Source organism: Bradyrhizobium sp. CCGE-LA001, assembly GCF_000296215.2.
In the GTDB taxonomy this organism is placed as follows: Bacteria; Pseudomonadota; Alphaproteobacteria; order Rhizobiales; family Xanthobacteraceae; genus Bradyrhizobium.
In genome coordinates this window covers 6,836,211-6,893,881 of the sequence record NZ_CP013949.1, presented here as the reverse complement: position 1 = coordinate 6,893,881, position 57,671 = coordinate 6,836,211, and the positions used below count along the sequence as shown (strand labels likewise).

General features: G+C 57.2%; 51 protein-coding genes and 1 pseudogene (1 of these 52 only partly in view). 44 read left to right on the top strand and 8 right to left on the bottom strand.

Annotated features, from left to right (window positions below; translation table 11 throughout):
• The 3 genes from BCCGELA001_RS31420 to dctA form a co-directional block, all read right to left on the bottom strand.
• A protein-coding gene (locus BCCGELA001_RS31420) for a response regulator transcription factor (protein WP_060737960.1) crosses the window boundary here: on the bottom strand, nucleotides 1-250 show its 5' end (the start). Its footprint begins 368 nt before the window's first position; 250 of the gene's 618 nt are visible here — the first part of the coding sequence; the start codon lies at nucleotides 248-250; the stop codon falls past the left edge of the window.
• Between the two features lie 56 nt (nucleotides 251-306).
• Complete coding sequence (locus tag BCCGELA001_RS31415) at nucleotides 307-2,976, bottom strand: PAS domain S-box protein (protein ID WP_060737054.1); 2,670 nt, start codon at nucleotides 2,974-2,976, stop codon at nucleotides 307-309.
• A gap of 671 nt (nucleotides 2,977-3,647) precedes the next feature.
• Nucleotides 3,648-4,970 carry a C4-dicarboxylate transporter DctA gene (dctA, locus tag BCCGELA001_RS31410; protein ID WP_008545924.1) on the bottom strand — a complete coding sequence of 441 codons (1,323 nt, stop codon included), beginning with the start codon at nucleotides 4,968-4,970 and terminating at the stop codon, nucleotides 3,648-3,650.
• A 1,397-nt stretch (nucleotides 4,971-6,367) separates the two neighbouring features.
• Between dctA and BCCGELA001_RS31405 the strand changes: the two genes are divergently transcribed.
• The 27 genes from BCCGELA001_RS31405 (at nucleotide 6,368) to BCCGELA001_RS31275 (ending at nucleotide 34,388) form a co-directional block, all read left to right on the top strand.
• Nucleotides 6,368-7,450: a hydrogenase small subunit gene (locus BCCGELA001_RS31405; protein WP_060737959.1), complete on the top strand. Its 1,083-nt coding sequence runs from the start codon at nucleotides 6,368-6,370 to the stop codon at nucleotides 7,448-7,450.
• Nucleotides 7,451-7,484: 34 nt separating this feature from the next.
• A complete protein-coding gene (locus BCCGELA001_RS31400; RefSeq protein WP_060737053.1) occupies nucleotides 7,485-9,275 on the top strand; it encodes a nickel-dependent hydrogenase large subunit in 1,791 nt (596 codons plus the stop codon).
• An 8-nt stretch (nucleotides 9,276-9,283) separates the two neighbouring features.
• The gene (gene cybH / locus BCCGELA001_RS31395) at nucleotides 9,284-10,012 is read left to right on the top strand and encodes a Ni/Fe-hydrogenase, b-type cytochrome subunit (RefSeq protein ID WP_060737052.1); all 729 of its coding nucleotides are present in this window, start codon (nucleotides 9,284-9,286) and stop codon (nucleotides 10,010-10,012) included.
• 6 nt (nucleotides 10,013-10,018) lie between these two features.
• A complete protein-coding gene (locus tag BCCGELA001_RS31390; RefSeq protein WP_008545907.1) occupies nucleotides 10,019-10,609 on the top strand; it encodes a HyaD/HybD family hydrogenase maturation endopeptidase in 591 nt (196 codons plus the stop codon).
• Between the two features lie 18 nt (nucleotides 10,610-10,627).
• Nucleotides 10,628-10,936: a HypC/HybG/HupF family hydrogenase formation chaperone gene (locus BCCGELA001_RS31385; protein ID WP_060737051.1), complete on the top strand. Its 309-nt coding sequence runs from the start codon at nucleotides 10,628-10,630 to the stop codon at nucleotides 10,934-10,936.
• A gap of 507 nt (nucleotides 10,937-11,443) precedes the next feature.
• Nucleotides 11,444-12,301 carry a hydrogenase expression/formation protein gene (locus BCCGELA001_RS36605; protein ID WP_083543474.1) on the top strand — a complete coding sequence of 286 codons (858 nt, stop codon included), beginning with the start codon at nucleotides 11,444-11,446 and terminating at the stop codon, nucleotides 12,299-12,301.
• A 50-nt stretch (nucleotides 12,302-12,351) separates the two neighbouring features.
• Nucleotides 12,352-12,513 carry a rubredoxin gene (locus BCCGELA001_RS31375; protein ID WP_008545901.1) on the top strand — a complete coding sequence of 54 codons (162 nt, stop codon included), beginning with the start codon at nucleotides 12,352-12,354 and terminating at the stop codon, nucleotides 12,511-12,513.
• The gene (gene hybE / locus BCCGELA001_RS31370) at nucleotides 12,503-13,033 is read left to right on the top strand and encodes a [NiFe]-hydrogenase assembly chaperone HybE (RefSeq protein WP_060737050.1); all 531 of its coding nucleotides are present in this window, start codon (nucleotides 12,503-12,505) and stop codon (nucleotides 13,031-13,033) included. Before BCCGELA001_RS31375 ends, hybE begins: the two co-directional genes overlap by 11 nt.
• Nucleotides 13,030-14,127, top strand: coding sequence for a nickel-dependent hydrogenase large subunit (locus BCCGELA001_RS31365; protein WP_008545897.1), 1,098 nt, complete (start codon nucleotides 13,030-13,032; stop codon nucleotides 14,125-14,127). The genes hybE and BCCGELA001_RS31365 overlap by 4 nt, the downstream gene beginning before the upstream one ends.
• Entirely contained in the window at nucleotides 14,120-14,461 is a 342-nt protein-coding gene (hypA, locus tag BCCGELA001_RS31360) for a hydrogenase maturation nickel metallochaperone HypA (protein ID WP_008545896.1), read from the top strand. Before BCCGELA001_RS31365 ends, hypA begins: the two co-directional genes overlap by 8 nt.
• Nucleotides 14,461-15,417: a hydrogenase nickel incorporation protein HypB gene (hypB, locus tag BCCGELA001_RS31355; protein WP_060737049.1), complete on the top strand. Its 957-nt coding sequence runs from the start codon at nucleotides 14,461-14,463 to the stop codon at nucleotides 15,415-15,417. Before hypA ends, hypB begins: the two co-directional genes overlap by 1 nt.
• A 2-nt stretch (nucleotides 15,418-15,419) precedes the next feature.
• Nucleotides 15,420-17,675, top strand: a complete 2,256-nt coding sequence (gene hypF, locus BCCGELA001_RS31350; RefSeq protein ID WP_442855160.1) for a carbamoyltransferase HypF — start codon at nucleotides 15,420-15,422, stop codon at nucleotides 17,673-17,675.
• 1 nt (nucleotide 17,676) lies between these two features.
• Nucleotides 17,677-17,913, top strand: coding sequence for a HypC/HybG/HupF family hydrogenase formation chaperone (locus tag BCCGELA001_RS31345; RefSeq protein WP_060737047.1), 237 nt, complete (start codon nucleotides 17,677-17,679; stop codon nucleotides 17,911-17,913).
• Nucleotides 17,910-19,049 (top strand): hydrogenase formation protein HypD, encoded by a 1,140-nt coding sequence (gene hypD / locus BCCGELA001_RS31340; RefSeq protein WP_008545885.1) that lies wholly within the window; start codon nucleotides 17,910-17,912, stop codon nucleotides 19,047-19,049. The genes BCCGELA001_RS31345 and hypD overlap by 4 nt, the downstream gene beginning before the upstream one ends.
• Nucleotides 19,046-20,086, top strand: coding sequence for a hydrogenase expression/formation protein HypE (gene hypE / locus BCCGELA001_RS31335; RefSeq protein ID WP_008545883.1), 1,041 nt, complete (start codon nucleotides 19,046-19,048; stop codon nucleotides 20,084-20,086). The genes hypD and hypE overlap by 4 nt, the downstream gene beginning before the upstream one ends.
• 465 nt (nucleotides 20,087-20,551) lie before the next feature.
• Complete coding sequence (ald, locus tag BCCGELA001_RS31330) at nucleotides 20,552-21,664, top strand: alanine dehydrogenase (protein ID WP_008545882.1); 1,113 nt, start codon at nucleotides 20,552-20,554, stop codon at nucleotides 21,662-21,664.
• 1,052 nt (nucleotides 21,665-22,716) lie between these two features.
• Nucleotides 22,717-22,911, top strand: a complete 195-nt coding sequence (locus tag BCCGELA001_RS31325) for a 4Fe-4S binding protein (RefSeq protein WP_008545879.1) — start codon at nucleotides 22,717-22,719, stop codon at nucleotides 22,909-22,911.
• A gap of 196 nt (nucleotides 22,912-23,107) precedes the next feature.
• Nucleotides 23,108-24,595 carry a Fe-S cluster assembly protein SufB gene (sufB, locus tag BCCGELA001_RS31320; RefSeq protein WP_060737046.1) on the top strand — a complete coding sequence of 496 codons (1,488 nt, stop codon included), beginning with the start codon at nucleotides 23,108-23,110 and terminating at the stop codon, nucleotides 24,593-24,595.
• Nucleotides 24,596-25,807: 1,212 nt separating this feature from the next.
• Nucleotides 25,808-27,310, top strand: coding sequence for a nitrogenase molybdenum-iron protein alpha chain (gene nifD, locus BCCGELA001_RS31315; RefSeq protein ID WP_008545864.1), 1,503 nt, complete (start codon nucleotides 25,808-25,810; stop codon nucleotides 27,308-27,310).
• Between the two features lie 63 nt (nucleotides 27,311-27,373).
• The gene (gene nifK, locus BCCGELA001_RS31310; protein ID WP_060737045.1) at nucleotides 27,374-28,930 is read left to right on the top strand and encodes a nitrogenase molybdenum-iron protein subunit beta; all 1,557 of its coding nucleotides are present in this window, start codon (nucleotides 27,374-27,376) and stop codon (nucleotides 28,928-28,930) included.
• Between the two features lie 98 nt (nucleotides 28,931-29,028).
• Entirely contained in the window at nucleotides 29,029-30,675 is a 1,647-nt protein-coding gene (nifE, locus tag BCCGELA001_RS31305; RefSeq protein WP_060737044.1) for a nitrogenase iron-molybdenum cofactor biosynthesis protein NifE, read from the top strand.
• A gap of 9 nt (nucleotides 30,676-30,684) precedes the next feature.
• On the top strand, nucleotides 30,685-32,091 hold the full coding sequence (gene nifN, locus BCCGELA001_RS31300; protein ID WP_060737043.1) for a nitrogenase iron-molybdenum cofactor biosynthesis protein NifN: 1,407 nt from the start codon (nucleotides 30,685-30,687) through the stop codon (nucleotides 32,089-32,091).
• Entirely contained in the window at nucleotides 32,088-32,483 is a 396-nt protein-coding gene (gene nifX, locus BCCGELA001_RS31295; protein WP_008545842.1) for a nitrogen fixation protein NifX, read from the top strand. Before nifN ends, nifX begins: the two co-directional genes overlap by 4 nt.
• Nucleotides 32,484-32,490: 7 nt before the next feature.
• A complete protein-coding gene (locus BCCGELA001_RS31290) occupies nucleotides 32,491-32,961 on the top strand; it encodes a NifX-associated nitrogen fixation protein (protein WP_060737957.1) in 471 nt (156 codons plus the stop codon).
• A gap of 9 nt (nucleotides 32,962-32,970) precedes the next feature.
• Nucleotides 32,971-33,171 (top strand): CCE_0567 family metalloprotein, encoded by a 201-nt coding sequence (locus BCCGELA001_RS31285; RefSeq protein WP_060737042.1) that lies wholly within the window; start codon nucleotides 32,971-32,973, stop codon nucleotides 33,169-33,171.
• 11 nt (nucleotides 33,172-33,182) lie between these two features.
• Nucleotides 33,183-33,482, top strand: coding sequence for a ferredoxin III, nif-specific (gene fdxB / locus BCCGELA001_RS31280; RefSeq protein WP_060737956.1), 300 nt, complete (start codon nucleotides 33,183-33,185; stop codon nucleotides 33,480-33,482).
• 636 nt (nucleotides 33,483-34,118) lie between these two features.
• On the top strand, nucleotides 34,119-34,388 hold the full coding sequence (locus tag BCCGELA001_RS31275) for a Rieske (2Fe-2S) protein (protein WP_335339434.1): 270 nt from the start codon (nucleotides 34,119-34,121) through the stop codon (nucleotides 34,386-34,388).
• Nucleotides 34,389-34,397: 9 nt separating this feature from the next.
• Here the strand turns inward: BCCGELA001_RS31275 and BCCGELA001_RS31270 are convergent, their stop codons facing one another.
• Nucleotides 34,398-34,988 (bottom strand): hypothetical protein, encoded by a 591-nt coding sequence (locus BCCGELA001_RS31270; protein WP_008545831.1) that lies wholly within the window; start codon nucleotides 34,986-34,988, stop codon nucleotides 34,398-34,400.
• A 274-nt stretch (nucleotides 34,989-35,262) separates the two neighbouring features.
• Between BCCGELA001_RS31270 and BCCGELA001_RS31265 the strand changes: the two genes are divergently transcribed.
• The 10 genes and pseudogenes from BCCGELA001_RS31265 to BCCGELA001_RS31220 all read left to right on the top strand — a co-directional run bounded on the left by BCCGELA001_RS31265 (nucleotide 35,263) and on the right by BCCGELA001_RS31220 (nucleotide 43,194).
• Nucleotides 35,263-35,583: a HesB/IscA family protein gene (locus BCCGELA001_RS31265; RefSeq protein ID WP_008545830.1), complete on the top strand. Its 321-nt coding sequence runs from the start codon at nucleotides 35,263-35,265 to the stop codon at nucleotides 35,581-35,583.
• 307 nt (nucleotides 35,584-35,890) lie between these two features.
• On the top strand, nucleotides 35,891-37,075 hold the full coding sequence (nifS, locus tag BCCGELA001_RS31260; RefSeq protein ID WP_008545828.1) for a cysteine desulfurase NifS: 1,185 nt from the start codon (nucleotides 35,891-35,893) through the stop codon (nucleotides 37,073-37,075).
• A gap of 5 nt (nucleotides 37,076-37,080) precedes the next feature.
• On the top strand, nucleotides 37,081-37,305 hold the full coding sequence (gene nifT, locus BCCGELA001_RS31255; protein ID WP_008545826.1) for a putative nitrogen fixation protein NifT: 225 nt from the start codon (nucleotides 37,081-37,083) through the stop codon (nucleotides 37,303-37,305).
• Nucleotides 37,302-38,165 (top strand): annotated as a pseudogene (locus BCCGELA001_RS31250) (SIR2 family NAD-dependent protein deacylase). Before nifT ends, BCCGELA001_RS31250 begins: the two are co-directional and overlap by 4 nt.
• 353 nt (nucleotides 38,166-38,518) lie before the next feature.
• The gene (gene nifB, locus BCCGELA001_RS31245) at nucleotides 38,519-40,018 is read left to right on the top strand and encodes a nitrogenase cofactor biosynthesis protein NifB (RefSeq protein ID WP_442855185.1); all 1,500 of its coding nucleotides are present in this window, start codon (nucleotides 38,519-38,521) and stop codon (nucleotides 40,016-40,018) included.
• An 11-nt stretch (nucleotides 40,019-40,029) separates the two neighbouring features.
• Complete coding sequence (locus BCCGELA001_RS31240; protein ID WP_008545824.1) at nucleotides 40,030-40,254, top strand: 4Fe-4S binding protein; 225 nt, start codon at nucleotides 40,030-40,032, stop codon at nucleotides 40,252-40,254.
• A gap of 84 nt (nucleotides 40,255-40,338) precedes the next feature.
• On the top strand, nucleotides 40,339-40,659 hold the full coding sequence (locus BCCGELA001_RS31235) for a nitrogen fixation protein NifZ (RefSeq protein ID WP_008545823.1): 321 nt from the start codon (nucleotides 40,339-40,341) through the stop codon (nucleotides 40,657-40,659).
• Nucleotides 40,656-40,895: a nitrogen fixation protein NifZ gene (locus BCCGELA001_RS31230; RefSeq protein WP_008545822.1), complete on the top strand. Its 240-nt coding sequence runs from the start codon at nucleotides 40,656-40,658 to the stop codon at nucleotides 40,893-40,895. The genes BCCGELA001_RS31235 and BCCGELA001_RS31230 overlap by 4 nt, the downstream gene beginning before the upstream one ends.
• A gap of 13 nt (nucleotides 40,896-40,908) precedes the next feature.
• On the top strand, nucleotides 40,909-41,262 hold the full coding sequence (locus BCCGELA001_RS31225) for a DUF3024 domain-containing protein (RefSeq protein ID WP_008545821.1): 354 nt from the start codon (nucleotides 40,909-40,911) through the stop codon (nucleotides 41,260-41,262).
• 1,584 nt (nucleotides 41,263-42,846) lie between these two features.
• A complete protein-coding gene (locus BCCGELA001_RS31220) occupies nucleotides 42,847-43,194 on the top strand; it encodes a (2Fe-2S) ferredoxin domain-containing protein (RefSeq protein ID WP_060737040.1) in 348 nt (115 codons plus the stop codon).
• A gap of 464 nt (nucleotides 43,195-43,658) precedes the next feature.
• Here the strand turns inward: BCCGELA001_RS31220 and BCCGELA001_RS31215 are convergent, their stop codons facing one another.
• A complete protein-coding gene (locus tag BCCGELA001_RS31215) occupies nucleotides 43,659-44,396 on the bottom strand; it encodes an OmpW/AlkL family protein (RefSeq protein WP_060737039.1) in 738 nt (245 codons plus the stop codon).
• A 1,657-nt stretch (nucleotides 44,397-46,053) separates the two neighbouring features.
• Between BCCGELA001_RS31215 and nifH the strand changes: the two genes are divergently transcribed.
• Both nifH and BCCGELA001_RS31205 read left to right on the top strand, forming a co-directional pair.
• Nucleotides 46,054-46,938 carry a nitrogenase iron protein gene (gene nifH, locus BCCGELA001_RS31210; RefSeq protein ID WP_060737955.1) on the top strand — a complete coding sequence of 295 codons (885 nt, stop codon included), beginning with the start codon at nucleotides 46,054-46,056 and terminating at the stop codon, nucleotides 46,936-46,938.
• 152 nt (nucleotides 46,939-47,090) lie between these two features.
• Nucleotides 47,091-47,804 (top strand): nitrogen fixation protein NifQ, encoded by a 714-nt coding sequence (locus tag BCCGELA001_RS31205; protein WP_008545799.1) that lies wholly within the window; start codon nucleotides 47,091-47,093, stop codon nucleotides 47,802-47,804.
• 311 nt (nucleotides 47,805-48,115) lie between these two features.
• On the opposite strand, the gene BCCGELA001_RS37680 is transcribed toward BCCGELA001_RS31205, so the two are convergent.
• On the bottom strand, nucleotides 48,116-48,460 hold the full coding sequence (locus tag BCCGELA001_RS37680; RefSeq protein WP_144441591.1) for a hypothetical protein: 345 nt from the start codon (nucleotides 48,458-48,460) through the stop codon (nucleotides 48,116-48,118).
• On the opposite strand from BCCGELA001_RS37680, the gene nifV reads away from it, so the two are divergent.
• Both nifV and nifW read left to right on the top strand, forming a co-directional pair.
• Nucleotides 48,459-49,637 (top strand): homocitrate synthase, encoded by a 1,179-nt coding sequence (nifV, locus tag BCCGELA001_RS31200; RefSeq protein WP_060737953.1) that lies wholly within the window; start codon nucleotides 48,459-48,461, stop codon nucleotides 49,635-49,637. The two genes, BCCGELA001_RS37680 and nifV, sit on opposite strands and share 2 nt — an antisense overlap.
• A gap of 247 nt (nucleotides 49,638-49,884) precedes the next feature.
• Nucleotides 49,885-50,226, top strand: a complete 342-nt coding sequence (gene nifW / locus BCCGELA001_RS31195) for a nitrogenase stabilizing/protective protein NifW (protein WP_008545795.1) — start codon at nucleotides 49,885-49,887, stop codon at nucleotides 50,224-50,226.
• 78 nt (nucleotides 50,227-50,304) lie between these two features.
• Here nifW and BCCGELA001_RS31190 read toward each other — a convergent pair whose 3' ends face one another.
• Nucleotides 50,305-50,565, bottom strand: a complete 261-nt coding sequence (locus BCCGELA001_RS31190; RefSeq protein WP_008545793.1) for a hypothetical protein — start codon at nucleotides 50,563-50,565, stop codon at nucleotides 50,305-50,307.
• A 628-nt stretch (nucleotides 50,566-51,193) separates the two neighbouring features.
• On the opposite strand from BCCGELA001_RS31190, the gene BCCGELA001_RS31180 reads away from it, so the two are divergent.
• The 3 genes from BCCGELA001_RS31180 to BCCGELA001_RS31170 are packed head-to-tail and all read left to right on the top strand — an operon-like array spanning nucleotide 51,194 to nucleotide 53,952.
• A complete protein-coding gene (locus BCCGELA001_RS31180) occupies nucleotides 51,194-52,318 on the top strand; it encodes an electron transfer flavoprotein subunit alpha/FixB family protein (RefSeq protein WP_008545789.1) in 1,125 nt (374 codons plus the stop codon).
• Entirely contained in the window at nucleotides 52,315-53,622 is a 1,308-nt protein-coding gene (locus BCCGELA001_RS31175; protein ID WP_008545787.1) for an FAD-dependent oxidoreductase, read from the top strand. The genes BCCGELA001_RS31180 and BCCGELA001_RS31175 overlap by 4 nt, the downstream gene beginning before the upstream one ends.
• Before the next feature lie 36 nt (nucleotides 53,623-53,658).
• On the top strand, nucleotides 53,659-53,952 hold the full coding sequence (locus tag BCCGELA001_RS31170) for a ferredoxin family protein (protein WP_060737038.1): 294 nt from the start codon (nucleotides 53,659-53,661) through the stop codon (nucleotides 53,950-53,952).
• A gap of 696 nt (nucleotides 53,953-54,648) precedes the next feature.
• Here BCCGELA001_RS31170 and BCCGELA001_RS31165 read toward each other — a convergent pair.
• Nucleotides 54,649-55,203: a peroxiredoxin gene (locus tag BCCGELA001_RS31165; protein WP_008545782.1), complete on the bottom strand. Its 555-nt coding sequence runs from the start codon at nucleotides 55,201-55,203 to the stop codon at nucleotides 54,649-54,651.
• Between the last annotated feature and the right edge of the window lie 2,468 nt (nucleotides 55,204-57,671).

Genomic DNA, 57,671 nt, shown 5'->3' with positions numbered 1-57,671 from the left:
GAATGTCGCCATGGCCTGTAATAAAAATGACAGGAATGTTAATGTTCAGCTTAGCGAGTTCGCTTTGAATTTCTAGGCCGCTCAGCCCTGGGAGTCGAACGTCAAGAACCAGGCAGCTAACAACGTCCGGAAGCTTGCTCTGGAGCATTTCACGAGCCGATCCGAACGTGACGGCGTCCAGCCCCACCTGTTTAAAAAGGTTTGTGAGCGACCGGCGCATCGAGACATCGTCCTCAACGATGAAGACCATCGGTCCCGCCCCTCCCTCGGTCTTGCTGTCTTCGCGCGGCGGCTCAAAGCGTGCGGTCACGAGACGACCTCCTTATGCAACGGTAGGGAAAATTGAAACGTCGCGCCAGGCTCCTGCATGCGAACAATCGAAAGCCGCCCCCCGTGAGCTTCCAAGATTGAACGGCAGATTGAAAGACCCATGCCGAGGCCGCTCGATTTGGTAGTGAAGAAGGGGTCCAAGACGCGGTCTATGTCGTCCTCGGCGATCCCGACGCCGCAATCAGTCACGGCAATCTGCACACGTCCCATATCGTCGATGCATGACTGAATCACCAGCTCACGGACGCGGTCCTTGACGGCTTGCATGGCCTCGATCCCATTCATGACCAGATTGATGATCACTTGTTGCAGTTGAACCCGGTCGCCCAGTATAGGAGGAAGAGCGGGCGTCAACCCGGTTCGCAATGTCACTTGGTGATTGGCCAATTCACGTGCCACCAGCGCGACGGCCTCCTTCACGACCTCATTGATGTCGAGCGGTACCATCTCGATTTCGCTCTTTTTCGCAAGGGCCCTGACCCGGCGGATAACCTTACTTGCCCGAATGGCGTCTTCGATGATCCACTCGACCGAGCGGCCAGCTTCAGAGAGGTCTGGAGCTTCGCGGCCCAACCAACCGAGGCACGCGTCGGCATTGCTGATGATGGCGGCAAGCGGTTGATTTACTTCGTGGGCGATAGAGGTCGTTAGTTCACCAAGCGTTGTTACGCGCGTAACATGCGCAAGCTCCGCCTGAGCCTTCCGCAGCTGCTGTTCGGCTTGCTCTGCGCGAATGGACGCAGTGATATCGGTGCTGACGCCACGGTAGCCAAGAAAAGTCCCGCTCGCATCGAAAAATGGCTTGCCACTGGTTCGGATGTAGATCGGGCTTCCGAACCGATCGACGGTGCGATAGACCAAATCGCGAAATGGGAGATGCGCGTCAAGTGCGGCGCGATGCTGGAGCCATTTCTCGGGCTCTGCTTCTACATCGGACGCAATCTTCCAATGGGGCTGGCCCATGAGCTCTCTTGCGAGAATGCCTGCATAGCTCGTGTGCTCCGACAAGTGGGTCACACGATGGTCAGCTCCGGTCTCCCATAGCCAGTCAGAGGCCGTTTCGGCGTAGTCCCGGAAGCGCTGCTCGCTTTCGCGCAGGGCAGCAAGAGTGTTTTCCAACCTTTCCCTGGCTACGTGCTGTCCAGTGACGTCCATATGTGTTCCGATTAGTTCGCTGACCCTGCCGTCCTTGCCGACCACAGCATGCGCAACGGTATGTATGCGCCTTATGGCGCCACCAGGAAGAAGGATTCGGAAGTCGTACTCGTAATTCCCTCCGTTGTCTTTCATCGCTTGCAGCGTAACTTCCCGAAGCCGCGGCACGTCTTCCGGATGGATGCGCGATAGGATAGCATCTATCGATGCACCTTCTTCCGGATCAAAGCCAAAGAGACGATCAACTTCGGCGGAGCGATACACGAACTCGCGTTCGTAGAGATCCCAGGACCAACTACCCGTGTGACTGAGATGCTGTGCTTCGGCCAGATAGGCCTCACTACGGCGGAGCTTCTCTTCAGTCTGCTTTGAGGAGGTGATGTCCGTCGCTGCTCCGACAAACTCTATATCGCCAGACGCAGTTACCGTCGCTCGTGCCCGCGCGCGGATGTACTTTACCGAGCCGTCCGGCATGAGCAGCCGGTACTCGTGCTCAAAATTCTCTTGGGTTCGCATTGCTCGATCGATAACCTCCTGAACGGAAGCCCTATCTTCTGGATGGGTCCGGGCAAGGACGAGTTGCGGTGTCGGTTCAACTTGCAGATCGTACTGGAAAATACGAAAATTCTCTTTTGACCAAAAGACCTCGTCGGTGGCGACATTCCAACCGAAGCTTCCGGTGCGGCTCAATTCCTGCGCCTGAGCCAAATGGGCTTCGCTCCGCTGCAGCACAAGCTCTGTTCGCTTTCGCTCGCTGATATCTTCGCAGGCAATAAGAACGATGGGCTTCTCACCAGCCCATCGCAGGGCTTTGGCGTTTTCACGCACCCACATTGCCGATCCGTCCTTCTTGATTTTCTGGACCTCCCAAGTGTGCGCTTGGCCGACATTTTCGAGGCACATCGCAACGCTTTTGCGAACAAACTCACGATCGTCTTTTGGAAAGATATTGAGTACGGATCGGTGGATCAGATCGTGAGGCGCATAGCCGAGTTGTGTGGCACCGAAAGTGTTGACGTTTAGAACCGTTCCGGCTTCATCAATCATGAAGTACATGACCGGATTATGCTCAAATATCGCGCGCCCCCATTTCTCGCTGTCCTGCAAATCGGCCGTGCTTTGGCGGAGCTTTGCTGCAGTCTTTAGCGCAGCCTCCCTTTCTCGACGGATTGTTTGTATCAGATGCGTCCCGACAACCGAGATCGTGAGGAATGCGGCGAGCACTGAAATATCTTGAGGATCATCGATACGGAGACTGAAAGTTGGCGGCGCAAAGTAGTAAGTTAACGCCGCGATACACTCCATTGAAAGCGCCGCCGAGGCGATGAAGCTGCCCATGAGCGAAAACAGGAGTACCACGCTCAAGTAGGCGAACGCCGCTGTGGCAAGATGTGCATGCAGGTACGCTGAAGTCAGCGTCACCGCTGCTATCATAATGCTACCCAATACGAACTGAGTAGCTGAACGCGGAAAAATGTACTGGTTACTCATGTGGGCGAAACGTCCGGCCTCCTTGTGGCGGAGAGGTTAACATCCTAGGCAAAAAGCGGCAATTACGTGCGGCCCAGCTACGCTCATGAGCGGGTTCCGAGCTCTATATTCCGCGCGGAAGACAGCACGAGCCGAAGGACGGCGCACCCCAAACGTTCGTATAGTTATTTTAAACCTTAAGGTGTCGGGACGCTTCGATCGGTCCTGAACTTGCGCTCTAGTTTCGCATCGGAAACACAGTAGCCAAACCTCCCAAGCTGCCGGAAGCATGTAGTCCAACAGGCCGTCGGTCAAGCACGGTCGCGTTGCAACATTTCTTTGCGGTTACCTCGCCAAGAGAAGCTCTCCCGTGTCAGATGCAGGGTATGAGATCGAGTTCAGTCCTGCTATTTCGTGCGCCTTTGAAGCGAAGATCACCCGCGCGACACGCTCTGCGGAACGCTGATCGTAACTTTACGGCAACAGAGATATCTGAGCGAACCGTCTTTGCCTGGTAGCTTATGTCTACTCGACCGGGCCGATCGGCAGTGTTAGGCCTAATACAGTAGGCCGCTCGACGAGAGGCGGCCGAGCAGAGGGCGGCATTCACGTCCCTGCTGCAGAATTGAACGATCAAGAATCACAGCTCGCTTGCGCATGGGCCCCACGCGCTATGGGAACATAGCATCGCTCTACTGGCTCTTGCTCCCCGGCTCGATATTCGCTGGATCGGTATCGCGGTTGAGACATGCATGCAGCGTCGCGTGCCTAAGTTCTCCCTCCCACCAGGACACGAACACGGCAGCGATGCCATTGCCGACGATGTTGGTAAGCGCTCGCACCTCACTCATGAATTTGTCGATGGAGAACACAATTGCCATGCCCGGCACCAGCACCGGGTTGACAACCGACAGCGTGGCAGCGAGGGTAATGAAGCCGGCGCCGGTGACGCCGCTGGCGCCCTTTGAAGTCAGTATCGCCACGAATAGAATCGTCAGTTGCTGGCTAAAAGTGAGATCGACGCCCAAGGCCTGCGCAATGAACAATGTCGCCAGCGTCATATAAATATTAGTTCCATCCAGGTTGAAGGAGTAGCCGGTCGGCACCACGAGTCCCACTACAGACTTGGAGCAGCCCAGCCGCTCTAGCTTCTCCATCAGTTGCGGTAGCGCACTTTCCGACGACGAGGTGCCGAGCACAATGAGAAGTTCATCTTTTATATATACGATGAACTTGAATATCGAAAAGCCGATGAGGCGCGCAATCAGCCCGAGTACGAGCACGACGAACAGGGCTGCAGTTGCGTAAAATAGAGCGACTAGACCGATCAGATTGCCAAGAGCAGCGGGTCCGAACTTTCCGATCGTAAACGCCATGGCACCGAACGCGCCGACTGGGGCCGCCTTCATAATAATCGCGATCAAGCCGAAAAGCGCGTGCGCTGAGTCGTCGATCAAGCCGCGCAACCTCTCTCCGCGCTTACCCAGCGCCATCAGCGAAAAGCCGAAAAGGATCGCGAACAGGAGCACCTGCAGGACGTCGCCGCGGGCGAGGGCGCCGACCACGCTATCAGGAATAACCTGGAGAATGAAGTCGACCGCTTTGGAGGCTTCCGCCTGCTTCACGTAATTGGCGACCGCGAGGGCGTCGGGCTTGACGGCGAGCCCGCGGCCAATTTGAAACAGATTGCCTACCACTAGGCCGAGCACCAACGCGGAGGTGGAGACGATTTCGAAGTAGACCAGCGCCTTGATGCCGACCCGCCCCACCTTCTTTGCATCCTGAATATGTGCGATCCCGGATACCACGGTGCAAAAGATGATCGGCGCGATAACCATCTTGATCAGCTTGATGAAGCCGTCGCCGAGCGCCTTGATCCAATCGTTCGTCGCGAGTGACGGCCATAACCATCCGACAAAGACGCCAATCAGGATGGCGATCAGCACCTGAACGTAGAGAAGCTTATACCAAGGCCGCGAGGCTCCCGTAGGCGCCGCAGTTGCGATTGTCGTCATCCGTTCCTCCCGACGAACTCGAAGACTGCGCCGTCCCACGCTGAGAGGCGTCGCATCAACGAGTCTGTTGTTGTCGCCCTGTCCGATTGAAGACGTTGCTTGTCGGGAGTCCGACATCCGGCAGCGTGATTCTGAAAGGTAGGCGCTCGATTCTATGTATCTTGCATCGCCAAGCAAAACGCGCGCCGCCCGCAGACGCTGCGGACGTCCCACCGGTCTGATGATGAATCGGCTCATTCAGGATGCTGAAGGGCCGCATTCGACTGGCCGATGGCGAACGCGTCTTAAGCCCCACGGGCGAGATTTATCCAGCAACTGATGGGATCGGTGGTCGCTAATCGAGGGTCCAGAGCTTGCTTTGCGATCGTGACGATCATTTCCTCCGAACTGATCTTTTTGTTGCCCGTCCGATGCCCGCCCGGCGGCGTACTCGCCGAGTAGCGCCGGGCGGCACCCGATGGAGGTGCTGGTGCTCGATGCAACATTCCCAAACTTTGGTAAAATCCATTGTTTGAATGTTAAGCATCCAGGTAATGGAAGCATGCATGCGTGCAAGCGTATTTAGCGCGCGGGGAGCGCGGTGGTGCAATCCCGATATTGGCAGAGGGATCATACTGCCCAACAAGAAGTCAACTTTATGCGCGCCAGGAAGGTCGCGATCATGCGAGAGCACAGTTGAGAATCTTTCGAACGGGGGGCTCGATGCTCGCGGGATTTGAAGAGCACATCCCTTGTTCTCGACTTGTCACTCGCAAAAACGGAGCGGATCTGCTGACCGTTCCACGCAAGCGCAATCTCGTCGGTGTCGAAGCCGAGCGGGTATGCCGGCTGTAATCATCTCCGGTACATTGTGGGGCTGCTTCCCAGATGACTTGAGGCCAGCGCCGTTCAGACAGACCAATCCACGAGCGCGCTCGATATCGAAGCAGGGTGCGATAGCGAAGATCTGTCCGCGCGCGGGAGATGCTTGATCTCAAGAAGCTTTGCTTGAGAGTACTGCGATATATTCTTTCGCGTCCGGGCGGATTGCGCTGCTGGTAGGCTTCTCCACATTCCGGTCTAAATCGGACACAAGTGGCAGGGTTGGACAGGTGACGGGCGCGCTGATCGCTCTCACGGAACCAGAACCCTCTGTAAGGCGTACTGCGAGCGCACGAACCTACGCGTCGTATTGGTGTATCAGCTCTTCAATGTTGCGCTTTGGCTTCAATTCTATCAGCGAACTCGTGCGGATGTCCCAAGTAAAGTTCCCGAGCGTTCTTTCGATTCCCGGTCTTGGGAACTCTAGCCGAAGATCGGGGATCGGCGGCTTTGGATCTGTTAGCTCTTCACATGTGCTTGGCCTGCTTTTTGCTCCCAATTCGGCAGTTCGTCGCGGCGACACCATGGAAGGGATCATGGGGGAAGCTATTGAAACGTTTTACAGCGTGATCAGACGCCAGGGCATTACGCGTCGCAATTTCCATAAGTTCTGCAGCCTAATGGCAACCAGTCTCGGGCTCAGCCCGCTGGCGACGAAAGAAATAGCCAGCGCGCTTGAGACCAAGCCTCGCGTGCCCGTGATCTGGATGCACGGACTCGAATGCACCTGTTGCTCCGAAAGCTTTATCCGCTCGGCCCATCCCTTGGTCAAAGACACGGTGCTGTCGATGATCTCGCTCGACTATGATCATACCATCATGGCGGCGGCAGGACATCAAGCCGAAGCTATCCTCATGGAGACCCGCGCCAAATACAGAGCCCGCTATGTCCTTGCCGTCGAAGGCACTCCACCGCTGAACGAAGACGGCATGTTCTGCATTGATGGCGGCAAGCCGTTCGTCGAAAAGCTGCGAATGATGGCTGAAGATTCTATGGCGATCATCGCTTGGGGCTCTTGTGCGTCCTGGGGCTGCGTGCAGGCGGCCAAGCCCAACCCGACTGGGGCGACGCCGATTGACAAGGTGATCACGAACCGGCCGATCATCAAGGTGCCCGGCTGCCCGCCGATCGCCGAGGTCATGACTGCCATTGTGACCTTTATCACCACGTTTGGAAAACTTCCCGAGCTCGACCGTCAGGGACGGCCAAAGATGTTCTATTCCCAGCGCATCCACGACAAGTGCTATCGTCGATCTCATTTTGACGCAGGTCAGTTTGTCGAGGAGTGGGATGACGAGTCCGCACGCAAGGGCTATTGTCTCTACAAAATGGGTTGCAAGGGGCCGACCACCTACAACGCCTGCTCAGCTGTTCGTTGGAACGCGGGCGTTTCCTTCCCGATCCAATCCGGCCACGGCTGTTTTGGTTGCTCTGAAGACGGCTTCTGGGACAAAGGTTCGTTCTACGACCGGCTCACAACCATAAAGCAATTTGGCGTCGAGATGAACGCCGACCAGGTCGGTATGGCCGCTGCCGGCGCGGTTGGCATAGCCGTTGCCGCGCATGCCGCGGTTACGGCCGCGAAACGGCTGACCCGCAAACGGGACGGCGCAGCTTAGGAAAAATGATCAGAAATGTCAGGCTAGAACAAAGATGCGCGTCCAGACACCCAATGGTTTCACGACCGATGATTCGGGCAAGCGCATTGTCGTCGATCCACTGACGCGCATCGAAGGCCACCTACGCGTCGAAGTTAATGTCAACACGGACAACGTGATCTGCAATGCCGTATCGAGTGGAACGATGTGGCGCGGCATCGAAACCATTCTGCACGGACGCGATCCACGCGATGCCTGGGCGTTCACGGAACGGATTTGCGGTGTTTGCACGGGGACCCATGCGCTCACCTCCGTGCGCGCTGTTGAGAATGCGCTCGGCATTGCGATTCCGGAGAATGCCAATTCAATCCGCAATATCATGCAGCTTTGCTTGCAAGTGCATGATCACCTCGTGCATTTCTACCACCTGCATGCGCTGGATTGGGTCGATGTGCTCTCGGCGTTAAAGGCCGATCCAAAGGCGACATCGAGGCTAGCGCAGTCGTTGTCGCCCTGGCCGCTATCATCGCCGGCCTATTTCAGGGATCTGCAGATCAGACTCACCAAGTTCTTCGACTCAGGGCAGCTCGGCCCTTTCAAGAACGCCTATTGGGGCCATCCGGCGTATAAACTTCCGCCCGAAGCGAATCTGATGGCGGTGACGCACTATCTGGAAGCGCTCGACTTTCAGAAGGAGATCGTGAAGATCCATGCCATCTATGGCGGCAAGAATCCGCACCCGAACTGGCTGGTCGGCGGCGTGCCTTGCGCGATCAATGTTGACGGCAACGGTGCAATGGGTGCCATCAACATGGAGCGGCTCAACTTGATCTCCTCAATCATCGACCGTTCGATTGACTTCGTGGAGCAGGTTTATCTACCGGACATCGCGCTAATCGGCTCGTTCTACAGGGGCTGGTTGTATGGCTGCGGGCTGTCAGGCAGGAGCGTGATGTCCTACGGCGATCTCCCCGAGAATGCCAACGACTACTCCACGAACAGCCTCAGAGTGCCGCGCGGCGTCATCCTTAATGGCAATCTTAAGGAGGTCTTGCCAGTCGACCATGGCGATCCCGACCAGATCCAAGAATTCGTCTCACACTCCTGGTACAAATATGCTGATGAGTACAGAGGGCTGCATCCATGGGACGGCATCACCGAGCCGAATTTCGAGCTTGGCCCCAACTTCAAGGGTACCAGGACCGACATCAAAGAGCTCGATGAAGGTAGCAAATATTCTTGGATCAAGGCGCCACGGTGGCGCGGCAATGCCGTCGAGGTAGGGCCGCTGGCGCGGTACATCATAGGTTATGCGCAGAACAAAGCGGAGTTCAAGGAACCGGCAGAGAAACTGCTCAAGGCACTCGATCTTCCGGTGACCGCGCTGTTCTCTACGCTCGGCCGCACCGCGGCGCGCGCGCTGGAATGCCAGTGGGCAGCACATCAGATGCGCCATTTCCAGGACAAGCTTGTCGCTCACATCAAGGCGGGTGACACCGCAACCGCCAATGTCAGCAAGTGGAACCCGGAAAGCTGGCCGATAGAGGCCAAGGGCTACGGCTTCACCGAAGCGCCGCGCGGCGCGCTCGGACACTGGATTAAGATCAAAGACCGCAAGATCGACAATTATCAATGTGTCGTGCCCACGACGTGGAATGGCTCGCCACGCGATCCCAAGGGCAATGTCGGCGCATTTGAAGCCTCTCTGATTGGCACGCCAATGGCTGATCCAGGAAAGCCGCTGGAGATTTTGCGTACGATCCACTCCTTCGATCCGTGCCTGGCGTGCTCGACCCACGTCATGAGTCCAGACGGCCGAGAACTGGCTTCAGTCACAGTCCGCTAGGAGGTTTCATGTCGGGCAATACCACGCCAGTCCTCACTGTCCTTCGTTCCGTTGGCACGGCAGGGAACAATCATAACGCTGATGGTGATGTCGTCTATGTCTATGAAATGCCGGTGCGGCTGTGGCATTGGATCAATGCGGCAGCCACTGTGGTGCTGGCATTGACTGGCTACTTCATCGGAAGTGCCGTACCGACGATGCCCGGAGAGGCAAGCGACAAATTCCTCTTCGGCTATATTCGCTTTGCTCATTTCTCCGCGGGTTATGTACTCAGCGTCGGCTTCCTACTGCGCATCTACTGGGCCATCATGGGAAATTCCTATGCCAAGGAGATCTTTTGCGTGCCGATCTGGCGCAGGGGCTTCTTGGATGAGCTCTGGCAGGCGATCCGCTGGTACGCATTCCTTTCGGCCAGGTCGAAAAAGACTGTGGGTCACAATCCCGCAGCTCAGCTCATGATGTTCTCCATGTTCACACTGACAACCGCATTCATGATCGCGACCGGCTTCGCACTTTATGCACAGGGCTCTGGTGGCGAAAGCTGGCAATTTTCGCTGTTCGGCTGGGTTTTCGCGATCCTGCCGAACAGTCAGGACGTCCATACATCGCACCATCTCGGCCTGTGGGTAATCGTTACATTTGTGCTCATCCATATCTATGCGGCAATTCGCGAAGACATCATGTCGCGCCGGAGCATCTCCGCCATGATTTCGGGTGAGCGCGACTTGCGCGATTGATCGAGAATGGTAACACCGAGTTCGGAGAAGACGAGATCGATCCTAGTGCTTGGCATCGGCAACATCCTGTGGGCCGATGAGGGGTTCGGTGTGCGAGTAGTGGAGGCATTCCACCGGCGCTACATCGTCCCTCAAAACGTATCCGTACTCGATGGCGGCACCCTAGGGCTCTATCTCATCAGCTTTCTTCAGAAAGCCGACCGCCTGATCGTATTCGACGCCATCGACTACGGACTACCACCCGGAAGGTTGAAGCTCGTGCAAGGCAGCGAGGTGCCGAAATTCACCGCCGCGAAGAAGTTGAGCCTGCATCAGACTGGGTTTCAGGAGGTTTTAAGTGCGGTCGACCTGCTTGGCCATTGTCCACGAGAGCTCGCTCTGATCGGCTGTCAGCCGCTGGATCTGGAAACTTGGGGTGGGCCACTGACCCCTCCAGTGCGAACTCAGATCGCGCCTTCGATCGACTTGGCTTGCGAACTGCTGGCGCAGTGGGGTTCACCAGCAAAAAAGAGGACCGCGCCGCTGCCAGAAACGGAACGTCTGCTCGCAAATGATATCGACCACGAAAGCTACGAGATCAAGACGCGGTCGGTCTAACACACGCGTGTTACAAGAATGTGCCTTGGCTTGCCAATGACGATTGTGGAGACAGACGGCAGGCTTGCGGTGTGCGAGTATGGCGGTCAACAGCGGTGCGTCTCCGTCATGCTGCTGTCCGAGCCTCCAGTTGGCTCCAAGGTGCTTGTGTCTATCGACACGGCGGTGCGGCTCTTGGATGACGATGAAGCGCGGCTGATCGCGCAGGCCCTTGACGCTCTTCATGCGATCCTCAATGGCGAAGACTACGATCGCCTTTTCGCGGACTTGATTGATCACGAGCCTCAGCTGCCGAACCACCTGCGAGAGCCCGTCCGCTTGCGATAGTGCGTGCAAGCGCGCCGCACTGCTGATCCGAGCAGGAAGACACGCCCGAATATTATCATTGGCACGTCCCTTGCTAGCACCCCTGCAGCACAACCAGAGACTATTAGGAGGGCCGTTGATGAAGGACCGACCGGGAGCGCATGATCTGACGCGGGGCGGCCTGTCCGAGACGAGGACCGCAGAAGACAATCCGCGATTGGCCGCGGCTGATCTTGCAGGGATAAACGGGCCGCCGATCTCGAGCCACCAGTACCTGCTGCCCGAGGGGATTTATGCTGCAGCGCTTCAGCCCCGTTTCGTCGGTACTATGACAACGTGTGATGAAGATTACCCGAGCGATCGACTCGTTCATCTGTCATTCATACGCGCGTTAAACCAGATGTCCGGTCTTCGGGATGGGCCGGTCCACACCTCTCGCATCTCAAAGCTGGTCGTTCGGACAGGGGCCAGTGCCGATCCCATCATCAAGAACACCCTTCCTCAGCGGACACAACGAGGACTGGTTTCGTGAACACAGGTATATGGCCCGCCGTCAACGGCGACGGGCAGCCGTTTAGATCGCTCTCCGCCGGAAATCTCGATAAGATCCGTTACGGCCGGACAACTACGGCTGCGCTGCACGTGCTGGCTAGGCTTGACGATGGCAAACTCGCAAGGAAATGTCCAAACGCCACCGCTTTCTTATCAAATGTAGCCGCTGCCGTTTTACGTCAGAAGAGCTTTGACCGAGCTCGGTTGTTTAGGCTCGCGCATCTTAATGAACTTGAGCGCGATCTGGTCGTCGACGTGCTTGGGATCGGGGAGGTCGCCGGCCTTGTAGCGCTGCCGAATGGTTCGATGGCGCAACTCCAGGAGTCAGCATTCGCTGGCATCTGGCACGTGCGCTTCGAAAGCGAGGTGGCACACGAGTACGTTGAGATCGGTGGGATCCCGGAGATCGTGCGGCGCGCCGCAACCGATTTGACAGTAACCAATCTGAGGATTGACGCCGAGCCGGAAGGGGCGATGAACGTGCTGCCGGTGCTCGCGGAGGTCCGTGAACGGGCGCTGGCCTGGCGGCCTGGCATGAGCGCGCAAATCATCAATTTCACGCTGATGCCGATGAACTCTGTCGACCTCGCCTTTCTGCAACAAAGCATTGGCAACGGGCCGGTCCAACTCATCTGTCGCGGTTACGGCACTTGTCAGGTGCAGGCGACCCGCGTCCGGAACCTCTGGTCGGTGCAGTTCTTCAACTCCAATGATAGCATTGTCCTGGATACGCTGCAGGTCGGCGACGTGCCGACGGAGGTCTTAGCAGCCGACGAGGATTACGAGGACTCCGCCGAGCGGTTTAGGGACATAATGGAGGCATACTTCAATTGACGAAACTCGACGATTTTAGTGCTCGAGAGGATCTCGCAGATGGCCCTCGCATGGAGTGCGGAATCTGCTGGATCGTTTACGATCCGGCTGAGGGGGATGAGATGGCGCAGATTGCGGCCGGAACGCCATTTGCCGCACTGTCCGAAGATTGGCGGTGTCCAAATTGCGACGCACCCAAATCCAAGTTCATGTCGATTGCAGATGGCGCCTGATCGCGAACGGCATCCCGGCGGGAGCGAGCGCGCCGATGCATTGGCGTGGGGCGAAAAGCTCGCGGAGGTGTATCGCGATATCTCAGATCGCATGATGCGCGAACTTCCATTCGTCAACGAGGCCTTGAGCGTCGAAGCGATCGGCTTTCGAGCGCATCAAGGTGGGGCAGTCGGAGTGATGGTCACGCCATGGTTCATGAACGTGGTCATATCTGCGTTACATAGAACCGGGCAGTCGTCTACAGGATCACGAATGAGTCTGCGCTTGCGATTTCCATGCGGCGACCTTGAATTCCTCCCTTCTGAAGTTGCGACCGTGGGCCCGATTGCGAGTGCCTCCCTGTTCTCGCCGATGTTTGGGTTCGACGACATGGCATCCGCCCGAGCGATCGCCGAAGCGGCGCTCGCCGAGCTGATGTCTCCGGTCGATCCAGCGTCGCATTGGGGCGGTGCACCACGCTTCGGTGGGATCGATCGCCGCCACCTTTTGCGCGCTGAACTGATCAACGAGCGTACATGAGCTCAGTGGTTTGGAGCCAGATCCACGTTACCGCCTGTATTGTTGGCAAAACAATTGTCGCGGTCGAGATCCTGCCGAGGGTCCGGCCGCCGGTGGGGCGGTTGTTTGCTGGTCAACCCGCCGTTTCATTGCTCAACGTGCTGCCACGGCTTTTCGCGTGGTGTGCGGCGGCGCACCAGGTGGCGTTGCTCTCCGCGATCGACGCGGCGCGTGGCGAGGAAACCCGCTTGGCGACGAGGGCGGATCGTACCACGCACGTCATTGTCGAACGGCTAATAGACTTGTTACGAGGTCTCTTGATCGGACATCACGCGCTGAATACTAGCGGTGCCACGGCCATCCGCGCCCTCATCCAAGACTTGTCGTTGCTGACCGGCGGACCCGGGTATTACCTTGGGCCCAATCGAAGCGAGGTAACAGCACGGGTTGCAGCCGCGCTGACTGAGCTCGGGATATCGAGCGAAGATGGCACATTGATGCCCGAGAGCGCGCTCGCGCTTCGGATCGCAGCGCTCGATGCGCCCCTTTTGGAGCCAAAGTTGGTGCAGCAGTCGTTCCTGTCCGCTGTTGACGACCGTGAAATCATTGAAAGCCTGTTAGGCCGAGATGCGAGAGTTGGCCATTGCCCCGACTTGAAGGGCCGTATTCCTGAGACCGGATCTTGGGCGCGCCAAATGCTGCGTGATCGGCGCTCGCTCGGCCGGGCCGGCCCGGCGGAGCGACTGAAAGCGAGAATTGCCGAAATCTTGCAACTATTTGCTTGGCTCAAGGCGGGTGCGCATGTGGAGGCAGCCGAGGAAGGGATCATCAAAAGCTACGGCCTAGGGCCGCGCTGTGGTGCGGCTGCCGTCGAATGTGCCAGGGGGCGTCTCTATCACGCAGTTGAACTTGATCGGCATGAGCAGATATCACGATTCGAATTTGTTGCGCCAACCGACTGGAATTTTCACGCGCGAGGGCCGCTTGTCAGAGGCCTGCAGGGCGCGGTGCTGAGAGCGGAACGAAATCCGCAAGTTGCGGTCCGGGCGATGATTGCATCGTTCGATCCTTGCGTCCCCTTCACGCAAAATATTGTTGAAGCAGGACATGCATGAAATGGCGCTCTGTGAGGGCATCATGGAGATCATCGAGGAAGAAGCGCGTCGGCACTCCTTCTCGAAGGTGAGAACGGTGTTTCTGGAGATCGGAGCGTTGAGCCATGTCGCTGCGGAAGCGGTGAAGTTCTGCTTTCCGGTCGTTGCTGCTCGCACGATCGCCGATGGCGCGCTTCTCGAAATCGTCGAACTACCTGGCCTCGCCTGGTGCATGGCCTGTTCGAGTAGCGTCGAGATTGCGCAACGATATGCGCCCTGCCCCTGCTGCGGCAGCTATAAGCTGCAGGTGACAGCAGGCGAAGAGATGTGTCTGAAAGAGCTGGAGATCGAATAATGTGTGCCCTATGCGGTTGCGGCGAACGAGTTCCCTCCACTAAACGCGCTGACGTGCAAAATGCGGGAATCAAGGGGCATCGTCGAAATCAGGCGCATGATCATCATGGTCACCACGACGACGCTGTGTGCGCGGGCCAAGATGTGCGCTGTGTGCCCCCCACTGACCACGGCCATGATCATCATGATGGTTGCAATCAGAAGGCTCATGGCGACCAAGCGCTTGTTGATTGCAGTGCCGACCCGGCCGGTTTGAAGGTCGTTGGCATGAGCAGCAATCGGGTCATTCAGGTCGGCCGCTGTGTTCTCAGCAAGAACAACCAAATTGCCGCCCAAAACCGCGCGCGCTTCCTTGCCGATGACTTGGCCGTGTACAATCTTCTTTCCAGTCCCGGCGCGGGCAAAACCTCTCTCCTCGTTCGCGCCCTCGCCGAGCTGAAGCGGAAGTGTTCGGTTGGGGTCATCGAGGGTGACCAGCAGACCTCGAATGATGCCGAACGCATTCGCGCAACCGGCGTGCCCGCGATTCAAATTAATACGGGGAAGGGTTGCCATCTGGATGCTGCGATGGTTGGACAGGCTTATCGTCTCTTGCCGCCACTCAATGGCGGTATTCTCTTCATAGAGAATGTCGGAAATCTGGTTTGTCCCGCGGCGTTCGATCTTGGAGAGGCTTGCAAGATCGTGGTGTTCTCCACCACGGAGGGTGAAGACAAGCCGCTCAAGTATCCCGACATATTCGCCGCCTCTTCTCTCATGCTGATCAACAAGGTTGATCTAGCACCGATGGTGGACTTCGATTTCAATCGCACGATTGAATTTGTGGCGCGGGTCAACCCAAACATCGAAGTGCTGGCAGTCTCGGCGCGAACCGGCGAGGGTTTTGGAGCCCTCTACGCCTGGCTGCAGAAACAGCCTGCGCATCGGAGACGTCTAGTCGAGGGCGCGAGGGGATGAGGGTGGACGCCATCCCCTGCGATCGAACGCGACTGCGTCTGCGCGTCAGCGGAACCGTGCAGGGGGTCGGTTTTCGTCCCTATGTCTATGGTCTTGCCAAGCGCTATGGTCTGGGAGGCTTCGTCGCTAACGATGCAAGCGGGGTCGTTATTGAGGTCGAGGGCAACCGAACGTCCGAATTTATCGCCGCTTTGACGCTCGAAAAGCCGCCTCTGGCGCGCATCGACCACATCTCCGTTCGAGAGATCGATGCGCGGGCGAGCGAGGACTTTTTGATCCGCACCAGCGAGAGAGGCAAACTGTCGACCCGGATCGCCGCCGATGCCGCAACGTGCCAGGAATGTCTCCGCGAGTTATTCGACTCGAAAAGCCGCCATCACCTCTATGCCTTCGTCAATTGCTCCCATTGCGGACCACGCTACACAATCACCGAACAGCTTCCGTATGATCGTTGTAACACCGCTATGGAGGCTTTTGCGATGTGTCCCGACTGCGCGGCTGAATATGCGGATCCGGCGAGCCGCAGATTTCGGGCAGAATCGATCTCGTGCCCGGCGTGCGGCCCTCGGCTCAGTCATGGAGTCAATGCTATCTGCGCGGCGATCGCCCGCGGCGAAATCGTCGCGATAAAAGGACCTGGAGGGTACCAGCTGCTTTGTGACGCTCGCAACCATGATGCCGTGTATCGTTTGCGTCAAAGAAAGCAGCGCGACCAGAAGCCGTTCGCCGTGATGGTTGGGTCTTTGGAACGCGTTAGCGACATTGCAGAGGCGGATGCCACAGAGCTCGCGCTGCTGGAATCTCTTGCCCGTCCGATCGTTATCCTGCGGTCGCGCAACAAGCTTGCCCCGGCATTAGCTCCTGGCTTGTCGCGCGTCGGCGTCATGCTGCCCGGAGTCCCGCTGCATCAACTCATCTTTCATGCGCTGCGTTCGGAAGGTGCACTGCTTAAGGACGATGGTTGGGTCATGGTCTGCACCAGCGCCAATTTCAGCGGCGAGCCGCTCCCGATCGACAACACGGAGGCTCTGAGGCGGCTCGCGGGCATCGCCGATCTGATTGTGACCCATGATCGAAACATCCTCACGCGGATCGATGATTCCGTTCTATCTGTGATTGCAGGGCGGCGTCAGTTCGTTCGTCGCGCGCGCGGCTATGTTCCCGAACCGGTTCAGCTCGCGCGGTCGCTGCCGCCCGTACTCGCTGTCGGCGGTGCATTGAAATCGACCATCACCCTGACGCGCGGAAACGAAGCGTTCGTCTCGCAACACATCGGTGACCTCGATACGGCCGAAGGCATCCGGTTCTTTGAGGAGACTATCCGGCACCTCACGTCAGCCCTCGACGTTGAGCCTGTTGTCATTGCGCATGATTTGCATCCCGACATGGCATCTACCCGCTTTGCGGAAGCAACCGGTCGCGCACGAATCGCTGTCCAGCATCACCACGCGCATGCTGCCGCCGTCATCGCGGAGCATGGTCTTGAGCGACCCACGCTCGCTCTTGTGCTCGACGGCCATGGCTATGGCTCCGACGGCGGCAACTGGGGCGGCGAGCTTTTGTTATGCGAAGAGATCAGGTTTCAACGCATCGGGCATCTTGCGCCGCTAAAAATGCCTGGCGGAGATCATGCCGTTCGGGAGCCTTGGCGAATGGCGAGCGCAATACTTCACTTACTGGGGCGGAGAAACGACATCCGATATCGCTTTGCAGAGCAGCCAAAGGCCGAACGTCTGGGGGCGCTCCTCGATCAGGCGGGCGGGGCCACTACGACCAGCGCAGGTCGGCTGTTCGACGCAGCGGCGGCGCTGCTGGGAATTGCGACTTTGCAGACCTATGAGGGCGAAGCCGCGATGAAGCTCGAGGCCTGTGTGCGGCGGACTGCTGTACTCGAACACGGCTGGTTGATCGACGACGGCGTGCTATCGTTTGGCCCGCTGTTTGCGGCTCTGATTGCATACAAGGTTGACGTCAACGAGGGAGCGGAGCTGTTTCATGGCACGTTTGCCGCTGGCTGCGTTGATTGGCTCACGCGCGCAGCGCGCGCAACCGGTGTCTCGACTGTCGTTCTGAGCGGCGGCTGTTTCCAGAACGTAGTGCTGGCCCATGAGATCCAGAACGGTTGCACCGCAGCCGGTCTTGCTCCTCTACTGCCTTGCGAGGTGCCGCCCAATGACGGCGGTTTGAGCCTTGGACAAGCCTGGGTCGCCGGTCTGCAGATTGGCGAGAGTTCGCTAGGCCTGAGAGGAGCAGCCTGACATGTGTCTCTCAGTACCGGCTGAGATCGCAGAAATTCTTCCCGATGACTTGGCCGTCGTTTCTGTCGACGGCGTCAGGATCGAGATATCGATCGCGCTCGTTCAGAATCTCACCCCCGGGGACTACGTCCTCGTCCACGTCGGCCACGCTCTGGCCAAAATCGACCCCGCCGAAGCGGAGCGCACGCTGAAGCTCCTGCAGGAGCTAGGCAGAGCGGGGCTGCAGGCAAACAAGTGAAATATGTCGAGGAATTTCGTGATCGGACCATCGCTCAGGGGCTCGCCCGTGCAATCGCTGACCAGTCCGACCCTCGGGAAGCATACCAGTTCATGGAGTTTTGTGGTGGACACACGCATGCGATCTTCCGCTATGGACTAGAAGATTTACTGCCTGCGAATGTCCGCATGATCCACGGGCCAGGTTGTCCTGTTTGCGTTCTGCCAGCCAGCCGCATCGACATGGCGATCGAGCTAGCCAACCGACCGGAAGTTACTTTATGTATTTACGGCGACCTGATGCGCGTGCCCGGCTCACAAGGACAATCCTTGTTGCGGGCCAAGTCCCTCGGGGCTGACATCCGGATGGTCTACTCGACGCTCGACGCAATCCGGATCGCTGAACAGGCGCCTAATCGCGAGGTTGTCTTCTTTGCCATTGGATTTGAGACGACCGCGCCCGCGACCGCGGTGATGATCCGAATAGCCGCAAGAAAGCGGCTGAAAGGTCTCAGCTTGTTCTGCAACCACGTACTGACGCCTCCCGCGATGCACAGCATTCTCGACAGTGTTGATATGCGTGATGTCGGCCCGCATGAAATCGGCGGCTTCATCGGGCCCGCGCATGTCAGCACAATCATAGGTACGCAGCCTTATGAGCTTCTAGTAGAAGAATTCGGCAGGCCGATCGTCATCGCGGGATTCGAGCCGCTCGATATGATGCAGGCGATCCTGATGCTGGTGCGGCAGGTGAACGATGGTCGACATGAGGTGGAGAACCAATACAGCCGCGCGGTGACACGTGCTGGCAATAGACGCGCCAGGGAAGAGGTGTCGGACATTTTCGACGTCCGCGACCAGTTTGAATGGCGCGGGCTCGGGGTCGTACCCAACAGTGGACTCATGTTGAAGAAGGCCTATGCCCATTTCGATGCTGAGGCGCGCTTCGCTATGCATGAGGTGCGCATCGCCGACAATCCCGCTTGCGACTGCGGAGCCATTCTGCGCGGCGCAAAGAAGCCCGTCGAGTGCGAGCTTTTCGGAGATGCCTGCACTCCGAGAACCCCCATAGGATCCTGCATGGTCTCGTCGGAAGGCGCTTGTGCCGCATATTGGAGGTATGGCCGACATCGTGACTATCAGGTGCGAGCGTCATGAGAGTCAATAAACCCACGCTCGACATCGAGAACGGGTGCGTTGACTTGTCCCACGGTTCGGGGGGGCGCGACATGGCGCAGCTGATCTCCGGCTTGTTTCATCGGGCATTCGGCAATGAATGGCTCGCCCGCTGCAATGATCAGGCGGCCTTCGATGTCGGCGCAGGTAGGATGGTGATGACAACGGACGCATACGTGGTCTCCCCGTTATTCTTTCCTGGCGGCAATATCGGCTCGCTCGCGGTGCACGGCACTATCAATGATGTCGCGATGGCCGGCGCACGTCCGCAGTATCTGTCGGCAAGCTTTATCATTGAAGAGGGCTTCCGCCTCTTGGATCTGAAGTCGATAGCGGATTCGATGGGGGAGGCGGCGCGCGGCGCCGGCGTTTACATTATCACGGGTGATACCAAGGTGGTCGAACGCGGGAAAGCGGATGGTCTGTTCATCTCAACCACCGGAATCGGGTTTTTGGCTGATGGGCTCGATCTCTCCGCCGAGAAGGCAAGGGCTGGTGACCGTGTGCTGGTCTCGGGGAGCCTCGGCGACCATGGTGTGGCGATCATGTCAAGACGTCAGAACCTCGCATTCCAGACTCAGATCATGTCAGACTCCGCAGCGCTCCATGATCTCGTGGCTGTAATGGTTCGCGCCGGCGGCAGCGGCATTCGAGTGATGCGCGATCCCACGCGCGGAGGTCTTGCCGCCACCCTCAACGAGATTGCGCATCAATCGAGGCTTGGGTTTCGCCTACAGGAGAACGCCATTCCGGTGAAGCTTGAGGTCGCGGCCGCCTGCGAACTCCTCGGGCTTGATCCACTCCACCTCGCAAACGAGGGGAAGCTCGTTGCGATTGTAGCGCCCGATGTGGCCGAAGCCGTGCTTGTAGCCATGAAGGCTCACCGACTTGGCTATGATGCGGTTGATATCGGCGAGGCCATAGCTGACGACCATCATTTCGTTCAGATTGCGACCAGGGTTGGCGGCGCACGAATTGCCGATTGGCTGTCCGGCGAACAACTACCCAGGATCTGCTGATCAGCTTGCCCAGAGCGACGCTTGAAAGCACTCAGTCACATGTTGCATGATAAACGTTGAGCTTGCTCCTCCATTGCGGGAGGCCGGTCGAGCTGGGACTTAGCGACCTTGCAGGTCGCAACGTTTCTTCCGCGCAGTTCAAATCGTAAGCTCGCATTGCACAACATGCTAGATCTGACTGATCTCTCGGTCAGGTTTTGGCCTGTGTGAGACCTGTCCACTATGGAGTTCGCGAGGAGATTTGCCTCATCGCGGTAGTTGACACTCTGTTCGCTTGATGTCCCGGGGCTGATCCCGTGCCAACTAGCAGTTTGCTAGGCTTTCGGAGCCGTGCTCCCTACGTTTTGGAATCCTGCGCGCTTAGGTCAAAAATCGCTGAATTTCGGCGTGATTTGCGCACTCGCTTCGCAATATCGCAGAGCTCTTCCGATTAGAAAGGGCGCTCCAAGGCAGGGAGAAATGCAGATGAAGGTGGGTGTTCCCAAGGAAATCAAGGCGCACGAATATCGTGTCGGCCTGACCCCTGGGGCTGTGCGCGAATATGTCGCTGCCGGTCATGATGTAGTGGTGGAGACTGATGCCGGCGCAGGCATTGGCGCAACCGACAACGATTATCGCAAGGCTGGCGCAGCGATTCTGGACTCCGCGCGCGAGGTATTTGCATCGAGCGAGATGATCGTGAAGGTGAAGGAGCCCCAGCCGTCCGAATGGACCCAGCTGCGAGAGAATCAGATCCTCTTCACCTATCTGCATTTGGCGCCGGACCCGGAGCAGGCCAACGGCCTACTGAAGTCTGGTTGTACGGCAATTGCCTACGAGACGGTGACTGACGCGCATGGCGGCCTGCCGCTGTTGGCGCCGATGAGCGAGGTCGCAGGCAGGCTTGCGATCGAAGCGGCCGGTAGCGCCCTAAAGCGGTATTCAGGCGGGCGGGGGCTGTTGATAGGTGGCGTGCCGGGTGTGCAACCGGCTCGTATCGTCGTGATTGGGGGCGGCGTTGTTGGCACGCATGCGGCACGGATGGCGGTTGGTTTGGGGGCCGAGGTCACTATCATTGACCGATCGATCCCTCGGTTGCGCGAGCTTGATGAGCTATTCGGCGGGCGGGTTCGAACCAGATTTTCGACGATTGACACGGTGGAAGAAGAAGTCCTAGCGGCGGACGTGGTGATCGGTGCGGTGCTCGTTCCCGGAGCGAGCGCGCCGAAACTGGTCAGCCGCGGTGTGTTGAGCTCGATGCGCGATGGTGCGGTGATCGTCGATGTTGCGATTGATCAGGGTGGATGCTTCGAGACATCGCACCCGACCACCCACGCCGACCCAACTTACAAGGTGGATGGCGTCATTCACTACTGTGTGGCCAATATGCCCGGGGCTGTCCCGCTCACCTCAAGTCAGGCGTTGAATAACGCCACGCTGCCATTTGGTTTGGCTCTGGCCAGTAAGCGCTTTTCGGCCGTGCTCGAAAACCCGCACCTTCGGGCCGGCCTAAACGTCCATCGCGGCCGAGTAACGTACAGGGCCGTCGCCGAGAGTCTCGGTCTGCCCTTCTCACCGATCGATCAGGCTGCGGCCTGATCCCAGAGGCCCAATCGGGCGTTTCCTCCCTGACTTAGGCCACTTCCTTCGGAGTGGCCCTTTTTTTTCAAATCATAAATCTACTGAGTGCGATTGGCGGCGCCAAACCGTAAGCCTCTGTTATTCATTGATTTACCGACCCGGTCCGCGCGTTGTTACATAGCTTTGTTCACGATCGTTCAGCTCACAGATGGCTGCCGCTTCCGCATCCTGACCCTGATCGACGAATGCAGCGCGAGCGCCTGCGTCGGTGGCCGACACCTCGCTGTCGGGGTTTCCCCGTTGGGGAGCTGGATCGACTGATCATCGAGCGCGGCAAGCCTATGGTGGTCAGCGACGACCGGACCAATTGACCAGCAACGCCATCCCGACATGGGCCGATCAGAGCGGCGTTACCGGGCAATACATCGCGCCCGGCTGAGCCGACGCAGAATGCCTTTGTCGAAAAACTTCACGTCCCCGAGACGAATTGCTGAACGAGACGCTGTTCACTTCGCTGGCAGCAGGCCAACGCCGAACTCGAATGGGGCGGGCCAACGCAACACTCTGAAAGGGCTCTTATATCTGGGTTCATGTATGGTGCCAAGGAAAGGATTTCGCACTGATCCGGTATAGCGCCCGTTCATTTTGCGGCGCTACCCCTCTCTGCCCGACAGCCATTGTCCGTTCTTTTGGGCGAAGAATCTTAGACAACTACCAGGCTTGGAGCTGCTTTCCGGTCGGCGGTGATCTTGGCCTGCATCGCGCGCGCCGCCCACGCAATGGACATCGATCAAAACCGATGAAGCGATCCTGGCGAAGCACCCCTTCAGGAGTTAAAACAAAGTCGTGCGCCATTCAACGCTTCAGCATGTGCTTTGACCGCGCTCGCTTCGCTCCGCATCGGCTCATGTGAGAAAGTACGGCATCGACACAGACTGTTGGGCTTGCGACACACTGTCGAAGCGGCGACATTCGACGATAAATAACCGCACAAAACAAGCATCGGTAGTTTGGCACAACACTTGAAAGAAAGAAGCCTCCCGCACTCCTGCTCACGGAGAATCGCAGTAATGACTTACAAGATAATCGCGTCCCAGTGCACCGTCTGCGGCGCATGTGAGTTCGAATGTCCAAACGTCGCAATCAGCCTCAAGAACGACGTGTATGTGATCAATCCGAAGAAGTGCACCCGCTGTAGGGGGCATTTCGAGACGCCACAATGCGCCGTTGTCTGCCCGGTGCCGGGCACCTGCGTGCCAGCATAGAGGTGCAGCGACGGGCGGTGCCGCTGCACGTGCCAGGGAGACGCCATCTGCGGCCACTTTAGTGATCGGTCGCCTGATCGCGAACGTTACCGGTCCCCAAATGGTGACTTGCGGGACCGCCTTTTTAGCGAGCGAAACAGGCTTCAGGCATCGCCTGAACCGGCAAAACTCGTCCTTGCACAGGCGGAAGCTGGCAATGATAGTTGTTCATGCGACCGTTGAGGGTGTCCAGAGCGTCGACGTGGACCAGTCCCGATATGGATTTGAAACGCTGATCCGGGCTGAAAAGGCTCCGAGGGGGCTATCAGAAGATACCGTCCGCTTCATCTCCGCGAAAAGGAACGAGCCCCGCTGGATGCTGGAGTGGCGCTTGGAGGCCTTGCGGCGCTGGCTGATCATGACCGAGCCGACCTGGGCGCGTCTCAATCATCCCAAGATAGACTACCAGGACATTGACTATTTCGCGCTGCCAAAGAAGGCCCCGTCGATCGACGAAATTGATCCGGAAACGCTCAAGACCCCACAGACGCGGGGCATTCCGCTGCGCGTGGTCGCGAACCTGGAGGGCGAAGAGCTGACCCGCGGCGCAGACGGCTCAGCGAGCCGCAACATCGCCGCCAGCACCTTGTTCGACCCGCTTTCCGTTGTCACCGCCTTCGGAGAAGAGCTGAAGAGGGAAGGCGTGATTTTCATGCCGATTTCTGAGGCGATCGCCGAGCATCCCGAACTGGTGCAGAGATATCTCGGCAGCGTGGTGTCGATCTCCGACAATTTCTTCGCGAGATTGAACTCGGCTGTCTTCTCTGACGGTTCGTTCGCCTACGTGCCACCGGGCGTCCGCTGCCCGATGGAACTATCAACTTATTTCCGCGTGAATGGGCGCAACACCGGCCAGTTCGAGCGCACTCTGATCATCGCCGACAAAGGCTCCTACGTCAGCTATCTCGAGAGCTGCACCGCGCGGCAGCATGATGAGAGCCAGCTGCATGCTGCGGTCGTCGAGCTCGTCGCACTTGATGACGCCGAAATCAAATACTCGGCAGTGCAAAATGGGTACCGTGGTAAGTCCGGCGGCAAGGTCGGCATCTACAGTTTCGATACCAAGCGTTGTGACTGCCGCGGCGAGAACTCGAAAATTTCCTGGACCCAGGTGGAGACAGGTACTGCCACCACCTGGAAGAATCCGAGCTGCATTCTTCGCGGCGACAACTCGAACGGCGAGTTCTACTCGATCGCAATGTCGACCGGTTCTCAGCAGATCGATAGCGGCACCAAGATGATCCACCTCGGCAAGAACACGTTGAGCCGGATCGTCTCCAAGCGTATCGCCACCGGAAGATCTCAGAATACCTATCGCGGTCTGATCAGCGCTCACATCAAGGCCACAGGCGCGCGCAGCCATACCGCATGCAACTCGCTTCTAATCGGCGACATGTCTGGTGCGCACATTGTGCCTTACGTCGAGGCGAAGAACTCCTCGGCGGCGATTGAGCACGAGGCCACGATCTCGAAGATATCTGAGGACGTGCTGTTCTACTGCGGCCAGCGTGGGATTTCGCAGGATGAGGCTGTTGGCCTCATCGTCAACGGCTTCGCCAGAGACGTATTGCAGAGATTGCCGCTGGAGCTCGCGGTCGAAGCGCAGAGGTTGATCTCAATCTCATTGGATGCATCGTCCGAATGACTGAATGATCCGCGATACCCTACGAACCCAGCTCACCCTTTTGGATGACGTTTTCTGACAATGACAGAATGGAGCTACTCGAAGTTGGAGTCTCAAGTATGGCAAAACATCTGCGGGCTAAATCTTGCCATCAATGTGGGCCAGGTACGTGGGATTACGACGATCGGCCTATCCGGCAAGGCGAAACTATCGCAGGTCATCGCGGGCGAGCCTGGGCTCTGAGAGCTCACCGCCGGCCTTATCGTTTTGAACCGCGAAAGTCCTGCTCGCCATAGAGACGGACAAGGCGGCCGCGAATGGCGTATTTCTCGCTTTCTAACACTGCATGAAATGACTGGCGCCGCCACCGTAAACATTCTGGGTCCGACACTATGCGCCAAACCCAGCTGCCCGGGCGCGAGCGGTGCGGTCGAGCGAGCGGCACTCGAGAGCCATCAAGCTGGTGGTGGTGATGACATATTGGCGCCGAGCCTGTCTGATGCCGAAAATCTCGGAAGGTCGATCCGCGGACGCATCAACGCCGTCTTAGATTAAGTCAATGATGAAATGAGCACGGTTGTGTTGTCGATTGCGATTGAGATGCGATGGTATCGCTCAAATCGGCAACAGTGACCGACGCCGCGGTGATCACCGTCGCCAATCACTAGGCTGTGAGACATTCGATCCATATCATCGGGATTGCGATCGGATCTTCGGCATCCAGCTTTGCACGCCTCATATCTGCAACTCGGTAGTGGGCGCGAATGGATCGTGCAAGAAAGCTTTATCGACCGACGGGTCAGGTGGCTACGAAGCCAACGATGCGTTGATCGATTCGTCTCGAAGAGGCATCAATCCTTACGCGCCATCTGGACAGCGGCTGAAAACGCTTAGCGAAGATGGAGGGTGACGAGTGAGCTAGAGTGGCTCATGCCAGCATGTTTATATTTCTGGTTCGCTTAAAATGTGCTGCCAACAGGCAGGACCTGCTAGGCACCACAATTTTCTGTCGCTGTGCATGTCATAGCGTGAAGCGCGGTTGTCGTGGTTCTAACATGGCGTATGAGGGCTAATCTTCAAAGCACTCTGTCGCGTTTGCAACAAACGCAACGCACACACGCAAACGAAAACCAGAATCCGCTCGCATAGTGCGTGCTACGGCGCTGGCATGCTGGTTGCAGAAGACGTGGCCGAGTGCCCCATTGCAACAGGAAAGCTTCGAAGGACATCGGCATGAGTCTCGCAACGACCCAGAGCATCCCGGAAATCAGAGCGCGGAATAAGGAGCTGATCGAAGAGGTATTGAAGGTCTATCCGGAGAAGACCTCGAAACGTCGCGCCAAGCATCTCAATGTCCACGAGGCGGGTAAATCGGATTGCGGGGTCAAATCGAACCTCAAATCAATACCCGGGGTCATGACGATCCGAGGCTGCGCCTACGCGGGTTCCAAAGGTGTCGTCTGGGGACCGATCAAGGACATGGTCCATATCAGCCACGGCCCAGTCGGTTGTGGCCAGTATTCGTGGGGCTCGCGGCGCAATTATTACGCCGGCACCACCGGAATAGATTCGTTCGTGACCTTACAGCTTACCTCCGACTTCCAGGAAAAGGATATCGTGTTTGGCGGGGACAAAAAGCTCAACAAGATCATTGATGAAGTTCAGGAGCTGTTCCCCCTGAACAACGGCATCACGATCCAATCGGAATGCCCGATTGGCCTCATCGGCGATGACATTGAGGCGGTGTCGCGAGCAAAGTCTAAGGAACATGGCGGAAAGACGATCGTGCCGGTCCGCTGCGAGGGTTTCCGTGGCGTGTCGCAATCGCTTGGCCACCACATTGCCAACGATGCGGTGCGCGATTGGATATTTGACAAGAATGGGCCCGACAGCAAACCGAGGTTCGAGCCGACCCCGTACGATGTCGCGATCATCGGAGATTACAATATCGGCGGCGATGCCTGGTCATCTCGAATCTTGCTGGAGGAAATGGGTCTACGTGTAATTGCTCAATGGTCCGGCGATGGCACGCTAGCCGAACTTGAGGCTACGCCGAAGGCAAAGCTCAACATCCTGCATTGCTATCGTTCGATGAATTACATCTCCCGCCACATGGAAGAGAAGTTCGGCATTCCCTGGTGCGAATACAACTTCTTCGGGCCCTCTAAGATCGCAGAATCGTTGCGCAAGATCGCCAGCTATTTCGACGACAAGATCCGGGAGGGCACCGAGAGGGTGATCGAGAAGTACCAGCCGCTGGTGAATGACGTGATCGCGAAATATCGGCCCCGCCTCGAAGGGAAGACGGTGATGCTGTTCGTCGGCGGACTGCGCCCCCGTCATGTGATCGGCGCATACGAAGACCTCGGCATGGAAGTCATCGGTACGGGATACGAGTTCGGCCACAACGACGACTATCAACGTACGGCCCAGCATTACGTGAAGGACAGCACGCTCATCTACGACGACGTCAACGGCTATGAGTTCGAGCGTTTCGTCGAGAAGCTCCAGCCCGACCTGGTCGGGTCAGGGATCAAGGAAAAATACGTGTTCCAGAAAATGGGTGTTCCGTTCCGGCAGATGCACTCCTGGGACTATTCCGGCCCATATCACGGCTATGACGGTTTTGCCGTCTTCGCGCGCGATATGGACATGGCCGTCAATTCGCCCATCTGGAAGAAGTTGAAGGCGCCCTGGAAGGATCTCCCCAAGCCCAGCCTCTTGGCTGCAGAATGACGCAACTAGCCGCTCTCAGCCGAGAGCCCTATTCACAGTAATCACTATCCTAAAGGGTGTTGCATGGCGCAGAGTGCAGAACACGTGCTCGATCACATAGAGCTGTTCCGCGGTCCGGAATACCAGCAGATGCTGGCAGACAAGAAGGCATTCGAGAATCCACGTGAGTCCGCTGAGGTTGAACGCGTCAGAGAATGGACAAAGACGCCTGAGTACCGCGAAAAGAATTTTGCGCGGGAAGCGCTGATGATCAACCCAGCCAAGGCCTGCCAGCCGCTCGGCGCGGTGTTCGCTTCTGTTGGTTTTGAGGGCACGCTGCCATTCGTGCACGGCTCTCAAGGCTGCGTCGCGTATTACCGTAGTCATCTGTCTCGGCACTTCAAGGAGCCGAGCTCCTGCGTCTCCTCTTCGATGACAGAGGACGCGGCAGTATTCGGTGGGCTTAACAACATGATTGACGGGCTCGCCAACAGCTACAACATGTACAAGCCGAGGATGATTGCGGTCTCCACCACCTGCATGGCCGAGGTCATCGGGGACGATCTCAACGCCTTCATAAAAACGTCGAAGGAAAAGGGATCTGTTCCGTCGGATTTCGATGTGCCGTTCGCACACACTCCGGCGTTCGTCGGCAGTCACATCACCGGCTATGACAATGCGCTCAAGGGCATCCTGGAGCATTTCTGGGATGGGAAGGCGGGAACCGCCCCCAAGCTGGAGCGCACGCCGAACGACAAGATCAACTTCATCGGCGGCTTCGACGGCTATACGGTCGGCAACCTCCGCGAGATTAAGCGCATCTTCGAACTAATGGGGATCGACTATACCGTCCTGGCCGACAATTCCGAGGTTTTCGATACGCCGACAGACGGCCAGTTTCGGATGTATGACGGCGGCACCACACTCGAAGACGCCGCCAACGCCGTTCATGCGAAGGCGACGATTTCCATGCAGCAGTGGTGCACGGAAAAAACACTGCCGTTCATCGCCGAGCACGGCCAGGAAGTCGAGGCGTTCAATCACCCGGTGGGCGTATCCGCAACGGATGACTTCCTGCTCGCATTGTCGCGCATCAGCGGCAAAGACATTCCGGAAAAACTAGCACGAGAGCGCGGCCGCTTGGTCGATGCGATGAGTGACTCCAGTGCGCATATCCATGGCAAGAAATTCGCCGTCTATGGCGATCCAGATCTCTGCTACGGTTTGGCTGCCTTCCTTCTCGAACTCGGCGCGGAACCTATTCACGTGCTCTCCACCAACGGCAATAAGGCGTGGGAGGAGAAGACAAAGGCATTATTGGCTAACTCGCCATTTGGGCAGAACTGCCACGTTTATCCGGGGCGGGACCTCTGGCATATGCGTTCTCTATTGTTCACCGAACCTGTCAACTTTCTGATTGGCAACACTTACGGAAAGTATCTGGAACGGGACACCGGCACGCCGCTGATTCGGATCGGATTTCCAGTTTTTGATCGCCATCACCATCACCGCTCTGCTGTGTGGGGCTATCAAGGTAGCATGAATGTGCTCGTAAAGATTCTCGACAAGATCTTCGACGAGCTCGACAAGAAGACCAGCCGTCTCGGCGAGACCGACTATAGTTTCGACATCATTCGTTGATGGTGGACGTTACGCGTGTCATCGCCGGTGCGGCCGGCGATGACGCAAGCCCGTGACGGGTTGATTAATCCAAATCGTTCCGGCTCAAGGAGAGAAGAATGAGTTCGCTAGCGGCCACCGTCCGGGACGTTTTCAACGAGCCGGGCTGCGCAAAGAATGGCAGCAAGCCGGAGAATGAACGCAGGACGGGTTGTACCAAGCAACTGTTGCCGGGTAGCGCCGCGGGCGGTTGCGCCTTTGACGGCGCCAAGATCGCACTACAACCGTTTACCGACGTCGCCCACTTGGTGCATGGTCCGATAGCTTGCGAAGGAAATTCCTGGGACAATCGCGGCGCGGCGTCGTCCGGCTCGGACCTGTGGCGAGCGGGATTTACAACCGATATGAACGAAACGGATGTCGTATTTGGTGGTGAAAAGAGACTCTCCAAGGCGATTAAGGAGATAATCCTCAAGTACGACCCGCCGGCCCTTTTCGTCTACCAAACCTGCGTGCCTGCAATGATAGGAGACGACATTAACGCTGTCTGTAAGGCGGCTACGCGAAAGTTCGGAACGCCGGTAGTTCCCGTCAATTCGCCGGGTTTCGTGGGTTCAAAAAACCTCGGCAACAAGCTTGCTGGCGAGGCTTTGCTCGAACATGTCATTGGGACGCAAGAGCCAGATGACATCACGCCTTATGACATCAATCTGATAGGGGAATACAATCTGGCCGGCGAGCTTTGGCAGGTTAAGCCGTTGTTTGACGAACTTGGTATCCGCATTCTCTGCTGCATCTCAGGCGATGGTAAGTATCGCGAAGTCGCTTCGTCGCACCGGGCCCGGGCCGCCATGGTTGTGTGTTCAAAGTCGATGATCAACATCGCGCGCAAGATGAAAGATCGTTACGGGATTCCATTTTTCGAAGGGTCCTTCTACGGCATTCAGGACTCCAGCATCTCACTGCGTGATATTGCACGATTGCTGGTCGAGCGCGGCGCGCCCGGTCATCTCATCGAGCGTACAGAGGCGGTGATAGCACGTGAGGAGGCCCGCGCTTGGGCTGCAATCGAGCCATACAAGCCACGCTTCAAAGGCAAGAAGGCCTTGTTGATTACCGGCGGCGTCAAGTCCTGGTCGGTCGTTGCCGCGCTGCAGGAGGCCGGACTCGAGTTAGTTGGGACCAGTGTAAAAAAATCCACAAAGGAAGACAAAGAGCGCATTAGGGAGTTGACCGGGCAGGCGACACAGATGATTGAGGACATGCCACCACGCGCGATGTACCAGATGCTGAAGGACGCGAAAGCGGACATCATGCTCTCGGGAGGTAAGTCTCAGTTCGTCGCACTGAAAGCGGCGACGCCCTGGTTAGATATTAACCAGGAGCGTTGTCACGCCTACATGGGTTATCTCGGTATGGTTAAGCTGGTCGAGGAGATCGACAGATCGCTATTCAATCCAATGTGGGAGCAGCTGCGCCGGCCGGCACCCTGGCAGGCGCTAGCTAGAACGCTGGCAAAGGTGCACTCGCCGGCAGCCATCAGCATCTCCGGTTCTGAAATCGACGAGACTGCACGGCGCGCCAAGAAGATCTGTGTCTGCAACACAGTTGATCTCGGCACAATAGAGGACGCAGTTTGTTCGCATAATCTGACTAGCGTTGAGGCAGTCAGACAGCACACAAATGCGATCGGTGGCTGCTGCAAGAGACGAATTGAGGACATTCTTCAGTCCTCGCCATCTCATGCGCTTCAGGCCGCAGAATAGGAAGCTGACATGGCTGTCGTCATGACGCCGAAGAAGGCTTGTGCCGTCAACCCGCTAAAGATGAGTCAGCCGATCGGCGGCGCATTTGCTTTCATGGGACTGCGCGGAGCCATGCCACTCCTACACGGCGCTCAAGGGTGCACGTCCTTTGGGCTCACGCTGTTTGTACGGCATTTCAAGGAGGCGGTGCCGTTGCAGACCACCGGGATGACAGAGGTCACGACCGTGCTCGGGGGCTACGACAATCTCGAGCAGGCAATTCTTAACATCTTCAATCGCGCCAAGCCGAAGGTCATTGGTATCTGTTCGACGGGGGTGACCGAAACTAACGGCGACGATGTTGATGCCTACATCAAGCTCATTCGCCAGAAACATCCGCAACTCGCCAGATTGCCTCTGGTCTATGTCTCAACGCCAGATTTCAAAGACGCGTTCCAGGATGGTTGGGGGAAAGCTGTAACGCGGATGGTCGAGGTTCTGGTTGAGACGCCTGCCGTGGATGTCCCGCGTGACCCCGCCAGGGTCAATGTTCTTCCCGGATGCCACCTCACACCGGGCGATCTCGACGAGCTCCGAGCTATCCTTTCAGACTTCGGATTGCAGCCGTCCTTCCTACCTGATCTTGCCGGATCTCTGGATGGGCATGTCCCGGATGAGTTCACGCCGACGACGATCGGTGGCATCGGGGTCGACGAGATCGCGCTCATGGGCCGGGCCGGGTGGACTATAGCCATCGGTTCGCAGATGAGGCGGGCTGGAGAGGCAATGCAGGCTAAGACTGGCGTGCCATTTCGCCTCTTTGAGCGACTGTGCGGCCTCCTTCCCAACGATGAATTCATTGCCTTTCTAAGCGAAATCAGCGGTCGCCCGGTGCCATCGAAATATCGTCGTCAGCGCGGGCAACTCGTCGATGCGATGCTGGACACGCATTTCCATATTGGCGGTCGCAAACTTGCGATAGGAGCCGAGCCAGACCTTTTATTCGATCTTTCGAGCATGCTTCACGATATGGGGGTTCAGGTGATCGCGGCCGTTACAACCACGCACTCGGCCGTGCTCGAGCGGTTGGCGAGCGAGGAGGTGCTGATCGGTGACCTGGAGGACCTGGAAGAGGTTGCGAAGAGCAAGGGGTGCGATCTGCTCATCACGCATTCTCACGGCCGGCAAGCGGCGGCGCGGCTGAAGATTCCGTTTTATCGCGTCGGCTTTCCGATGTTCGACAGGATAGGCGCAGGGCACCACAACTCGGTGGGCTACCGTGGCACGCGCGATCTTGTCTTCGCAATCGCAAATCTGCTGATCGAGGATCGCGAGCAGAATTATAGACCCACGCCAGATACCTGGCGTACATCGGCTCCGGCCCCGAGGCCATGCCTCCGAGGATTCACCGACCGAACAGAGAGGCCCATTCCATGAAGGTCGCGTTCGCTACTCAAGACATGCGGCGTGTTGATGCGCATTTTGGATGGGCCAAAAACATCGCTGTCTATGACGTCGGCCCGGGGGGGCACGTGTTGGTGAATGTGTTTGAATTTCACGGTGATCTCGCGGAGGACGGCGACGAGGACAAGCTGGCGCCAAAGATCGATGCGATCAAGGACTGCGCTATCCTCTATGTCGCGGCGATCGGCGGATCAGCTGCCGCCCGGGTGGTTGCCAAGAAGATTCACCCGATCAAAGTAAACAAGCCGGAGAACATCCTTTTGCTGCTTGAAAAGCTAGAGCGCGTACTGAGGGGGACGCCGCCCCCCTGGCTACGCAAAGCCTTGACTGAGGATCAAAAGCCTACAATCGACTTCGATGGCTGAGGACGACATGACGGAGGCCGCAAACATAGCACAGGGCGATACGGTTCTTGATGCGCCAATCATCAAGGAGCTGATCAAGCTTTGGCGCGCCCAAGATACGCATGGTTCTTGGGAGAACAGGAGCGACATCTATCTGCTTGAACCCTATATTCTAGATAGTGCAAAACGACGCCAACTGCCAATCGTCGGCGATCCCGATCCAGACACGATCCGGCGGCTGGAGCTGTTCTTCGATGCGGTCGCGCTCTCCATCGAGAGGGAGACCGCGGTCATGATCCAGCCGATGCTGAAGATGAATCACGAGGGCTTCGGTCGCATGGTGCTGATCGGGGGGCGACTGATCGTATTGAATAAGCAGCTCCGCGATGTGCATCGCTTTGGCTTCGAAAGTCTTGCAAAGCTCGTAGGTGAGGGTGACAAATATGTAAAGGACGGCGTCAGCATGATACGAAAGTTTCCCAGCGTCGCGAACTATTAGAAGCGTCTCATGAGTGATCGTGAAGGATTGGAAGCAGAACTAAAGAAGCTTTCGGCAAGAGCAACACAGGCAAAAATGGATTTACACGATCTCTCGGAGGAATTGCCCGTGAACTGGCCGTCGATCACGGCGGTGGCGCAGAGGGCGCATGATGCCTTCGCCGAACTCGATCGTAAGCGACGGGAGCTAAAGCAGCTGGGTAAATCGTAAAGGTACTCATGATGTCATCCATCACGCGAGGTGGCCGGGAATGGACGCCGAACTACCTGGACTCAATTGATGCCAAGAAGTGCATCGGCTGCGGCCGCTGTTTTAAAGTCTGTGGTCGCAATGTTATGACATTGAAGGGGATCAGCGAGGAAGGCGAACTTGTGGATCTCGAGGATGACGAAGACGACGAGATTGAGAAGAAGATCATGGTTATGAATGACAAGGGCGAATGCATCGGCTGCGGTGCATGTGCGAGGGTGTGTCCCACTAGTTGCCAGGCGCACGATCCGGCCATAGCGGCGCCTGTGTAAAGGGTGCATCTAGTCAACTTCGAGATCTTTGTCGACCATTGGTATTGGGCGCGGTTGTCGTGCTGTGGTGCGGCGGATCAAGATGTTCGGCGTCCTCCAGCAACAATTGCAGCTAGCACTATGTGCCCACCGCTATCCGAAGCCTGCATCTTGGCGTTAGCTTCAATCTCCCGATGCTTGTTTCTTCAGCAGATGCATTCGCGCGCGGTGTTGGTCGCCCCCTGCTATCGGCGAGGCGGGACAGGGTCGGTGCGCACCACGTGCCCCCCGTTGGGCGTCCGGCGTGTCGAGCCATGGCTTCACGCGGGAACATTAACTTCGCGAAACTGGTTCACGCTAAGACGTAACGCTGCCGGTCAGCCCTGTATTCGTCGAGAGGCTCGGCCGTGCCGAGACGCTGCCGTGCATCGCGGTGTCTGCCGTCGTTTACGATCCATGCAGTTGAGGGAGTCCTGCATTTTGGACGGAAGCGATCAAGCTGATGATCAATGAAAGGTGTTTTCTATGTATGAGCAATGGGACAAAGCCTAATACCGTCTCTGCGCTCGGTCGGCTTGACGGCATTCCAAACCGCCATGCGATTGGCTTCCGCCTAGTGATCGTCGATAAGACGGTCGCCGGAGACCGTGGTCCATCGTGGTGGGTGCGCTGGGGCAAGAAGGTACTTGGCTATGTCCCCACAACGGCGTCAACTTGGACTGGAAGCGTGACGAGTTTCTCGATCCATACGGCGTCCGGCTCATGTGCGGCAAGCACGGGGCGACTTTCGAGCTCGGCACTGGCCGTTGCGTCGAAGGCCCATGTAAGGGCAAAGATCTTACGCCCGTCGCGCTGACAGCCCTCGATGACGAGGTCTGCGTCGTCGGCGTTCGACTCGTCGAGAGTGATCCTCCACCTGACGTTTGAAGCCCGTGCTTAGACCGGCCGGTTCTCGTTTCTGTTTTTCACCGGGCTCATTCTCTCCAGACCAGCTTCGTAAGATATTTGGTCATAGGAGATATGAAGTGACTTAGCCGCGTCGAGGACATAATCGAGCTTGCCGCCGGCGTTGAGATTCTTGATGTCGTTCTTGTCTATTCCGATGAGGTCCAATAGCTCTTTCCAGACCGTGGACTCGTCACACGGCAGAACGTTGAAGATGATATCGCCAAGCTCAATTTGGTATTTGGCCAACAGGTCTATGTTGTTGCAGAAGATGAAGTAGCGCCCTTCCGGGCTTAGCGCATGATCAAGCACGTCTACGACGTCGGAAAGATAGGCGAGTGAGTGCAGATAGCCAGCCAGCACCGGAATTGTGCTTTCACCTTCCTGCGCAATCGTCAACACTTGCTCAATCGAATAGTCTGGCGGCCGTTTCTCGTCCGCAACCTGGGTCTGGAATTTCAGTGCGATGTCGCCGCGAAAGCCAAACCGGCCTGGCTTCGTGGTTCCGGCCTTGAGTACGGCATTGAGCAAGCGCCCGTCCCGCTCAAGTGGGCCGAGCGCGGTGTTCGCGATTGAAGTCATCAGATTTGTCCTCGATCTAAACTCTTCACCGGCGCCTCGGCCGGTGCAAGATCCAGTGCAAATGTCTTGCCGTCGCATAAGGGGCGGTGTTTTGGCTTGTTCTAAAGAAAATTACGCAATCGTGGTGCGAAGTCCCCAAGAATCCTGTCCGTGATTCGACATGCGTTAGAAAGCCAACAGGTGGGCGTCGAAGAAGACAGCGATGCCGAGCATTTTCGAGGTGGCATGCCACTTGCCAGTCCGACGACCAAAAGACAGCTAGACGAGGACGAAAATGATCAATCTGACCGATAACGCAGTGAACGCCGCCAAGAGGGCCATTTCGGCGTCGGCGCCCCCAGCGGGCGGGCTGCGTATCGCCGTCGAAATGGGTGGCTGCGCCGAGTTCAAGTACACGATGGGCCTGGCCGCTAGCGCAGAGCCCGACGACACTGTCATCGAACGTGACGGACTGAAAGTGTTCGTCGACAATAAGAGCCATCAGCATCTGGCTGGCACAACTATCGACTTCGTGGTGGCCCTGGAGAGCGCGGGGTTCACCTTCGACAATCCTAACGCGAAATCGTGTTGCTCTTGTGGAAAGTCGTTCAGCTGATGATGAGGCTCAAAGAATGGGCGAAGGCAAGAAATTGCGGAGCAGCCGTCCGGTACCGCGGCTCACCGGCAGCAGCTCATTCACACCATGAGAGAAGGTCAACCGAACGTGCAGCCCGAGCGTGGCGGCGGTCAGATGACGTAGCTGGAAGACGGAACGATCTTGGTCAGCTTGACCGGCGCCGGCGTGCTCTTTGCGTATCCTGGTGTGACGAAGGGAAGGCATTTAGGGCTGATGGTCGAAAATGTCGTCGAGCCCGTTTGCCTTTCGCCCGCCCAACAAAGGCGCAGGATTGAGAGAAGATTTAATGCCGATTTACCTCGACAACAATGCGACCACGCGGACAGATCCGTCCGTCCTACAGGCCATGTTGCCGTTCTTCACCGAGCAATATGGCAATGCCTCCTCCGCCCATGCTTTTGGTCGAGAGGTCGCCGGCGCCGTGGAGCAGGCGCGTTGCAGCTTGCAAGGATTGTTAGGCGCTGCATATGAGCACGAAATCGTCTTTACATCCGGCGGGTGCGAGGCCAATAACACCGCAATCCTTTCTTCGCTCGCCACTCAGGAAGGGCGGGACGAGATTGTCACCACCTCGGTCGAGCATTCCGCCGTTCTTGCGCCGATCAAGCAATTGGCGACGATGAACTTCAAGACGCACGTGATTCCAGTCGATTCGCGCGGCCGGCTTGACATCGACGCGTTCCGACGCGCGCTTGGGCCGCGCACTGCGCTTGCATCTGTTATGTGGGCCAACAACGAGACTGGAACGATTTTTCCGGTGGAGTTTCTAGCCGGGCTGACGCGTGAGGCGGGCGCGCTGTTTCATACGGATGCGGTGCAGGCCGTGGGCAAACTACCAATCTACTTGAAGGACAGCGCGATCGACATGCTGTCGCTCTCCGCGCACAAACTGCATGGGCCCAAGGGAATCGGCGCGCTCTATTTGCGAAAAGGCACAAAGTTCAGGCCGCTGATCTGGGGCGGATCACAGGAGCGACGACGCCGCGGGGGTACTGAGAATATCCCTGGCATTGTTGGCCTTGGAAAAGCTGCAGAGCTTTCGGCGGAGCGGCTCCAGCTGGAGTGCGTTCGCATCGGCGGATTGCGCGACCGCCTGGAGCAAGGAATTTTGCAAAACGGCGACTGCATGGCGCTGGGCGATATCAGCAACAGGCTATCAAACACGACGAACATCGCGTTTGACGATCTTGAGGGCGAGGCAATTGTCCATCATCTCAGTCTTGCGGGCATTGCCGCTTCGCTCGGATCAGCCTGCGCCTCGTGCTCAATGGTGCCGTCGCATGTCATGCGTGCCATGGGTGTGCCGTCTAAGAGCCTGCGCGGCGGCGTGCGCCTGTCTCTATCGCGTGAGACAACTGTCGAAGAGATCGACCAGGTCGTTTCTGTCGTGTCAGACACTTTGACTCACTTACGCGCCCAATTGCGGCGAGCATGCGAAAGCGCTCCGGATGCATCCCGGTTCAGGAACTAGAGTTCATGAAAATAATGATCCGCCGGTCCCCCGACGCCGGCCTTTCGATTTACGTGCCGAAGAAAGACCTCGAGGAGCCAATCGTGGAATCCGAGCATGAGACACTTTGGGGAGGCTGGATCAGGATTGCCAATGGTTGGGTCCTCGACCTGCCCGAAATGGCGAGCGACACGCGGCTGCCGATCACAATCAATGCAAAAAAGCGTGGGGATGACAGGGACGATCGATGAGGCCACTTCCGCAGATCGAGTTCGCCAATGCAGTCGACGCAAAAGCGATTCTCACGGATCTTGCTGCCAAGATGAGAGGCGGCAGCATTGTTCCGTATCTTGGACCAGGCCTAGCGGAGTTGTTCCAGCCCAAGGCGCCAATGACCCCTGAAGCCTTAGCGGCTTCTTTCGCCAGTAAGGTCGCGGTGCCGCGCCGGGCCAAAGGCAATGCACGGGCCTCGGCGCAGTATGTGGAGAGCAACAAGCATCGTTCCATCGTCACCGCATTGATGGCGCAGGCGTTCTCTCTGTCGACCGATCCAACACCGCTGCATCATCATCTTGCGACTCTGGCCCTGCCGCTGATAGTGGCCTCTTGGTACGACGGTGCGATGCGTGCGGCGCTCGGTAACCGTAGCGAATGGGGTGAGGTGCAAGGTATAACCTGCTCGGGCAGGCTGCGAGGATCGTTGGTACCGCTTTTACGATTCGGAGGGCCATGTGGTTGATCATGCCTCGGCTGTCCATTGACCGACTGTACTGTACAAGCCGCATGGCAGCGTGCTCCGGCGAAGAGCTTCCTGATCACTGACGCTGATTACGTCGAGGTCTTGACTGAAATCGACATCCAGACCCCGATTCCCGACATCATCAAAGACAGGCGAACCGGGCGGAGCTTTCTCTTCATCGGCTGTCGCTTCAACAACCAGCTAATGCATATCTATGCGCGGCAGGTCACGAAGCGCTCGGCCGAGGCTCATTATGCGATCGTTGATCCGCAAGTGCTCTCAAGCAAGGAGCTTCGCTTTCTGGTCGAGCAACGCCTGACACCGATTGCGATGAGGCTTCCGCAAGCGATGGAAACATTGCCCGCCAAGTAGCGGTGCATGTAGGGCCATCCCATCCCGGTGAGAATAGGAGATCGCAAGCAGCGGGGCGGGTAAGGCAGGGACGACTTTGAGAAGACAGACGTCTGAGGACGCAAACGTTCGCGTCTCTCAGCCGACATTGCTGTCGCGTTCCCGACGCGTGCGTCAGCGCGGCGTCTGTACAATGGTGTGGATCACTCTAGGTAACTCAACACATAGAGCGAAACACCGCGCGCATCCGTGATGGCACGCGAGTTGCTCACTCCAATTTGTAGGTCGTAAGCTTACTCAGCAGGAGAGAACTGAATATGAACGCTGTTGCCGGACGCGGAAAGAATGTCAAAGCTGCGGAAGCTGGCGGCAAGATGCGGGTCATTGGCGATCAAAAGGCCTGCCGGAGCCAATCCAGGGACGGCACAGCGAGCTGCGGGTTACAGCCCGTCCAAGGCGGCGTGTCATCCGAGATCTGGAAGAAGATCAAGAACCATCCTTGCTACAGCGAAGAGGCGCATCATCATTACGCTCGCATGCATGTCGCTGTGGCCCCCGCTTGCAATATTCAGTGCAACTACTGCAATCGCAAATACGACTGCGCCAATGAATCGCGTCCAGGCGTAGTCAGCGAGAAGCTCACTCCTGAGCAGGCGGCAAGAAAGTTGGTCGCGGTCGCGGCGAGCATTCCACAGCTGAGCGTGATCGGAATCGCAGGTCCCGGCGACTCGTTAGCCAATCCAAGAAAGACATTCAAGACGTTCGAACTCATTGCCGCGGCAGCTCCTGACATCAAGCTGTGTCTATCGACAAACGGGCTGGATTTGCCTGATCACGTCGACACCATATCCCGGTGCAAAATCGACCACGTCACGATCACCATCAATATGATCGATCCTGAAATCGGGGCTAGGATATATCCGTGGATCTTCTTCAACCATAAGCGCTACACCGGCACCGAAGCCTCCAAAATACTTACCAGTCGCCAGTTGAAAGGCCTCGAGATGCTCTCAGAGCGAGGCGTCCTGTGCAAAATCAACTCGGTGATGATTCCCGGTATAAACGATCAGCACCTCATCGAGGTCAATAGGGCGGTCAAGTCGCGTGGCGCCTTCGTGCATAATATAATGCCACTGATCTCGTCGCCTGAACACGGCACCGCATTCGGCCTCAATGGCCAGCGAGGCCCGACCGCGCACGAGCTGAAGGCGCTGCAAGATGCTTGCGAAGGCCAGATAAACATGATGCGGCACTGCCGCCAGTGCCGCGCTGACGCAATCGGCCTTCTTGGAGACGATCGGAGCCATGAGTTCACAGCAGAAAAGATCATGGCCATGCACGTCGAAAATGAGCTTGAGACGCGGAAGGCTTATCACGCCAAAATCGAAGATGAGCGCGAAGCAAAGATTTCAGCCAGACAGGAGGAGCTGGAAAAAATCGCTGGCGAGACGAGCGAGATCAAGCTTCTCGCCGCAGTCGCCACCAAAGGATCTGGACTGATCAATGAGCATTTCGGGCATGCCAGGGAGTTTCTAGTATACGAACTCTCGACATCCGCGGTCAAATTCGTTGGCCACCGCCGTGTCGACCTTTACTGCCAGGGCGGATATGGCGAGGAAGATCGGCTGGCGAGCATCATCCGTGCCATCAACGACTGCCATGCTGTATTCGTAGCCAAGATCGGTGGCTGTCCAAGGAAGAGTCTGATCAGTGCTGGGATCGAGCCGGTTGAACAATACGCGCATGAGTTCATTGAGACATCCACGATCGCCTGGTTTAGGTCCTATCTCGATAAGGTGAAAAGTGGTGAGATCCAGCACGTCCAGCGCGGCGACGCCGCGATCCGGCAAGGGCCCCTGGTCTCCGCAGTTTAGGAGGTGTACCGATGCCGTTTAAGATCATCTCCTCACAGTGCACGGGCTGCTCGGCTTGTGAGCCGCTATGTCCGAACGCTGCAATCCGTGAGAAGGCTGGAAGCTTCACTATTGAGTCAAAGAAGTGCACCGAGTGCGTCGGCTATTTCGACGAGCCGCAGTGTGTCGCCGTCTGTCCGGTCGAAAACACCTGCGTCATCGACACATCATTGCCGCGCTATCAGGGGGCTGCCTGAAAGGCGTGTAGTCGTGCGCGCAAGGAGCAGGAGATCACCAGCACCCGCGCCGCTACCGTCCTGCGGGGCCCGGAGGAGTAATGCATGAATAAAATCGTTCGGGATGGTGATGTCGTCGAGCTAAGCGGGCCGCCGGCCTTCAGCTTTGGCGAAAAGGTGCGAGCCCGCCGCACCATTCGCAATGACGGCACTTTTCGCGGCAAGGAGATTGGCGACGTCTTGGCGAAGAGGGGAGACGTTGGCTACGTCATTTCAATCGGCACGTTCCTACAGCAGTTCTATATTTATGGCGTCGAATTTATTGAAAGTGGCAACCGTGTTGGCATGAAGCGAAAAGAGCTCGATCGACTCGATGCGTGCGAAGAGATTGATGATCTGCCGTTGCCAGAACGGACTGTATCATGATGGAGCCGCGCGTTCCCAAATATCGATCGGGCCAGCGCGTGAAAACAGCGGTCGATGTCATTAACGACGGCTCAGTTTCCAACGCACCGCGGGATGGAATCTTAGTCGGCGCTGGTGAAATCGGCAAGATTGTCCGGGTGTTGGTGCATACCGAAGCCAGCGTACCCATTTATCTTGTGGATTTCGGTGGGTGCCCGATCATCGGATGTCTTGAAGAGGAAATCACCGTCGTGTGAGGGGGGTCTTGCAATGAAGGGTACGAGAAAGCTTCCAATCGGGGTGATCGCCCAGCCGAATGAGCTAGATCGCAAGAGGATTGAGCGTGCCTTGATCTCGCGCAAGTACTATCGCTACGTGTTGCCCAGCGTGACTGCTGTGAAGGCTGGTTATCTTATCGAGAGTCCCTGCTGCTCGCACAACATCGACAGGGAGGGGGGCCTGATTGATGTCGCTGTATTTCACTACGATACCGTGAGCCGGACCTGGAAACTGTTCTTCAAGAATCATGCACGGGGGATATGGGAATTTTATAGCATGTATCACCGACTGGCTTCGGCTATCGACGAATTGAACATGGACCCTGAGCGGCTGTTCTGGCGGTGATGCTCGTTGGAAACAGTCATATAGGAGTCACAATGGCAAATATCCGAGGAATAGACGAGATCGGACGTCTGCCAGCAACGATTGAGGCTGATACCAACGCGGTTGCCGACCTGAATCGCCGCTTTCCATCACCAGGGTGCGACGTGACGCGTCGGGTATCACGGCGAAACCATTCCGACGTCCTTCGCGGATAGACCCGCATCTGAATCGAGGGATCCGACCAGTGCATGCAGATTACGGCCGACCAGGCGGGAGCGATCGGATTGTTACTGGCTAGAAGGAATGTTGACGGGATCGGCTTAGAGTCTGCAGAGAATGACGTCGATAACGGCGGGTGGCGAATGCGAGCGTTTTCTCCGGTCTGCTGTCAGATCCTGATATTACAATCCCCGAGCTCTCGGCTATCAGAGCGCATTGCGTTCGCAGCGAATTGCGAATGGGCCGACTGCTGAGACATATGAAGGAGCGTTGCCGCTTATCCCAGCCGAAAATATACTGTTGAAGTTCCGAGCTGCAGCATTGGGCTTCTGCTTGCGCTGAGGGTGCGGGGCGCGACATGAGCGCTACCCATCCATTGAGGGTTCTGCCCTTGCGCAAGGCTAGGTCGAGGTCAGTAAGCGCACAGCCCTTGTTGCGATATGGGACCGAGGATGCAACTTCATGCAATCAAAGAACGATCTGGATGGGCTGCAGCAATAGCCCGTCACCGTTTCGAGAATAGTGAGGATCGCGCAAAGAAAAAGATCACCGGAATGCAAGCGTGCGACCATGTCGCTGCGGGAGGTTAGCTCCACGCAGGTCGACAAATGAGCGCGCCACGTTTTTATCTTTAGCTTCCCGTCCCCTTGTCTAAGCTTAGCAAAAGAACGGCGAACGATTTGAGCCCGCAGATCATCATCCATGCCCTCGTCCCAATGGCCGCGTGCTCCAGATCAGCGGGTGCCCGCCGAGGCCCGCGCCCGACAAGTGGTTTCATGTTCTCACTTGCGTGGGAGCCTGCTTTATCAACCACGGCCAGACAACAGATCGTACCCTAAGACAGGAAACGACAGCACCGGCATGAACGATGGATTATCAATGCCGTGGCTAGCCACGAGATCAAGGTGCCCGCAGTCCGTCTGGCGGATGCCGGCCGAGCGGAATGGCGTCACAGCATTCGCGCTTTAGCAGATCGACGACATGGGCGAGGGCCGGCGGTGTCTTCTTGTCAAACCCGGTACGATGTGCGTGATGTCCGCAACAAAGAGGAACGTTTTTGTATGACGATGCTGAAATTGCATCTTGGAAGTCGACGGGAGTCGTGCAAGAGCGAGTATTGCCCCGATGGTGCGGAGCTTGCATGAAGAGCATGGATAGTGGAGCAAACCAAATGGGACTAAAAGGCTGTGGCAGGGTCAAACGTTGAAGCCTTGATGAGCAAAGCCTTTCAGACGCGGAGCTATCTGCAACTGATCTTGCCTGCTAGAGCAGTGATCGTGGCGCAAACCTCTCGGGTAGTAGCGCAATCGATAGCGGGATGGACGGGCAACGTTTCACGTGTGCTCGCCTCAGGAAAGATGGTCGTCAGAGTGAGGAGGCAGGCGCATGAATGCAGAAGATGAACTGGAACTTCCACAACTCTATAGGCATCATGTCTTTGCCTGCCACACCGAGCGTCCCCCCACTCATCCGCATGGTAGCTGCGCCGCCTCCGGCGCGCTTGCCCTATGGGATCGAATGGGCAAAGCCATCGAGGCGCAAGCGCTCTCGGACGTCGCCTTGACGCCGGCGGGTTGCCTCGGCTTTTGCAACACAGGTCCGTTGATGGTGGTCTATCCCGATGGCGTCTGGTATCGCCCGACCACGGCTGAAGACATCGACGAGATCGTAGAATCACACCTGAGAAAGGGCAGACGAGTCGATCGCCTTGTGATCGTATTGAAGCGCAGCTAAGGCCATCGGCTAGTGCTCGTTCGGCCGTGAGCGCATCCGCGCAAGAATAGATGCCTCCGGAATCCTGGATTGCGTCACTATTACAGGTGGTAGCGTCGGACATTCTTTGAGGACTCCGCGCGCAATTCGAGACGAATGATCTTGTTGCGGGAAGTTGATCTCAGTGGTGTTTCGGTCGGATCGAGTTCCCATGGCTGCTGGAAGGCTTTGAGGTTTAGGTCCACTCGCACGTGGCGCTGTCCACGCGCTGGCTGTAGTTCATTGGTTGGCCTTGATGCCACGGGACTTCCGTGACGCAAGAAAAAGCTGATGGCTGATTTTGGCCGCGCGCGTCACCTCATACTGATGCCGACGACGGCTCGCACCAATGCGAACACAATGAGGCTTAAGTTCCGACGATCGAGCGGGACGGCTCTTTCTTGAAGCGTCGTCACGCTCGATGCTTCGGTGAATCAACGATCGCATTAGAACTTATATGCGATGCCGCCGCTGACCAGCCAGGGGTCTATGTTGGCCTGTCCGTAGACCGGAATTGCGTTGTTTACAGTTGCCGAATAATCCGGCCTCAGCCACAGCTTCTTTATATCGAAGTTGACGCCCCAATGACGATCGAGCATGTAGTCGAAGCCAAATTGGATCGCAGGGGCAACCTGGTTGCTGATACGCAGATCGGTCACGGCGAGGCCTGCGAATCGCGTGTTGGCAGCGGATTGGTTGAAGAATACGGTGTAATTGATGCCTGCGCCGACATATGGCTTAAACGCGCCGAAATCCGTGAAGTGATATTGCAGCGTCAGCGTTGGTGGCAACAGCGAGGCTTTGCCGATATCGTGTCCATCGAGAGTTCCGGCGCCGGTGATGTGATGCCTAGTCACGCCGAGAATGAGTTCGGCAGCGATGTTCCTGGTGAAGAAATAGGTGATGTCGAGTTCCGGTATGCTTTGATCGCTGATCGAGAGCGTGGAATTCGGCGAGGACAGAGGCGGGGCCCCAGCGACGTTGACCGAGCTCGCCCCGGCGTCCGGCAGTACGCCGAGTACGCGCAAGCGGATCATCCAGGGATTGAAAGCTTCGATGGGGGGCGCTTTGGCATAGAGCGGCGCCGATGCCAGATCAGCAGCCTGTCCCGACATGATACCTCCACCGAGCGCCGCGGCCAGCACGAGAGGCGATGCGGTCCTCATAATTGTTCTTGTTCTCATCGAAGTTCTCCATTCCCAATCTGGCGCGAGGAGCCGCGCCGCACCCCTATTGACACAGTGCGCTGGCAAGGTGGTTGATGCCAATCAAACCGTGCGGCTCATAGGCGCGTATTGTCGCCACGACGCTTGAAGGTTTCGCTGTGAAACGTGGGGGTTCTTCCCGGAACGTCATTGTCTCTCGTTTTGTCTAAGCAGCGCTTCTTGAGACCGTCATAGACTTCCTGCTCCAGAGTAAGTCTGCAGCCAGGATCTTGGCCTTCGAAATGGAGCCGTCCGTTATGCGCGCACACGCGTAGAAGCGGTCGTGTTGTCGGGAAGCACAACCTGAGTGGACAAGGCTGTCTTGTCTGAAGACCACCATTCACTCACGAAAGCATTTACCAGAGCAGGGGCTCCCCCAGAGGTGGGAGAGGGTAACTTGCCCTACCTCGCTCGGATCGCCAGTGCTTAACAGTCCTCTCACATGAGGGCAGCTCGTTCTGGGTTCTTTGTGAGAACAATTCGAAAGACCATCTTGTGTGTTCTCTCCTAAGCGCGCGCGAGCACTAGCTCATGATCGTATCGCGGCATGTCTTTCGACATCGGCGCTTTACCAGTGGACGCGGGATCAGGACTCACTCTGCCAGCAGCATCGCAAGGCCACCCGGCGGGTCGTTTGCTTAGGAGTTGATATCCCCAGACATGATCCGGAGCGCGGATCGGTTCCAAAAGGGATGGGACCGGCGTACTGCAACGGTGAATCTTCTCTGCATTCTACCGCGCCTTCCAAATATCCTTGGCAATCACGCGGCCGGTAGTCTTCGGGCCTGTTCCTGGTGTGCATATTGGATATCGACAAGGTGCCTACTTCGGCACGCGGAGCGGCACGATCGCCGAGGCGGTAAAATCTCCGCTACGGCATTGACCTTCCTACGGACGACCTCGCAATTCAGCGCCCCCGAGCCTTGCGCTGTGTGAACGAACCGTTAATGCCTTCGTGCGTCATGAGCTTGCCGGAGCGTTCGTTCACGATCATCAAAGAATTCGGAAAGTGGGCTGCCATTTCGCCGGCAAGCGCCGGCGTCCCACACCTACAAGCGGGAGCACGAGCAGCACCACGCTGGGTCTCAATCAACCGACGGCCTCGGCAACAAGCAACGTCAATCTGAAGCGTCTCGGCCCTGTCATGCGGCGTGAACTTCAGAGTCTCGCGGGGAGTTCTTTCTCTATGGTCCATCAAACCTCCAACCGGCCAATTGATGGCGACGTAGGCCAACCTGCATTGCCGTCATCCTCACGCGATTGAAGAGGGAACTTGCGAAATATTAGCAAATGCCGCTCCGGGTCCGGGCGACCTGTATGTCAGGAAGCGGCCCTACCATTTCATGCCAGTCCTTGTTCGAAGTCTGACAGGGAGGACCTGCCGGGTTCAAGATGTCTGGCACAGTTCAAAGGCTCGCCGGGCTTTCAAACGAAAACACGTGCGTGAGAGGGAAGAACAAGCGCTGGCACGGGGATTGCAAACCAGTTTGATGCAACACTGAGCGAGGGCTGAGTGCACGCAGACGCGCAAGACGAGCGATGCTCTCCTTCCCCCCGTGTGCCTCGTTTCTGAAGAGAAACAAGCTCGCGCGCCCAACAGCGCGCAACTTTGGCAAATCGGTTGATGGAGAGCAACATGTCTTCACTGAGACAAATCGCATTCTACGGCAAGGGCGGCATTGGAAAGTCGACCACTTCGCAGAACACGCTGGCAGCGCTGGCCGAGATGGGTCACAAGATTCTGATTGTAGGCTGCGATCCTAAGGCGGACTCGACTCGCCTGATCCTGCACGCGAAGGCGCAGGACACGATCTTAAGCCTCGCAGCGAGCGCGGGCAGTGTGGAAGACCTCGAGCTCGAGGACGTCATGAAGATCGGCTATAAAGATATCCGCTGCGTAGAGTCGGGCGGGCCTGAGCCGGGTGTCGGCTGCGCAGGACGCGGCGTCATCACGTCGATCAATTTCCTTGAAGAAAATGGTGCCTACGAGAACATCGATTACGTCTCCTATGATGTGCTCGGCGACGTCGTCTGCGGCGGTTTTGCAATGCCAATCCGCGAGAACAAGGCGCAAGAGATCTATATCGTCATGTCGGGTGAGATGATGGCAATGTATGCCGCCAACAACATCTCCAAGGGCATTCTAAAATACGCCAACTCTGGCGGCGTGCGGCTCGGTGGTCTGATCTGCAACGAGCGGCAGACCGATAAGGAGCTGGAACTAGCCGAGGCGTTGGCCAAGAAGCTCGGGACCCAGCTGATCTACTTCGTGCCGCGGGACAACGTCGTACAGCATGCCGAGCTACGCCGCATGACTGTTCTAGAATACGCGCCGGACTCCGAGCAAGCCGATCACTATCGCAATCTTGCGAAGAAAATCCATAACAATGGCGGCAAAGGCATCATCCCAACTCCCATTTCCATGGATGAGCTTGAGGATATGCTAATGGAGCACGGGATTATGAAGGCGGTTGACGAGTCTATTGTTGGCAAGACCGCCGCCGAGCTCGCGGCCTCGTAAAGGTCGCGGGTCGCGGCCTCGCAAGGGCTCGCGACGGATGCCGGTCCTCCTATTTCCCCCTTCCCCCAGGGGGACCGGCATTTCGATGACAGAAGCTAAATCGGCGTCTCTTGACAAGGACAAGGCGCGCCGTATCCGATTGCCAACAGACTATGTCCGAAGCGCAATTCTTCCCCTTCATGGCGGACTATGCCACTGATCCGACTAGTCGAGCGCATCGTGGAGCTACGATCTATCGATTGCTCACCGGCGTGTACCCCCTAGAAGCTGATATTTCGAGTGACAGGAACTTCGATCGCCATGTGCTTGCGTCAATTCTCGCAGCTGCCGCGATAGACGGTGGTCCAATCCCCAAAAACGTGGGCCTACCCGGCCGGGAGCTCGCGGCACTGCTAGAGGACTATTTCCCGGCGGTCGCGATCAAAGCCGACAACGGGCTTTTGCATTTCATGTGTGAGCAGGACGATGAGGTCGCAATGATTGGTGATCTTCTCCTTGAGCGAAGGTCAACTGAAGGCAAGCTCAGTGGATGGCTTGCTGCGATGGTTGCACGTCGTGCCATAGAGCCAAATCATCTCTGGGAAGATCTCGGATTGGGGGACCGCGGTGAGCTCTCCCGCTTGCTAAGCCGTCACTTCGCCTCGCTCGCCGCGCGCAACATCAACAACATGCGATGGAAGCGTTTCATCTACCGAACATTGTGCGAGAACGATGGCCTCCTGATGTGCACCACGCCTGTGTGCACGCAATGTAACGACTTCAACGTCTGCTTTGGCGATGAAAGTGGCGAGAGCCGGATGGCGGAGCGCCGGCGCGAGGTTGTACGACAGGCGCCTGGTCCGGACATCGACAACAGGGATGTCTGATGCGCTCGCCGGATTTCCGGTTGGCATGTCTCGTATCTACGATGCCCCCGACCTGCGAGCTTGGGCCAGACAACGGTCCGCCGGGTGGCGTCTTCTCGCGATCGCGACCAATGTCCCGGAACAGTGTCCTAGGAGGTCGCTTAAAGAAAAGGTACTTTGGACGCGCAGCGGGAAGCTAGCAATGTTTGGTGGGCCTAGCAATTTACCTAAGACAGGGATGTAGCAAATCGCGCCATATCTGCTCTCGTAGCCCGCTTCCCATGTACAGCACGTTAGACCAGCCAAGCGGTGAACTTGCGCCGAACCAGGTCTCAGCAAGGCGCATATGGTAGTTTGCGGCCAACGCGACGCTGCTTGCGCATCACTAGCTGGTCGATGAAGGACAGTCGTGAAAATCCGCAAGCCCGTTCTCCAGATTGCGAAGCTGCGTGAGACGCCGACCGGACCACCAGCTGATCAAGCAATGCCTTGCGCATCCGTTCGGCAGGTGTGCCGGCGTGAAGGATAATGTGGAGTCTCTTCTTATTCGATGTCGCATTTACAACAATGTATTCGTAGCGAAAAGAAGTGGCTTTCCAAGGCTTTGAGGTGGCGGCGGGCATGGCATGGGGGTTGCTGAACGGATCTTTGTCAAACAAAAGCAAGGAGCTGCTCATGATCGTCGCCGCCACTGCTGTCCAACGGTCGTTCGAGAGCAAGCCAATCGTGCTCACCGACACGACATTGCGCGACGGCGAGCAGGCCCCAGGGGTTGCGTTCACCGTTAAGGAAAAGCTGGCCATCGCGCAGGCGCTGGCACAAGCCGGCGTTACTGAGCTCGAGGCGGGAACGCCCGCAATAGGGAACGACGAAATCGCTGCCATTCGCACGATTGTCGAAGCGGGTCTACCGCTAACCGCTATCGGCTGGTGCCGAATGCGTGAAGCCGATGTCGATGCGGCAAAGGAGGCGAACGTTTCGATGGTCAACATCTCGGTTCCGGCCTCCGATATTCACATTTCGGCAAAGATTGGCGGCGATCGGGAAATGGCGCTTGAAAGGGTCAAGCGCGTGGTCGGCTATGCCCGTGAGCGCGGGCTAGAGGTCGCGGTCGGCGGTGAGGATTCTTCGCGCGCCGATCTAGAGTTTCTCATCAGTCTGATTGCCACGGCGAAGGCCGCGGGTGCACGTCGCTTTCGCATTGCCGACACGCTTGGTGTGTTAGACCCCGATTCCACCTGCGTACTTGTCGGGAAGTTGCGTGCAGCCACCGATCTCGAGCTCGAATTCCATGGCCACGACGATCTCGGGCTCGCGACAGCCAACACGCTTGCTGCCATCAGTAGCGGCGCGAGCCATGCATCGGTCACCGTAATCGGGCTGGGAGAGCGTGCGGGCAATGCGCCGCTCGAGGAAGTCGCAGTCGCACTCAAGCAGCTATACGGACGCGAAACCGGCATCCTACTGCCGGAGCTCGAGAAGGTCGCTGCGATGGTCGCGGCTGCGGCTTCACGTGCGATTCCTCTGAACAAGGCGATCGTTGGTGAGCATGTGTTCACCCACGAGTCCGGGATTCATGTGGACGGTCTGTTGAAGGACAAACGCACGTATCAGTCGCTTGATCCCGATCTGCTTGGTCGCACCAACCGATTTGTGATGGGAAAGCATTCAGGGCTTTCGGCGGTCGCCTCGTTGCTAGCTGAATTGCAGCTTGTTGCCAGCGCAGATGAAACAGGACAAATCCTTTCGCGGGTGCGGGAGCATGCCATTGAGCACAAGCGGTTAATTCAGCGCGAGACGTTGATTGCGATTTGGCGCGACGTTCGCGAACGCACGATGATCCAGGGCGGATAAGATGAGCATATCTCGCACCGTCTTCTCGGAGCTGAGCCACCTGCGGGCGCGCGGAGGGATCCCATGCATTTCCACCTGACACCGAAGCCGCCTCAAACCGTGATTGCCATGCTGCCTAGCGAGGATAGTGTCTGGAAGCGCAGTGTGGCCGTACATAAAGTGAGTTCAAAGAGGGGGCAACGCGGTCATCGAGCTGACCTCCGTCTCGACCAGACGGCCGCGGCCCCAACCGACAGGAAAGTTTGCGATGAGCGACAAGCAAATGACAGCCCTTGTTCTGGACCGGCTCAACAAGGCCTCTTCCGCGGAAGACTTTTTTGCGCTGCTTGGCGTCACTTACGATCCCGGGATCGTTAATGTCGCGCGTCTGCATATCTTAAGGCGCATGGGCCAATATCTCGGCAAGGAACAGTTCGCCGGCGCTACGGAGGCGGAGATCACAGCTCGATGCAAGGCGATGCTGGAGCGAGCCTATGCAGACTTCGTGGCCTCCTCGCCGATTGACCAGCGCGTGTTCAAAGTTTTGCAGGATGCGGTCGCAGAGCCAAAGAAGCCGGCGACGTTCGTGCCCTTGAGTGAACTGAAGTGAGCTCGCGCATGTCCCATATCGCTTGCGCGGGTTATCTTAGCCCTCTGCACCGATTTTGTCTTCATCCTGATAGCTTCTTCACAAAAAGGCAGGACAGCACTGTCGTAAATCAGACGATATCCGGGGTTGCCGCCTCACCATACCGATGATGGCACTATCAAACTCGCTCAAGTCATTGTCCATCGCTTGATTTTTGATGTCCCTTAGCTGGTACGACATTTGCTGCTGTCCGGCATCAGCGTCGCCGACGCCGAATAAATCCATGCCGTTGCCGGCGATGAGGTTTGAGGAGAGACCAATGACGTTGCCTAGTTTGTACATGGCTCTTGCCGCCATCATGTGGGCCTCCTCGCAGGCATGCTCGATATTGACCTGGATGCTGTTGAGGCCGGCGTTGGCCGAAAGGTGTCGGTCAATGGATAGCTCGCGACTTGCGGTTACATCTCAACAGGGCATGCAGGCGATCCCCAGCGTCGACCAGACCCGCGTCCACGCAATCGCCAGCAGCAATGTGCGTCGGCGTGGCCGCCCAAAAGCATGGTCTCATTCGTTTTGTCCTTGCTGGGGGTCGCGCACGAACTGCGTAGCCTGTTCAGTGCCAACCGCAACGCCAAGTCCACAGTTCATTTGCACCACAAAGAACGCATCCCTGTGGTCGGCAGTGTCGGAAGGGTCGAGCAAGAATCATTGGGGCACTATGGCCGATGCTCTGCCGGCAGCGCTGGAGCCAGTCGCAACGAAATCGCGCAGGAGGCGGCGCGGGGAACATCTTGAACCAGGTTCTGCTCGGCATGTGGACCATGGTCAGGGGCCTCTTTGTACCGTTGGCCCGCATTATGAAGGTAGCGGCTGACGGAGCCTGCCAAGCAACGCGCCAGTTGCTGATCCGAGCCATGTTCGACAGTCAACTCACGCTGTTAAGCGACCTGCGCCTAAAATGTGGAAGTCCTGAGGGAAATTCAAGGGTATGACCAATGTTACTAATGCGGTGGTGCCGGCCGGGTCCAGCCGGGCTGCAGCCAAAAGAGAACTGCCGGAGCACTTCAAGGCCTATAAGCATGTTTGGGTTTTCGTCGAGCAGGAGCGGGGGCAGGTGCATCCCGTTTCCTGGGAGCTCATGGGTGCGGGCCGCAGACTTGCTGACAAGCTGAAGGTTGATCTTGCGGCCGTGGTAATCGGGCCAGAGGGCGAGGCCACGCGCAACGCCGCTCTTGATTCGTTCTGCTACGGGGCCGATCTGGCATATCTCGTGAGCGACAACGTGCTATCGGATTATCGCAACGAATCCTACACCAAAGCGCTAGCCGAACTGGTCAACAAGTATAAGCCTGAGATCTTGCTGTTGGGCGCCACTACTCTTGGCCGCGATCTCGCCGGTTCTGTAGCAACAACGCTGCTGACAGGTCTGACTGCTGACTGCACAGCTCTTGACGTTGACGCGGATGGCTCGCTTGCGGCTACACGTCCTACCTTCGGCGGTTCATTGCTTTGCACGATCTACACCTTGAATTACCGACCGCAAATGGCAACGGTGCGACCGCGCGTGATGCCAATGCCTGATCGTGTCCTTCGCGACGCGGCTCGCATTATTATTCATCCACTTGGTCTCATTGAGGATGATATCGTTACCAAGGTGCTCTCGTTCATTCCGGACCGCGATTCCGAAACATCCAATCTGGCCTATGCTGATGCGGTGGTCGCCGGAGGATTGGGGCTGGGATCGCCGGAGAACTTTCACTTGGTACGCCAACTCGCAGTCGTGCTAGGAGCCGAGTACGGTTGCTCCCGTCCTTTGGTGCAAAGGGGATGGGTTACGTCTGACAGGCAAATCGGGCAGACTGGAAAGACCATCCGGCCAAAGCTTTATGTCGCAGCTGCCATTTCTGGGGCCATCCAACATCGGGTCGGCGTGGAGGGGGCCGATCTGATTGTCGCCATCAATACTGACAAGAACGCGCCCATCTTCGACTTCGCCCATATCGCGATCGTTCAGGATGCTGTGCAGCTATTGCCGGCGCTGACGGCTGCGTTTCGAGCGCGGCTTTTGCCGCAATCGCGCGCACGGATTGCTCAGCTAGAGAGGATATCATGATCGATGAGAGGTTCGATGCAATCGTGGTCGGCGCCGGCATGGCCGGCAACGCGGCAGCACTGACCATGGCACGGAGCGGCATGAAGGTTCTACAGCTTGAACGAGGCGAGTATGCAGGATCGAAGAACGTGCAGGGCGCAATCCTCTATGCAGATATGATGGAAAAGCTCATTCCCGACTTTCGGGAGGAAGCGCCGCTTGAACGCCATTTGGTCGAGCAGCGCTTCTGGATGATGGACGACCGCTCCCACGTCGGCATGCATTACCGCTCCGAGGAGTTCAACGAAGAACGGCCGAACCGCTACACGATCATCCGAGCCCAGTTCGACAAATGGTTCTCATCGAAAGTACGCGAGGCCGGCGCGGTCGTCCTGTACGAGACCACGGTCACCGAACTTGCACGCGACGACCATGAAAAGGTGATCGGAGTGCGGACAGATCGTCAAGGCGGCGAAATACAGGCAGACGTGGTGGTCCTGGCCGAAGGCGTTAATGGCCTCCTGGGGACGCGCGCCGGCCTACGTGAGCGGCCGACGCCGGATAAGGTTGCACTCGCGGTCAAGGAGATGCATTTCTTGCCGCGGGAGACGATTGAGGCTCGTTTCAATCTCAAGGGCGACGAAGGGGTAGTGATCGAGGCAGCGGGTACGATCTCGCGTGGCATGACTGGCATGGGCTTTATATATGCGAACAAGGAATGCATCTCACTCGGAATGGGTTGTCTTGTCGCCGACTTCCAGCGGACTGGCGAAACGCCGTACGGATTGCTGGATCACTTTAAGATGCACCCGTCAGTAGCGCCTTTGATCGCCGGCTCCGAGGTCAAAGAATATTCCGCACACCTCATTCCTGAGGGCGGCTACAAGGCAGTCCCGCAGCTCTACGGCGATGGCTGGCTGGTGGTTGGCGACGCGGCCCAACTCAACAACGCCGTTCATCGAGAGGGCTCCAACCTCGCCATGACGTCAGGCCGCATCGCAGCCGAAGCAATTGTCAAGGTCCATTCGCGGCGTAATCCCATGACGGCGACAAATCTGTCGCTCTACAAGAAGATGTTGGACAAATCCTTCGTCATGAAGGACCTCAAGAAGTACAAGGATCTTCCGAAGCTGATGCACACAAACTCGCAAAGTTTCTTTCTCACCTATCCGCAGCTCGTCTCCAAGGCCATGCAGAACTTTGTACGCGTCGATGGCACGCCCAAGATCGAGAAAGAGAAAGTGACGGTGAAATCCTTCGTAAACGCACGGTCGCGGGTAGGTCTGTTCAGCGATGCATGCCGTCTTGTTCGTGCGTGGCGCTAAAAGTCGAAATTGAACCCCAAACTAGGGAGAAAACACGTGATCGAGCCGTCAGTGCGTGTAGAGGACAAGCTATACTACAACCGCTACCTGGTCGACGTCGGCCGCTCCCACGTCAAGGTGCGCGCGCACAAGTCCCCCTCACGGCAGCTCATGGCGCTTTTGAAGGCCTGCCCTGCGCGCTGCTATGAACTCAATGAGGCGGGACAGGTCGAAGTAACTGTTGACGGCTGCATCGAATGCGGCACGTGCCGCGTGATCGCTGAGCCCAGCGGTGACATTGAATGGAATTATCCGCGTGGCGGATATGGGGTGCTATTCAAGTTCGGATGAAGTTGAATGAGGAACCCTAGTGCTCGCCCCGTCAAGAGGGATCCCACTGCAGGTTTTGTTCTCCGCCCACCTGCATGGAGGTCAAATCGACCGGCCCCGAATGAAAGGTGAGGCGAGCTCTTTTGAACCCGGGTTGTGCGGTATCACGCCGTCATTTCCGCTCGGTGACAAACCGGCTTGGATTGCGCCGTCGGCCGGCCAAATTGTAACGCAACGCCTTGAGTGGACGGCTGCCATCTGCACGAGCCAAAAAAACTTCGCGGCCTGGATCGCGCCGGAATCGCTCGCCTCCCAGTGAGCATTCACGTAGCGTCTGAGCCGTTATAAGCGAGACAGCAAGCAACTAACGCTTGAAATCAACGTAGTTCACGTCGGCATCGCCAATCGCTTCGCACGAAGCCCCGCCAACATCGTTCTGTACGCCGCATTGCAGGCGGCGTGAACAAAGCAGTAAGGGACGTTGTTCACCGCTTTTGTCGCAGTCCGTTTGATTACCACCAAACTGGTACTGCCGTCCTCGCGAAGACCGCAGTCCAACCCATTGCGACCCCGGCGGCGCATCGCGTGGCAATCGCGCTCACCAGCAACGTCCCATATTGCCTTGTGAGATAGCGTACTGTCGCCATGGCGGTTAGTGCAAGGCTGATGTCATTGCAATAATCAGGGCCTGCTCTTCTTTGGCGCCTCGAGGCTGGTTCATCCAAGCTTAAGCGTCTCGCCGCCGATCTCGCGGTTGCAGGGACATAGTTCGTTGGTTTGAAGCGCGTCGAGGACGCGCAGTGTGTCCTTTGGGTTGCGGCCAACGTTGAGATTGGTCGCATAGACGTGCTGTATAGTATTGTGGGGATCAGCTATGAAGCTGTAGCGGTAGGCAACGCCCTCGGGCGAGCGCGCGCCGAGGCCATCGATCAACGTACCCTTGGTGTCGGCAAACTGCCAAATTGGCAGATTGTTGAGGCTCTCGTGGGCGCGACGCCATGCAAGTTTGCAGAACTCGTTATCAGTTGAGCCACCTAGCACAACCGCGTCACGCTCGCTGAAATCCTTGGATAGTCGAGCAAACTCTACGATCTCAGTCGGGCAGACAAAGGTAAAATCCTTTGGGTAGAAGAAGATGATCTTCCATTTTCCCGGGAAGCTCTCCTCGGTCAGTGTCTCGAAGGCGCTTTGCCCTTCTTCTTCCTGCGCGTGAAAGCCGGGCTTCACGCCTGTGATTTCGAAAGACGGCAACTTACACCCAATTCCAAGCATGCTATATCCTAACAAGGTCGCGCAGCGTAGATCCTATTGCTCTTTAGAAGCAAGCTGTATGCCATCGATCGGAGCGAGTGGTGCTTAGGCTCGGCCTTGTTCGGCAACTTGATGGGCAGGAGATCATCGATAGACCGCCGCGCAGCCCAGGGATCGAGGCGCAGTCTGGAGTAGGCTTTCGACACCGCCGTGTCACATCGAAGCCAGATGATATGAATTGTTCAGTTGCACTGCACGCACCCGCTGAACTGTCACACATGGGATCTCTAGCCTCTCACGATCGAGACGCTCACGTTGGCCGAACGAGCCACCAGTATTCGGCACGATCTCATTCTGCAGGGCTCTCAAAATGCCCCATATCGAACAACAATGCGGTTGCAACGAAAACGACACTCGCCTGGAACCACGATGAATTTCCGTGCCCACCGCTCACAGGGCTTGAATCGTACGTAGCGTCAGGTTGTACGAGTCTGTAGGCACGTGCCGCTCCGAACTGCCACGAAGGAAGCAAAGAGTCTGCGAATGTCTCACCCGTTTGCGAATGTCTCACCCGAGTGCGCCTCGCGACCCCGATTGGGCGGTGCTAGGGAGGGGTAATACAAAGTGTATCTCTCCGCCGTACGGGCAAGGCGGACGATTCCAGGGGGCCAAGAAGCGAAGCCGGACTCCTTCACATTCGAACTATCGGAGTTTCGCCCAAGTGCAATCTCCGATCTTTCGACGTAACGTTTTTTCATGAAAGGCTGGAGGTATTCCGAGCACGTGCAAGTTGGCCGTATGGGGCGGCAATGGGATTTGGCGGTTGTCATCGATAGCCGCATCACAGAGGTGTTGCGCAAACCATAATGAGATCGCCTGTCCTTCGTCTGGTATCTGACAGATATGTGCGATATCGCAGCAATGATCAATTCGATGCTGCCCTCGATAGGCGCCGTGAAGGCTCGAACACACGGCCATCGAGTGCAGCATTGAATACTCAAAGTGTCAGAGTCGCGCCGTTCAAGTGCAAGTGCCGTTGATCTCGACCATTCTGATCTGGCAGCGCGCATGTTGTCCCGGCGGGAGCAATGATCCGAACAAGTGACTGGAAGAGGGGGGAAGCGGAGACGCATTCCGCTGCCGGGGATACTTTGAATACGTCGGCGGTAACCGTGCCGGAGGAAGAATGAGAGACCTGCAAACCAAGGGAATATGGTGATCGGATGCGGCGCACCAGTTGGGCACTCAGAGCTTGTCACTATGCGGCTCTAGCCGTGCTTGCGACAACAGCGGCGATTTGCAGCGATTACGCCCGCGCGCGAGATTGGGGTACAGCACAGATGATGAAGTCGTGCAAACTAGACGTGCTTCGCTTTTGTGATCGATTCGAAGCAAGAGGAGAAGAAGACGTCGTTGCGTTTTGCCTCAGCGATAATCACAGAAAATTGGGCGACGAATGTCGCCGCGTGATGCGAGGTGCATCCCACAGGAAGGTTGCCTCGAAACGACGCGAGATCACTAAACCGACGCCTTCCGCACTTGCGCGTCGGGAGAGGGCGTCGAAGGTGCATGTTCGGCATGGCAGGCCTTTAGCTACGAAGCGAGGCCAAAACTATCGTATGGCTAAGTAATCGAGCGGTCGCGAAGGACGAGGTCTGACCTTTCGAGGGTCGCATTTTTGTCCGATATCGGGCGAGTGCCCGAGCGGCCAGTACTTCTGATTTATCGTCGCTCCTGGAGTACCTATCTAGGACTGCTATAATTGCGCTCCTTGTGGAAGGGGGTAAGAAGTTCGCCAGGCTCGAGCCAGCAGTAATGACTGCGACCGATCGTAAACCGAACGAAATCGAGAATCTTCGGGTACGATTGTGACGACTTGATGGGCCTGGCTTTCAGCGGACGTGACAGGCATACAATTGCGACCTCCGCGTTGGATACAATGACCAGCTCAATGATCCATCATGGTGAAAACATCGTTCCGCAAAATGAGTTCGGAGGCGTGTTCCAAGAGCCGACACGAAAGATTTGAAGGCGACGAAAGTGAGATGGGTGGGATAGCCACGAGCCCTTGCGACGTCATTCCCTCGCCGGCAGCACAATCCCAAGGCGCGGAGAATCACGCGGGTGCTGGGATAGAAGCTGTTCTGTTTGCCAGTTTATGCGATGCGGTCGGGCCAGCCGGTTTGTCGATTATCTTTGTCGCGAGCTAGCGCTATCGTGGCGGCGAGCGGTGCGTCCGATCGATTGACGCAACCATATGCTTCATCGCCTGACAGACAGCTCATGCGGCCATGTGTCCTTACTCTGCTCTGTTCATTCTAAGCCCGGCTGTTTAGCAAGCAGAGGAGTCAGAGGTATTGACGTAGGCGCCCGCTGAAGGCGCTTGTGGTCGGAACGTCGTGCTTGGATGAGAGCGTTACGATACGCGCCAAACAGTAGCAGAGGCCTCATTCGGAACAGAGCCGAAACTGCAAAGGGAATGTGGTCGC

Coding starts and splice junctions, on each gene's coding strand:
- hybE (WP_060737050.1), top strand. CDS start 12,503: ATGGCGCCTGATCGCGAACGGCATCCCGGCGGGAGCGAGCGCGCCGAT.
- BCCGELA001_RS31290 (WP_060737957.1), top strand. CDS start 32,491: ATGACGGAGGCCGCAAACATAGCACAGGGCGATACGGTTCTTGATGCG.
- BCCGELA001_RS37680 (WP_144441591.1), bottom strand. CDS start 48,460: ATGAGCAGCTCCTTGCTTTTGTTTGACAAAGATCCGTTCAGCAACCCC.
- BCCGELA001_RS31270 (WP_008545831.1), bottom strand. CDS start 34,988: ATGACTTCAATCGCGAACACCGCGCTCGGCCCACTTGAGCGGGACGGG.
- ald (WP_008545882.1), top strand. CDS start 20,552: ATGAAGGTGGGTGTTCCCAAGGAAATCAAGGCGCACGAATATCGTGTC.
- BCCGELA001_RS31180 (WP_008545789.1), top strand. CDS start 51,194: ATGACCAATGTTACTAATGCGGTGGTGCCGGCCGGGTCCAGCCGGGCT.
- BCCGELA001_RS31235 (WP_008545823.1), top strand. CDS start 40,339: ATGAATAAAATCGTTCGGGATGGTGATGTCGTCGAGCTAAGCGGGCCG.
- BCCGELA001_RS31365 (WP_008545897.1), top strand. CDS start 13,030: ATGAGCTCAGTGGTTTGGAGCCAGATCCACGTTACCGCCTGTATTGTT.
- hypB (WP_060737049.1), top strand. CDS start 14,461: ATGTGTGCCCTATGCGGTTGCGGCGAACGAGTTCCCTCCACTAAACGC.
- BCCGELA001_RS31375 (WP_008545901.1), top strand. CDS start 12,352: ATGGAGTGCGGAATCTGCTGGATCGTTTACGATCCGGCTGAGGGGGAT.
- nifN (WP_060737043.1), top strand. CDS start 30,685: ATGGCTGTCGTCATGACGCCGAAGAAGGCTTGTGCCGTCAACCCGCTA.
- BCCGELA001_RS31175 (WP_008545787.1), top strand. CDS start 52,315: ATGATCGATGAGAGGTTCGATGCAATCGTGGTCGGCGCCGGCATGGCC.
- BCCGELA001_RS31385 (WP_060737051.1), top strand. CDS start 10,628: ATGTGCCTTGGCTTGCCAATGACGATTGTGGAGACAGACGGCAGGCTT.
- hypE (WP_008545883.1), top strand. CDS start 19,046: ATGAGAGTCAATAAACCCACGCTCGACATCGAGAACGGGTGCGTTGAC.
- BCCGELA001_RS31285 (WP_060737042.1), top strand. CDS start 32,971: ATGAGTGATCGTGAAGGATTGGAAGCAGAACTAAAGAAGCTTTCGGCA.
- BCCGELA001_RS31400 (WP_060737053.1), top strand. CDS start 7,485: ATGCGCGTCCAGACACCCAATGGTTTCACGACCGATGATTCGGGCAAG.
- BCCGELA001_RS31240 (WP_008545824.1), top strand. CDS start 40,030: ATGCCGTTTAAGATCATCTCCTCACAGTGCACGGGCTGCTCGGCTTGT.
- nifK (WP_060737045.1), top strand. CDS start 27,374: ATGGCGCAGAGTGCAGAACACGTGCTCGATCACATAGAGCTGTTCCGC.
- BCCGELA001_RS31230 (WP_008545822.1), top strand. CDS start 40,656: ATGATGGAGCCGCGCGTTCCCAAATATCGATCGGGCCAGCGCGTGAAA.
- BCCGELA001_RS31405 (WP_060737959.1), top strand. CDS start 6,368: ATGGGGGAAGCTATTGAAACGTTTTACAGCGTGATCAGACGCCAGGGC.
- BCCGELA001_RS31205 (WP_008545799.1), top strand. CDS start 47,091: ATGTCCGAAGCGCAATTCTTCCCCTTCATGGCGGACTATGCCACTGAT.
- nifX (WP_008545842.1), top strand. CDS start 32,088: ATGAAGGTCGCGTTCGCTACTCAAGACATGCGGCGTGTTGATGCGCAT.
- fdxB (WP_060737956.1), top strand. CDS start 33,183: ATGTCATCCATCACGCGAGGTGGCCGGGAATGGACGCCGAACTACCTG.
- nifD (WP_008545864.1), top strand. CDS start 25,808: ATGAGTCTCGCAACGACCCAGAGCATCCCGGAAATCAGAGCGCGGAAT.
- dctA (WP_008545924.1), bottom strand. CDS start 4,970: ATGACGACAATCGCAACTGCGGCGCCTACGGGAGCCTCGCGGCCTTGG.
- BCCGELA001_RS31215 (WP_060737039.1), bottom strand. CDS start 44,396: ATGAGAACAAGAACAATTATGAGGACCGCATCGCCTCTCGTGCTGGCC.
- BCCGELA001_RS31325 (WP_008545879.1), top strand. CDS start 22,717: ATGACTTACAAGATAATCGCGTCCCAGTGCACCGTCTGCGGCGCATGT.
- nifE (WP_060737044.1), top strand. CDS start 29,029: ATGAGTTCGCTAGCGGCCACCGTCCGGGACGTTTTCAACGAGCCGGGC.
- cybH (WP_060737052.1), top strand. CDS start 9,284: ATGTCGGGCAATACCACGCCAGTCCTCACTGTCCTTCGTTCCGTTGGC.
- nifH (WP_060737955.1), top strand. CDS start 46,054: ATGTCTTCACTGAGACAAATCGCATTCTACGGCAAGGGCGGCATTGGA.
- sufB (WP_060737046.1), top strand. CDS start 23,108: ATGATAGTTGTTCATGCGACCGTTGAGGGTGTCCAGAGCGTCGACGTG.
- BCCGELA001_RS31225 (WP_008545821.1), top strand. CDS start 40,909: ATGAAGGGTACGAGAAAGCTTCCAATCGGGGTGATCGCCCAGCCGAAT.
- BCCGELA001_RS31165 (WP_008545782.1), bottom strand. CDS start 55,203: ATGCTTGGAATTGGGTGTAAGTTGCCGTCTTTCGAAATCACAGGCGTG.
- nifS (WP_008545828.1), top strand. CDS start 35,891: ATGCCGATTTACCTCGACAACAATGCGACCACGCGGACAGATCCGTCC.
- nifB (WP_442855185.1), top strand. CDS start 38,519: ATGCGGGTCATTGGCGATCAAAAGGCCTGCCGGAGCCAATCCAGGGAC.
- BCCGELA001_RS31220 (WP_060737040.1), top strand. CDS start 42,847: ATGAATGCAGAAGATGAACTGGAACTTCCACAACTCTATAGGCATCAT.
- nifT (WP_008545826.1), top strand. CDS start 37,081: ATGAAAATAATGATCCGCCGGTCCCCCGACGCCGGCCTTTCGATTTAC.
- BCCGELA001_RS31390 (WP_008545907.1), top strand. CDS start 10,019: ATGGTAACACCGAGTTCGGAGAAGACGAGATCGATCCTAGTGCTTGGC.
- nifV (WP_060737953.1), top strand. CDS start 48,459: ATGATCGTCGCCGCCACTGCTGTCCAACGGTCGTTCGAGAGCAAGCCA.
- BCCGELA001_RS31190 (WP_008545793.1), bottom strand. CDS start 50,565: ATGATGGCGGCAAGAGCCATGTACAAACTAGGCAACGTCATTGGTCTC.
- BCCGELA001_RS31345 (WP_060737047.1), top strand. CDS start 17,677: ATGTGTCTCTCAGTACCGGCTGAGATCGCAGAAATTCTTCCCGATGAC.
- BCCGELA001_RS31265 (WP_008545830.1), top strand. CDS start 35,263: ATGATCAATCTGACCGATAACGCAGTGAACGCCGCCAAGAGGGCCATT.
- hypA (WP_008545896.1), top strand. CDS start 14,120: ATGCATGAAATGGCGCTCTGTGAGGGCATCATGGAGATCATCGAGGAA.
- nifW (WP_008545795.1), top strand. CDS start 49,885: ATGAGCGACAAGCAAATGACAGCCCTTGTTCTGGACCGGCTCAACAAG.
- BCCGELA001_RS31415 (WP_060737054.1), bottom strand. CDS start 2,976: ATGAGTAACCAGTACATTTTTCCGCGTTCAGCTACTCAGTTCGTATTG.